The sequence below is a fragment of the Bacillus cereus group sp. BfR-BA-01349 genome (assembly GCF_022663795.1).
GTDB lineage: Bacteria > Bacillota > Bacilli > Bacillales > Bacillaceae_G > Bacillus_A > Bacillus_A cereus.
Genome location: NZ_JAKUGE010000013.1, coordinates 1 through 57,671 on the forward strand (window position 1 = coordinate 1; position 57,671 = coordinate 57,671).

Here is a 57,671-nt window from a genome sequence, read left to right on the forward strand (position 1 = left end):
TAATTCAAAAAATGAAACCCGATAGGGTTTATTTCGCATGCAAATCTTTAAATTCTCTACACCTAGCTTTTAGAAAAAAGAAACAACCTCTCCTATACTTGACGTTGTATGGGCTTAGCTTGATAGCGATGTGTTGTTCCCCCTATGACAATTAAAATAGATGAAACATCTAAAAAGTTTTTGAAAGCTTTTATTCCACCGCCGCCAAGCATAATTGCCGCTATCACTATAATGAAACCTACTATAATGCCCACTGGGCTAGAAATATCAAACTTCCTTTTTCTTCTTTGTGGTCTAGCTAATACTTGATTTTTCTCTCCCATATTTCTGCCCTTTCCTTTCCATTTTTATATAACATTTTTTTATTTTAATAATACGTTTTCACATATAACATGTATTATACGCTTATCATCTGTTTATCGCAATATACTCATAAAATTGACACATTTCATTTCTATATTAGAATTATGGTATGAATAAATGAGGAGGATCACGATGGAACACAACATTTTACAAGTCATTGCATTAGCAGAAAAACTAAAATATGAAATGCGACATAGCTGGCTTTCCAACGGACGTCAAGAAAGTGTTGCCGAACATACATGGCGTATGTCTCTAATGGCCATTTTAGTTGAACCTTATTTGGATCAAAAAGTAAATATTGAGAAATTACTTAAAATGGTTATTATTCACGACCTAGTCGAAGCCGAAGCTGGTGATATCCCTGCATTTGATACAATGAATAGTCACGAATTACAGCTACAAAAACAAAAAACTGAACTAGAAGCTATTTTAAATATTAAACAAACATTAACAGGTTCTCTCGGTGAGGAATTATATGACTTATGGATGGAGTTTGAAGCGAAAGAAACGTACGAAGCAAAAGTTGCTAATGCACTCGATAAACTTGAGGTGAAAATCCAACATAACGAAGCTGATATTGATACGTGGCTACCAATTGAACATAAAATGACATTCCAAGTAGCAAAGCATACAAACTTTGATTCTTTCCTATCTAAATTACAAAAAATTATTGAACAAGATGGAGAAAAGAAGTTAATTGCTGCCGGCATTGATGTTGAGGCATGCAAGCAATAATGAAATAAGACACTCAACAAGAGTGTCTTATTTCATTATTGTTGATATAGCCTGCTTATAAATAAGCTGTTGTTTTCCATCCACTAAGATTAAAACTGTAAATTTATCCACTCCAACAACTTCTCCTACTATTCTAACGCCACTCTTTAAGAAAATTGTAACTGTACCTTTTTCTTCTTTTATTTGTTTATACAATTCTTCCTGTAAATGTTCCAATTACTGTCCTCTCCTTTCTGTGAAACATCTTAATATAAAAAACTATAAATTTTTTATTTATGCACTTTGTCTTTTATGTTCATAAACTTATTAATAAGTATATCTAAATCACGACTAAATAACAAAACTTTATCATGATCCAATCCGTGTCTCGCAACAAGTTGAATTAACTCTTTCTTTTTGTTTTCTATTTTATTTTTTAATTGTCCCATCTCCATCTCTATACTAAAACTCCCTTTTCCCATAATATTACTTGTAAAATTATAGTACATATTCTCTCATAAAAAAATAAGAAAATGGTTTTTTTTACAATTTTTTATTTTTTATGCCTAAATTATGAATTACGTAAAGGTTTATTTACAAATCACTAACATGCAATCCTAATGAATCTACAGGCATTTGTCTAATTATAAATGAGACTGGCTCATTTTCTATACAAAAAACATACTGTATATAGTAGTCCATGAACCATATAGATTAACTTACTAAAAAGGAGGAAAACATATGAGTTATGGTGGAAGTTGCGCTGGTTTCGGCGGTGGATTTGCTTTGCTTATCGTACTATTCATCCTTCTAATCATCATCGGATGTAGCTGTTGGGGTGGCGGCGGATACGGATATTAATATATCCTATCCTTGAAAAATGAACTAAAAACTATAGAAAAACAGCTCAAATATGAGCTGTTTTTTTTCATACTTTCGTATGAATTTATATCCCTCTTATTTGCGATTTCAACTAGCAACATATTGTTTACTATGGAATAAGAAACATTTTTACTAAGGGGGATTACAATGATTAGAGGTCTTTACGAAGCACATTTACCTGTCCGCAACTTAAAAGTATCAATACCTTTTTATGAATCACTAGGGCTAAAATTATATAAAAGAGGAGATAATATTGCTTTCTTTTGGATTAAAGAAAATGAGAGTTGGCTCGGCCTTTGGGAAGGCACAGAATACAAAGTGAATTATCACCCCTCTTTACGACATATCGCCTTTCAAGTAAGTTTACATGATTTAGAAAATGCGATTCATTGGCTAAATCAAAAAGGAATTTCAGCACGAAAAGACTTTGGAATGGAACCAATTGAACCGATTGTTTTTCCGGAATTAGCACATGCAGCCGTATACTTTAACGACCCTGATGGAAATAGTTTAGAATTGATTGCACAATTACCTGTTGGACTTCCCACAGCGGAAAAAGTGTATTTAAGTGAGTGGAAAGAACAAATTCAAACATCGTCATTACATAAGGATTAATCTATTTATGTCAGTTTCTTATTCCACACTTCTTAAAACAAATAAAAACTTCAATAAACTATTTTATGGGCAAACATTAAGTGTACTTGGGGATTGGTTCCATACGGTAGCTTTATTAACATTTGTCTACAGCATAACGGAATCGCCGTTTATGATCGCACTTACTTTTATAAGTAAAAGTTTACCACAGCTTCTTCTTAGTCCATTCATAGGCGGAATTGTAGATCGTTTCTCTAAAAAGAATATTATGATTTTTACCGATATTACACGGGGAATTCTAGTCCTTACATACTTGCTCGCAGGCTATAAAATTGAGATTATTTTCATTGCTAATATATGTTTATCTGTACTTTCTTGTTTATTTGAACCGGCTAAACAAGCAACCCTAAAAAATATCGTACACCAAAATCATTTCGTAACTGCTAACTCTCTTTCTAGTACAATTAATGGTTTTATGTCTATTATGGGGGCTTCTTTGGGCGGAGTAATTGCACAATCTTTACATATTGAGTTCGCTTTTTTAGTAAATAGCCTATCATACTTTATTTCAGCCTATTTTATTTATAACATGAGTATTCCTGCTCATGATACTTGTAACAAGAACAAAGCATTTTTCACTGATATAAAAGGTGGTTATACATACATATTACAAACAAAAATCATTTTAACATTAATTCTTGTCGGCATTTCATGGGGGATTATTGGAGGTGCTTATCAACTACTTCTAACGATCTATGCCGAAAAAATTTTCCATACGAACATTGGGATTTTATATACGGTTCAAGGGGCTGGGTTTATGATAGGAAGCCTTCTCGTTAATCTTTATATATCCCATAATAAAGAAAAAATGAAAAAAGTATTCGGTTGGGCCTACTTATTACAAGGAATTTTCTTTCTCGGATTCATTCTATCCGATCAACTTATTATCGGTATCATTACTTTATTCTGTATGCGCATAGCAGGAGGAATCATCGTTCCACTTGATACGACATTACTTCAAACTTACACACACGAAAATATGATAGGTAAAATTTTTTCATTCCATTATTCCATTTACGGATCTCTTATTCAGTTATCGATGTTTTTTACAGGAGGGCTGTTAGAAATTCTTTCTCCTCAAATGATTGGCTGTTTATTAGCTACATGCTGTATTTTTGTAAGTTTTATATGGCTGTTCTTGTTTTATCGCGGGGATCTCAGTGAATAATTTAATGATAATCAATACATTTTGATCCCATTCATTATTTGTTTCCCCATAATAAAATTGTTTAAAAATACAAGTCAGATTTTTTAGTTAAAGAGCCTTATATGGCAACACTATTTGAGAAAAAACTAGATATTTATGTTAAAATACAAATAAGTTTGTGAAACATTGCACTTAAATAATAGACTTTAACTAGTTAAACTTGATTAAATAGGAGGGCTGTTTTGGGTATCACATTCTTTTTCATATGTATTATATTAGTGGCTTCTATTCTGCAAGCAAGTACAGGTTTTGGCTTTTCCATAATGGCAACCCCTTTCTTACTTATGTTATTTCTACCACAAGAAGCTATACAAATAAACATTATTTTATCTTTAATTATCTCCATTTCACTCATTTGGAAAATAAGAATGGACGTTGATTTTGTTCTACTGAAAAGGTTTATTTTTGGAAGTATAGTTGGTGTTCCTTTTGGCATTTTGATTTTTATTTCCGTTAACATAAACACTTTTAAATTAGCAGTTAGCATCCTACTCTTACTATTAACATTGTTGCTAATATGCAACGTTAAGGTTAGATCAACACAATCTAGAGATTTCATAGTTGGCGGATTATCTGGTCTTTTAACGACAAGTATCGGTATGCCAGGTCCACCCCTGTTACTTTATTTTACAGGAACTAATACTGAAAAAGAGAAGTTAAGAGCAACTACATTAGCTTTTTATCTGTTTATATATTTCATTAGTCTAGTAACTCAAATACTCTTTACTGGCACAAACAAAACCATTTGGGAATCAAGTTTTTATGCCATTCCAATTGTATTTTTAGGTTTGTTTATAGGTCAAATTATTTTTAAATGGCTTAATCAACGGATTTTTAAAATATTTACGTACATTCTTTTAAGTTGTACAGGGGGTTATCTTCTTATTGAAAGTTTGAACTTGTTATAGAAGATGCTTTAGATCGTGCAATAACAGATATGTTCAAACGAAATTATTGCTGTATTTTCCGGCGGGGTATTCCATATCAAAACTTAAATAACTTTATTGACAGTTTACAATTAGCAATAATCTTTCTTTCATAAGGAAAATATTTCAAATCAATTACTAAATAAAACGATAAAAAGCGGCTATTATGCCGCTTTTACTTACTATTGGCATTTCATTCTCATTTTCTATCACTTTTGTAAAAAATTATTAATTTTTATTTCTATGTACATGATAATAAACAAAATACCTAAGTTCAGAAAGAATAAACAACTTTCTGGCCTTAGGTATTTCTCCTTCTCAAAAAGGCAAACCTGCATCACAGGTTTGCCTCTTTACTCACTTCACTTCTTATTTAATCCTTTTTCACTTAAAAACTCTTTCATATGCATTCTTTTTTCTTTAGACATAAACGAACTCATTGATTCCGTCCATGTTACGTTTTTCTTGTTTGATGATCTTTCTTTATAATACGCGTTCATCGTTTCATCATATTCGTTTAGTAATTCATCATATTTTTGTTCATCATATCCATTTTCATGAAGAACTGCTGCTACTGGTAAACGTGGTTTAACTCCATGTTCTTCATCTGGTACACCGACTGTCATTCCGAATACAGGATATACTTTATCCGGTAAATGAAGCAGTTCACTCACTTCTCTCGGATTATTACGAATACCACCAATATAACAAATACCGTATCCTAACGATTCTGCTGCTAGTGCTAAGTTTTGCGCAAAAAGTGAAGCATCTACCGTCGCAACGATAAAGTCTTCTACTCCCTCATGCTTTATCTCTGTACTATGTTTTTCACATGCAATTTCAAGTCGTTTTAAATCTGCACAACAAACAAAAAATGCTGCACAGTCCTTCACATGGCGATTTCCAGATAGCTCTGCTAGTTTAGCCTTTAATTCCTGATCTGTTACATATATAACAGAATACGCCTGTACAAAATGTGATGAAGCTGCATGTTGCGCAGCATGCACCATCTTTTCTACTACATCTTTCGGAATTAATTCTTCTTTGTATTTACGAACTGAAACATGTTGCTCCATCTTATGTATGATCTCATTCATGAAAATCACTCCTTTTTTCTCTTCATAATGAAAAATTAACATATCTTTTTCAATTTTCACAACTTATAAGCACAAAAAGAGCAATTCTTTTTGAATTGCCCTTTTTTAAAACATTTATCGATACGGTAAATGAAATTATACTTATCTTATTACGCCGTTTTCAAAACTTTAATACCTTTTACGATATTCCAAATGAAGTAGTAAATTCCTACAAGAATGAACACTGCATATGTGATAGCCATTCCAATTCCAGCACCGTCAGATTGATTGAAACCTAAACCGTACATGCCTGATACTGCTAGTCCTCCAAATAAGATTGCGTATGGGAAAACATGTGACCAAAATGCTTTTTTCGCGTGATACTTCACTTCATCTTCTGCAACAAAGTACACGATAATTGGTAGTAAAAATGGTGCAAAAAAGATACTAAAGTAACATAACGAAGATAAAATATTATTTCCTTTCATCCGATTCACCTCTAAATAGTTTTTGTTACCTTCATTATGTCAGAAAATCATTCTAGAAACTATCGCTTTACCTTTCACGAACGTGACATATTTGTAAGATTTTCCTCAAACTAAATCCCGCCTAGAATTTCAGACGGGATTATTTTCACTATATTCGATTCATAAACCAATACTGTGTAATTGCTAAATATTCTCGTACATTCGATGGAATGATGATTGGTTTCGGTGTTTTTGCCGGAAGACCTTCTAATTGTAAACCTTGTTTGGCCGCTATTTTTTTCGCTCTAAACATGTGAAAATCGTTTGTTACGATCATACCTTTTTTCATATCGGCTGGAATTAACGGTTTTGAGAATGTAATATTCTCATCTGTACTCGTAGATTTGTCCTCCATTATAATGCGGTCTTCTACGATATTTTGTTTTATTAGTCCTTGTTTCATTGCTAATGCTTCTGAAATGTCTTCACCTTTTCCTTGTCCTCCAGATACGATAGCGATTGTTTTCTCATGTGATTTTAAATATTCAGCTGCTTTATCAATACGATATTGCAATGAATAAGATGGTTTCGTCCCATTTACTTTCGATCCTAGTACAATTATGTAATCAGCATCGTAGGTTGCATTCATATGCCCATGCTTATAAATGTGATATTGTAAAAACCCCGCATACACGGCGCAAATCATTATAACAACTAAAATGCCCTTCATTATTTTCTTCTTTCTCATATTCATATACTCCTATTTTCTTTTACTTCCTTCATGATAATATCCATTTATTTGTTTGTATACAGACAAATTCCAATAAACCCTAATTTATCCTCCGAAAGGTAATATTTATATTACTTTCGGGAATAGTAAGTACAACTTTACACGAAGGAGTGTCTCTATTGCTTCTCTTTTTATGTAACGTGTCGTTCTTTTTCATCTTATTTTTACTATCGCTTAAGTTACTCGGTAAATCCGCGTTAGCGCAACTAACTCCTCATGATTTTGGGGCTATAATTTTTTTATCTTATTTAGCTTTCCAGGCCATACCCGTCTCTGGTGCTTTACAAGCATTTCTCGGTATGGTTGTTATCACATGTTTACATTTACTCCTTACAAAATTAAGCCTATTCAACAAACTAAATCGTTTTATTCTCGGACACCCTATCATTTTAATTAAACATGGTGATATTATTTTTGAGAACTTACAAAAAAGTAGATACCCCATTGCAGAACTGCTTTCTAATCTTCGCGTTGCAGGATATCCAAGTGTTCATGAAATTGAATACGCTATTTTAGAAGCGAACGGCGCTATTAGTATTTTACCAAAAAGAGAACTTGTACCATTATCTCCAAAAGATTTAAACATAGAAGTTAAGTATGCTGGATTACCAATTGCACTTATCGTCGATTCACAAATTCAATATGATAACTTAAAGTTAATACATAAAGATGAAAAATGGTTATATAAAGAATTAAAAGAAAAAGGAATTACAAATATTAAAAACGTTGCCTTTGCTTCTGTTCAAGAAACGGATGGATCTTTTGCGATTAGTTTAAAGGAATAAAAAAATCCCCTTAATTGCTTAAGGGGATTTTTTATCATATCGCTTCTTTCTCTCCTGCCATATTTAATGGAACAGGATGTTTCATACGATTCATCGTAAATACGATAATCGCTGTCATTACTTCTGCAACTGGCATAACGAGCCAAATTCCATTTATACCAAATAATTTCGGCATAATCCATAACAATGGAATAATAAATAGTAATCCTCGGCTCATTATAATAAGTACTGATTTCTTCGTTTGTCGCACTGATTGGAAGTACTCTCCATACACAATGTTATAACCTAAAAATACGTATTGGATAAAGAATAAACTAATACCTGTTAAGGTTAACTCCAATAATTCTGGAGATTGAACATCAAATAAACCAATGATATATTTCCCGAAGAATAATCCGACAATTATCGCAACGCCTCCGAGGACAACAGCAATTTTCACAGCAAACTTCAATCCTTCACGAAGTCTCTCTGATAAATTTGCCCCGTAATGGAAACTAGCAATTGGCTGTAATGCTGCTCCAACACCAAAGAATAATAGTAATGTCATTGCATGAATACTATTCACCATCGCATAGGAAGCTACTCCTACTTCTCCTGCATATTGGACAAATGCGATATTAAAACCAATCGTTACGATTGCAACCGTACTTTCTGCTGTAAAACTTGGGAAACCAATCACCATAATTTGTTTGACAGTATCCCATTCAAAATGAAATTTCGTCCACTTTACAATACTACTTTTTCTAAAGAAATGAGTTAATAATACAAGGAAACCAATCGCTGCCGAAAGAATAGTCGCTGAGGCAGCACCTGTTACGCCCCATCCAAAGATAAAAATAAAGATATAGTCAAACACTATATTTAATACAGCCGTTACAACAAGACCAGCCATTGCTAAATTAGGATTTCCATCATTTCGTATAAATGTACTTAAAATATTTTCTAAAACGTATATCATTCCAAATGTTAATAATACGTGTAAATAGTCTAACGCATATGGTAAAATCACTTCATTTGCACCAAATAAGTATGCTAAATCTTCTATTCTCCATAAGCAAATCGCTGCTAAAATCCCTACGATAACAACTGCTACCGTCATTGATTGAGTAAAAATAGACCTTGCTCTCTCTCGTTTATTTTCACCTAATGCAATGGAATATAACGTTGCCCCGCCCATTCCAATCCATAATGAAATAGAGAAGAAAATCGAAAAGGCTGGAATAGCCACGTTCACTCCTGCTAAACCGTTCGCCCCAACTCCTCTACTAATCATAACCGCATCAATTACAATATTCACTGACATTAATACCATTCCGAGGACGGCTGGTATTAAATAAGAAATAAATAAACTTTTAATTGGTTTTTCTCTTAATTTTTCTGTTGCTTCCATACTCTAACATGCTCCTTTTTTTCAACTCTCTTTTCTCAGTTTAAACCTTAAAGTAACTTGAAGGTCAATAGAGAATTTAAAAAATAGGTAACTTACTTATCGTGTTTCATGCCAATTTGTAATGATACGATTCCTACAACTAATTGCTTTATTTTTTCATGATAGGAATTTGAATTTCTGTTACTTGTTCCTCTGGATTTTCTGTTACAGACCAATCAATTAATGCAATCTCAATTGCATCTCCACTTATTTCGTATCCTTCTTGCTCAATATATTTCATTAGCTTCTTATATGTTTCATCCGTTTCTTCATATGGCCCATGATGATATACACAGGCAAACATACCTTCCTTAATTTCATCTGAACTCTGTACTTCAAAAGGCATGTAATCCAAAAGAATAAAAACACTGCTATATGCTTGAAACTCATTTTGCATTAACCCTTTTTTCGCGACTGTTACACCAATATCTCCAGAAAATAAACTATCATCCATTTGCCTCATATTTTTTTGCAACGAATGGATGTAGTACTCAAACATATCATCCGTCGTATTTGGAGCAACCGCAATTGCTGTAATTTTTCGCGGCGGGATCTCTTTAATTACCATTTGTTCAGCTTTTGCTTTTGTTGCTTCCTTAATTAAATGAATTCTATGCTCCATTTTCGCCAGAGCATACTCAATTTCTCTTTGTTTCTTCAGCATCATCTCTTGTTGTTTTTCCAGTAAATTGAGTGCGTATGCTGGATTTCTTTCATCAATATATTTTTTAATTTCCTTTAATGGAATGTTTAATTGGCGTAAAAACTTAATCGTATCTAATAGTGAAAATTGATCGATTGTGTAATAACGATAATTTGTTTGCGGGTCCACAGTGGACGGATGAAAAATTCCCTTCTCATCATAATAGCGTAAAGTTGATTCCGCTATATTATGCATTTTTGCCATTTCTCCAATTGTAAAGCGTTTGTTTAATAACATCTTTTATTTCCTTCCATTTCTATTTACTTCATTATATGTTCATTTTGTCTTTAAAACAAAAAAAGAATTCCCATACGAGAATTCTTTTTTTACTATTAAACCTCTATTATTATAGGAAGAATCATCGGCTTTCGTTTTGTATTTGTATATATATACTTCCCTAACGCTTCTCTTACCTCCCTTTTCAAAATACCCCAGCTATTCACATTCTCTTTCTTTAAATTATTAATTGTAATAACAGCTAATTTATTTAATTCTCTTAAAAATCCTTCTGAATCACGAACATAGACAAATCCACGAGAAATAATATCAGGACCTGAAATTATTTCTCCATCGACTTTATTAAAAGTAATAACTATAACGAGCATTCCATCTTCTGAAAGTTGTTTACGATCACGTAATAAGGCATTTCCAACATCTCCAATTCCTAATCCATCTACATATATATTTCCTGCCTGTATTCTTCTAGATTGAATTGCCACTTCATTACTTATATCTACAACATCTCCATTACGTACGATAAAGATATTTTCCTTTTCAATACCAATTGATTCTGCTAACAAACTATGGTGATGTAGCATTCTAAACTCTCCATGAATTGGAATAAAATATTTTGGCTTCATTAATGTAAGCATTAACTTCAACTCTTCTTGATATGCATGACCGGATACATGCACTCCAGTAGAACTGCCTGATCCGTAAATCACCTTTGCTCCTAATGCAAATAAATTATCGATAATTCGAGAAACGTTACGTTCATTTCCTGGGATAGGGGTCGCGGCTATAATAACCGTATCTTCTGGTAAAATATCCACTTGTCTATAGTTTCCACTAGCTAAACGCGCTAAAGCTGCCATTGGTTCTCCTTGACTTCCTGTACAAAGTATTGCAACCTGCTTTGGATCTAAACGATTTACCTCATTTGCTTCAATTAACATACCTTCTGGAATATGTAAATAACCTTTCTCTAGAGCAACCTCTACTACATTTACCATACTTCTCCCTAGCAAAGCTAGTTTTCGATTTGTCTTTATACATGCTTCAACTATTTGCTGAACACGATTCACATTAGAAGCAAACGTAGAAATAATTACTTTTCTATTTGCTTTCATAAATATTTCCTCTATCCGTTCTCCTACTGACCTTTCTGATGGAGTAAAACCTGGGCGTTCTGCATTTGTGCTTTCAGATAATAAAGCTAGTACACCTTCACTTCCTATTTTAGCCATTTTATGAATATCAGGATGTTGATTATTTACTGGTGTTAAATCAAATTTAAAATCACCTGTATGTACTACAGTACCTTCTGGTGTATGAAAAACAATACCGAGACAATCCGGGATACTGTGGTTCGTTTTAAAAAAGGTTGCCTTAATAGAACCACAATCAATTTCTGATTCTGAATGAATAACGATTAATTCCGTATCATTTTGAAGATTGTGTTCCTTTAATTTAATTTCAATTAAACCTAACGTTAACTTTGTTGCATAGATTGGTACATTTAGTTGTTTTAAAAAATATGGTATTCCGCCAATATGGTCCTCATGCCCGTGCGTTACTACTAAACCGCGAATTTTTTCTTTATTTTCTTGCAAATATGTGACGTCTGGAATTATTAAATCAATCCCTAATAAACTTTCATCTGGAAATTTAGACCCACAATCAATGACGACAATATCATTTTCATATTGGATAGCATACATATTTTTTCCTATTTCATTTACTCCACCTAAAGCAACAATAGACAAGTTATTTTTTAATGAATTCAAATGATAAAACCTCCTTTTCACATTTATAATTCGTGAAATAGCATTTAGGCTTTATTATTTGTAATGAAAAAGGACTTCATACTATTTTATACATATAAAATTCACACACTACTCTTACACCTATATCTCAATAAGACAGCTTCTTCCTCAAAAAGCTCCCATTTTTTCATTGATTTTTTATAAAATCTATTATATATTAATTACAGGTTCAAATTACGAGTTCAAAAGAACTTGTAATTTGAACCTTTTGTTTAATGGGTTTTACATATTTTCATTAGGCAAATTCCGAGAAATCGTATGATAAAACTAAAAATGATGAGGAGAGGATCAGATGGAATTCGAATTTTTCTTTCAAATTGCACTTATTTTATTAAGTACAAAGCTTGCTGGTGATCTTAGTGTTAGATTAGGTCAACCTTCTGTACTAGGTAAATTAATTGTCGGTATCGTTATCGGTCCAGCTTTATTAGGTTGGATTGAAAATTCAGAGCTTCTAACTCAATTAAGTAATGTCGGGGTTATTCTTCTAATGTTTATGGCTGGACTTGAAACAGACTTAGAAGAATTAAACGCCAATCGTAATTCTTCTTTAGCAGTTGCACTCGGAGGTATTATTCTTCCATTCGTAGGTGGTTACGTTTCTGGCCTTGTTATGGGAATGGAACAAGGAAACGCTGTATTCTTAGGATTACTTCTATGTGCGACAAGTGTTAGTATTTCCGTACAAACACTTCGTGATTTAGGTAAAATGAAAACACGTGAAAGTACGACGATGCTTGGAGCCGCTGTATTTGATGACATTCTTGTTGTTATTTTATTAGCATTCGCAATGAGCTTCTTAGGCACTGATGATGTTAACTTAACAATGATTATCTTGAAGAAAGTAGTATTCTTCGCTTCTATTATTTTAATCGGATGGAAAGGTGTTCCAGCAATTATGCGTTGGTTATCACCACTGCGCGTATCTGAGTCTATCGTGAGCGCAGCTCTTATCATCTGTTTCTCATTCGCATATTTCGGCGAACTATTAGGAATTGCTGGTATTATCGGTGCTTTCGCTGCTGGTATTGCAATTTCTCAAACAAACTACAAACATGAAGTAGAAAAGAAAGTAGAACCAATTGCTTACGCTATGTTCGTTCCAGTATTCTTCGTTAGTATCGGTATGAATATTACATTTGACGGTATTGGCAATCAAATTTGGTTCATCTTAGCATTAACAGTAATCGCTGTATTAACGAAACTAATTGGTTGTGGTGTTGGTGCACGCATGACTGGATTTGATGCTAAGTCTTCTGCAATTATCGGTTCTGGTATGGTTTCTCGTGGTGAAGTTGCACTTATCATCGCAGGAACAGGTCTTTCTTCTGGGCTATTGGCACAAGATTACTTTACAGCAATCGTTATTGTCGTTATTTTAACTACAATGATTACACCACCAATGTTAAAATACACGTTTGGTGCAAAAGATAAAGCAATGAAAGCAAGTAAATAAGTTTACTATAATAAAAGGAGATTGCTATTTTATAAGATAGCAATCTCCTTTTTGTTTTATCTTTAAACAATCTCGTTCTTTTTTAACCATTTTCAAAAATAGTTCGTGCTTCTTCATCATCCATATCATTACTAAATGAATACACCATAATGCCGTAATTATCTATATATTCACCTAGCTTCATTTCCTCCACTTTCTTATAAAAATCGTCCACCTCATAGTGCGGAATATAAGCATCCCAAACCGGCTCATTTATTCTCTTATACGCCGTCACTTCTAAATCATATCCGTCTTCATAATATCCGATGTGATAATGTTTGTTCGAATCATATTTATCCATTAAAAGTCCCCTCTACTAAACAAAAGCGAGCCTTATATTAAAGCTCGCTCCTCTCTCTACTTATTAAATACGTTCCATCGCCGTCTTCAACGTTCCAACAACAAAGGCAATTTCTTCACTTGAAATAATAAGCGGCGGTGCTAATGTTAAGACGTTATTATATCCTGCTGTCGTCATACCGTTTCGTCCTATAATAAGCCCTTTTTCTTTACAAGCATTTACGACACTTGCGATTTTGTCGTTATCAATTGGCTCTTTCGTCTCTTTATCATTTACTAATTCAATTCCAACTAATAGACCTTTTCCTCTAATATCCCCAACAAGCGGATGTTCCCCAATTTCATCTTTTAGTTGCTCTAATAAAAGGGAACCCATTTGTGCAGATCGCTCAATTAAATTTTCATTTTCCATAATCTCTAAATTTTTAAGTGCTAATGCACAAGCTGCTGGATTTCCACCAAATGTATTAATATGGCGGAAAAATTCATATTCTCCTTTACCTTTAAAAGCCTCATATATTTCTTTTTTCACAGCTGTTGCAGATAATGGTAAATATGCGCTCGTAATGCCTTTTGCCATTGTAATAATATCTGGCTTCACATCATAATTCATAAATCCGAATGCTTTTCCTGTACGACCGAAGCCGCAAATCACTTCATCACTTATAAGCAAGGCACCGTGTTTTTGACATGTCTCATGAACAGCTTTCATATAGTCTTGTGGTGGCATTAATATGCCCCCGCCTGTAATAATAGGTTCCATAATAAACGCAGCAATTGTTTCACTTAATTCCCACGTCATAACACGATCGACTTCTTTCACACATTCTACATCATAGATATGCTGCCCTTCAATTTCAGGCATACGGTAACAATCCGGTGGTGTTACGTGTAAAAAGCCTGAAGCAAACGGCTCATATTGATATCTACGCTGCGCTTGTCCCGTCGCTGCCATTGTATTCCCGTGATACCCACGATAACGTGACATAAATTTATAACGATGTGGTTCACCTTTTTGCGCATAGTATTGCCTTGCTATTTTAAAAGCTGTTTCGTTCGCTTCTGAACCACTATTTGAGAAGAAAATAACATACTCTCCCCCAAGCCACTCATTTAACTTTTCAGCAAGCTTTATAGCTGGTTCATGAGATTGTGACATTGGAAAGTATGATAATGTTTGTAATTGCTTATAAGCCGCTTCTGCGAGCTCCGTTCTTCCATATCCACTATTCACACACCAAAGACCACTCATACCATCTAAATATCTTTTTCCTTGTATATCTTCAACCCAGCACCCTTCAGCTTTTGCCCCTACCATTGTACTATTTGGACTAAAGGGACGCATTCCGTGCCAAACATATTGCTCATCTTTTGCTAATAATTCATCAGTTTGCTTCGTTTTCATCATTACTTCCACCTTCCATAACAACTTATTTTTCACAAAAGCTGCGCTGGTGCCATGATGACTTAAATTTCTCCCTGCTATTTTCATTCCACAAAATTAAGACAAATCCTACTTACAAATCAGTAATATTTACAAGAAAATGACAAAAGAAAAAAGAGCTTTTCTTATCTATCGAAAAGCTCCTCTTTTATTTAATGTGAAGACGCATCACTAATACCGTGACCAGTATTAGATTTCACAAGAATTTCATCAAATTTCGCTGCATCTTCTTTCTTACTAGATAAAACAGTTCCTAAATATGCTGCAAGAAATCCGAGCGGAATTGAAATAATTCCTGGTGTCGTATATGGGAATATCGCTTCCCCAACAAAAATAGCTTTTCCAGCTACAGGGTTCCAAACATTCGGACTCAACGCTACGAGAACAATTGCTGATACGAGCCCTACAATCATACCGGAAATAGCACCCGTTGTATTAAAACGCTTCCAATATATTGTAAATAAAATCACTGGTAGATTTGCACTCGCTGCAACTGCAAATGCTAATGATACTAAAAATGCTACGTTTAATGTTTGGGCAAATAATGCAAGTATGATAGATAATATCGCTACCCCAATAGATGCATAACGAGCCATAGATACTTGCTCTTTTTCCGTTGATTTCCCTTTGCGAATAATCTCATTATAAAAATCATGAGCGAATGCTGATGCTGCCGTTAATACGAGACCTGCCACTACAGCCAAAATTGTTGCAAAAGCAATTGCTGATACGAAAGCAAATAAGAAGTCTCCACCTAACGCTTTGGCTAATAAAGGTGCTGCCATATTACCCGCTGGGTTCGCTTTAATAATCGCTTCATTTCCTACAAACGCTGCCGCACCAAATCCTAAGAAAATCGTCATAATATAAAATGCACCAATTAACCATGTCGCATATACGACAGATTGACGTGCAGTTTTTGCATCACGTACTGTAAAAAAGCGGACAAGTATATGTGGTAATCCAGCTGTACCAAGTACTAGTCCTAAATTTAAAGAAAGTGTATCAAGGCCATCCTTATACTTTACACCTGGATTTAAAAATGAATCTTTTAATGGTGTAGCTGTTTTCATTTGGGCAAACATTTCAGTCACGCTGAAGTTGAATTTTGCGAAAACGATAACAGAAATAATAAACGTACCGGCCATAAGTAATACAGCCTTTACAATTTGTACCCAGCTCGTTGCTGTCATACCACCAAAAATAACATACACCGTCATAAGTGTTCCAACGATTAATACAGATGTCGTATATTCAATCCCTAATAATAATTTAATAAGTGCACCCGCGCCAACTAATTGTGCAATCATATAAAAGATAGAAATCGTCATCGTATTAAGAGCTGCAACTCCGCGAACTTTTTTCGCGTCAAAGCGTGCTGCAATCATATCCGCCAAAGTGTACTTTCCTAAATTTCTAAGCGGTTCTGCAACAAGATATAGTACAACTAAATAAGCAACTAAAAAACCGATACTATAAAAGAATCCATCAAACCCAGTTAATGCGATTGCTCCAGCTATACCGAGAAATGAAGCAGCAGACATGTAATCTCCAGCAATGGCCAGACCATTTTGCCAACCAGTTAATCCCCCTCCAGCCGTATAAAATTCACTCGCATTTTTCGTTTTTTTCGATGCAAAATAGGTTATGACGAGCGTACCAAGAACAATAATTAAAAATAGTGCAAATGCAGTAGTATTCAAGTTCAGCCCCTCCCTTTTTGCATATCTTGCAAAATTTTTCGGGAGATTTCATCAAATGATTCTGCTTTTTTACTATAAATCATACATAGTGCCCATGTCATAATAAATTGGGAAAAAGCAAATACCCACGCCCATGTAACGTCTCCAAATGCAGGTGTATTAAGCACCTTTGAATACGATGTTAGAATAGGTAATGCGATAAAAAAACTAAAAAAGAAAATACTCATTGGAATGATAAACTTCTTTTTCGTATTTAATAACAATTGAAATTCTTCCGACTGAACGACCTCTGTATAATTCACCTCATTTTGCAACTTACGTGCTGACGTATCGTCTCGTTTCATTAACCGATCCCCTCTCTTACTTAAAATACACTTCCCCCTTGCATACCTAAAGGCTAAATTTTATAAATATTCAGAAACTTATATTCATTTTAGACAATCCATGCATTCATGCAAAGATTTTTTGATAGACATTTTTCGGCAATTTCCCCTAAATTTTTAATATACTTTTTCAAAATAAAGTGACACCTTACTTATTTATCCTCATTAAGACAAAAGCAGTGCTTAACGCACTACTTTTGTCTTTTTTTCCTTTTCTAAATTACGAGCCGTTTCGCTTAACTCAACATCTTTTCCGTCTTTAAGTGTTCCAAATATAAAATCGAATACTGGATTTGAAACACCAAACCAAAACTTTTCGTTTTTATAATGGTGTAATATATGTTGTTTTTTTAGCCATCTTCCAAACTTAGTGACGGGACGAATCGGTCTATGAGCAATATAATGTTTCCATTCGTAAACGAGCAGCATGATAATCATTCCGATTCCAAATGAAAGTGCAATAGTAACACTTTTTGTAATACCATATGCTATAAGTAAATATATAGTAAAACTAGGTATACTAAACCATACAGGTAAAAACAAAAGTTTTAAATCATCTGGATATACGTGGTGATCATAATGCAATCTTCTTAACATTTTTAATAGAAATGTGTTTTTAGGTGGCTTTATATGGAATAAAAAACGATGTGTCATATATTCATTAAGTGTATAGAAAACAATCCCAAACATACATGCTAACATGCCAAACCACGTAAAAAATTGCATTTTTAAAATAATAATGAAAATAAATAGAATGCTATACATAATAACAATATCATGTTGTAAAAAGAACTCTTTCCCCACTTTCTTCATCTTGTTTCCCCCTTTTCCAAAAAAACAGCCGCAACATATCGTTACGACTATTTCTTTTCTATTCTTATTCTATTCACTTTACAAATTTGCCTGCTGTTCTATTGCCGAGAAAAAATTGTTTGATCCAAATATATTTTGCTTCGGAATAATATGTTCCACTGCAAACACTGTTACTTCTCCTCTTTGCACTTCTCCAATAATGAGCCCAAATATTTCATGATTTACTGCAAACGTCGGTTGCTTTGTTTGTAACAATCTTGCAGCATTATGAAATACCGCTTCATATAGTGGCTTTCTATCAGTAATTTCTTTTCGGATTTTTGGCGCTAACGTAATTATAATTTCTTTTCCGTCAATAGTGGTTCGATACATAAAAATCTCCCCTTCAATCTTATGTGAACAACTGTAAAGCTTTGTATGCAAAATGGATAGAGTAACCTACTAAAATAATACCTGCTCCGGCTGTTATGTAGCCAAGCGCTTTTGGTTTTAATAAAGTTCTTCCAAAATGTACAGAAAAAGCAATATTTAAATTCCATAAAATAATACCAACAATAATGCAAAGACTGTACAAAAAAGCTTCTTGTTTCGTTACCTTCGTAAGTAATGAGCTAAGTGTACTTCCGTATATACCAAACCAAAAAACAAGATTTAATGGATTGGATATCGCAATTAAAAATCCTGCCATAAACGATTGCTTAAGGCCACCTACCTCTTCTTTTTTATATTCCATATTCGATTCGAAAATTCCTTGTTTTACACTTTGAAATCCTAAATAAAATAACAAGAAAAAACCCGTGCAATACATGAAGGCTTGTACATATGTATACATAAACACAGAAGATAAACCGAAATAAATGAGAAGCATAAATAAAACATCTGCAGTCATTCCACCAATTCCAACAACCCAAGCGTGCCAAAAACCACGTTCAATTCCTCGTTTTAACATTTCAATATTAATCGGCCCTACTGGCGCAGCTAATGATATACCTAATAGGATTTGCTGTATAATTGCTCCAATCATCGCTCTATCCTTTCTACTCTCTTTACTACTAGTTAATGATGTAATTTTAAAAAATAGACTAGCTTTCATAATAAAATACCCTTTTTTATCCAAAATATACAAAAGAGCCATCTAGATGATGGCTCTTACTTTTCTATCCTATGAATAAAAGGACATTTCCCTTTTATTGGCTCTACATCGTCTCCTATGAAATATTGTTTCCATTCACGATGCTCTGGGTCACCATAATGACTAATGTTAGGATGTTTCGGCAATTGATCCCACTTTTCAACTCGCTCACGGACCATTTGTCTTGAATATGCTCCTTTAGGACGATCTCCCTCTAATCCATCAAAAATAGTGCGTGGCTGAAACCCAATAACGAGAGAATTCCCTAAATGTCTAGTTTTTCGTTGTTTATAAGCTGGCGCATTTCCAAATGCGAATATTGGCTCACCACCAAATGAAAATTCCCATAAATAATGGTCTGGGTCTTCAGGAATTTGCTTTGGCCATGCTTCATTATCGTTTTCATGTAAATACTGTAACACTTTCCAAAAAGAATCACGGTAATATTCGAGTGATTGTTCTTCACATTCCGGTTCTACAAAAAGGAAAAAGCCCCTTCTTACAATCGGTCTCTCTTTCATTAACTCTAAAAAAGATAACATTGTATGCGGCAAATGACTCCAATCATTATGAGAAAGAAATGAATAACGAAGTTCATTCTTTTTCAAAGCTGTTAAACCGAAATAGCATGGAAAAGTTGGTTCTAACACGACACTTGAAAAAATCTCAAATTCTTTTGCAACCCAATCCGGTATGTCGGTTCTCGTTCTCATTCCTTCATTATCTAATAAGTAAGACTTATTCATTCTTTCACCTCATTATGTATAGCATTCAATTAAGAATATTACATACTCGGCCTGTCCTATACCTATTTAAAAATTTGACTGAAAAATTATTTAAAAATACAAAAAAATAAAATCGCTTACTTGACTAAATTCTCCCAATTCGTGTATATTTAAATTAATCATTTAGCAGAATATTCAAGAATATAGCATTTTTAGTTTATATTATTTTTTAAATGAATTTCACTAAATGAAAATAGTAAACGCTTTTAGGAGGAATTGTAACATGCAAGGAAAAGTAAAATGGTTTAACAACGAAAAAGGTTTTGGATTTATCGAAATGGAAGGCGCTGACGATGTATTCGTACATTTCTCTGCTATTCAAGGAGACGGCTACAAAGCTTTAGAAGAAGGTCAAGAAGTATCTTTCGACATTACTGAAGGTAACCGCGGACCTCAAGCTGCTAACGTAGTAAAACTTTAATCCAACATATAACAGGAGGTTGCCTTACTTGGTAACCTCCTTTGTTATTCCTTTGTATATTTCCGTTTTACAGAGCAAAAACTATGTGAAATGCGCACTATACAAAGGAGGAATTATTAATGGGATCAGAAGTAAATGATTTTGAAGAAGTGAAATTCCGTGTAGAAACAGCACAAAAAATGGTAGGATCAGCAACAATTTCAATGGATCCAGATACATTAGAACATGCTACTACTGCTGTAGAAGCAGCTCGCTCTCAGCTTGAAATTATGAAATCTGTTGCAACTGATTTAGATGAACCATTTTTAATGAATGAGGAAAAGAAATTAAATAAATGTGAGCATCAACTAAACGAAGCAAGACACTAAAAAACATCCAGAGAATTTTCTCTGGATGTTTTTTCATGACAACTGTTCTCCATATTTTTTCAATGTTTCTCCAACTGTACATTGGCGTATACAAAATGAATGGGCATAATATTTACTATTTGTCTTTCGATTATGTTCTCGCAAAAAACAGCCTTCACAATACGTTTCTAATAAGTCATTTACCTCTGTAATGAGTTGCTTTTTATCCACCTTTGCACCTCTCTATTCAGTTATTTCTTTATGACTATCAATAACTGTTCCTTCCAATGCTTGCGTAGCTAATTGATGTGCTTCTTTATTTTGTTTTCTAGATATCGGCTCACATATAAGTTTTAATTTCATTTGCTTCGCCTTTTGTTCAATTTGATCTAAATAATGATTTAAATGTTCATCATAACAAGGCCATTCTCCAGCCAATTGCTGTAGTACCACTTGTGAGTCTCCGCGAAGTGTAACTGCTTCATACTTAATCCCTAATTCCTCGAGTATATTCATACCGTATAATAATGATGCATATTCCGCTTCATTATTATCATATATACCTTCTATATATGCATTGCGGCGAATGCGGTAGTTTGTATTTCCTTTTTTATAATACACACATATACCAACGCCAGCCTCTTTCGTCTGCACATCATAACCACCATCAAAATAAACGAGTATATCTTGAGGCTCATCCTCCACTTGCTTACTCAGCTTTTTCATCTCTTTTAATGACCATTCTGCGTCCATTTCATCATAAAATGAAAATTCTTTTACTCTTCCTGTTTTCTCAAAATCCTCTGCAAATTGAAGTACTTCTTCTATGTTCATATACTCTGTCGTTAATTCCGTCTGCAATCCGCGCTTTGTTTTATACAACCAATGAATTTTATATTTCATACTTCATTCCCCTTATATAAGACTTCTTATTTATCCGGCTAATTGAAGCCTCACTTTATTTTATTATATTTTATCAAGAGTCAAAGAATTATATTCAATATTATCACATACAAAAAGAGCCATCCTATATAAGGAATGGCTCTTTCATCTATTACATAAATCTTTCAAATTGTACTCGCTTATTAATCCAGTACATTACAGGCATACCAATGGCCATTACTACGAATTCACCTGCTGCACATGTTAACCAAGTCCACATAAATGGTAGATCAAATGCAAGATGAAGTTCAATTGCAATCATAAACATTGTAATCGTAAAGATAACTGTATTAAAAATCATACGAGCCCAAACACCTTTAATAAATCGCATAGAAATAATCGTTGCAACTAATGCAAGAATAGATTGACCTACCCCAAATACTAAATCATAAGCGATCATAGGTGAGAAAAAGAGATTCGTTAAAAATACACCTAATACAATTCCGTAAATTGCTTTCTTGTTAAATACAACGAGATGATTAAACATCTCTGAAATACGAAACTGTACATTCGTAAAGCCAAATGGCTGAATAAGCATAGAAACAGCAATATATAATGCCGCTAAAATACCATTACCGACTAATGTTCTAATATTCATGACAAAATCTCCTTAGTTTTTTTACGTGGGATGGTTTCGAACCACGTTATTCGTTTTTTAAGCAACAAGATTATATTTTACGTGGTAGCCCCTCTTTCGTCAATAGATTCCTATCGTGAACTACCTTTTTTCTTTTAGACAACGTATAATAAAACATATGAAAGATTTAGGAGGTTTCACTTCATGACAGCAACAATTCAAAATGAAAAAGTGATCGTTTCCATTTCTGACAAAGGTGCAGAATTACAAAGCGTTCGCTTAAAAGAAGACAACATAGAATATTTATGGCAAGGTGATTCTACTTATTGGGGACGCCGTGCACCAATTTTGTTCCCAATTGTCGGTCGATTAGTAGATAATACATACTACGTAGACGGTAAACCATATTCATTAACACAACACGGTTTCGCTCGTGATCTTACTTTCTCTGTGAAAGAACAAAGCGAAACAAAGATCACTTATATCGTTACTAGTAATGAAGAAACATTAAAAAAATACCCATACGAATTCGAATTACTCGTTTCTTATGAGCTAGATGGACAAAGTGTTCATGTAACATATGAAGTAAACAATCCTACTTCTAAAGAAATGTTCTTCTCAATCGGAGCACATCCTGGATTCAACTTCCCTTTATTGGACGGTGAATCATTTACAGATTATCACTTATCGTTTAATGGTTCGGAACGCTTAGAAACAAGCGTATTAGAAGGACCTTATCTTTCAAACAAAAAGCAATTAATCGCTGAAAATACGACTGAATTGCCACTTACATACGATTTATTCAAAAATGATGCACTTATTTTTGAACATATGAATACGAATGAAATTTCGATTCGTTCTCATAAACATAATAAATTTGTAAAAGTAGAATTTGATGGATTTTCATTTGTCGGCGTATGGACACCAGGGGATAACGCACCTTTCTTATGTATTGAACCTTGGTATGGAATCGCTGATGAAGTAAATCCAGCAAAAGATTTCAAGGACAAAAAGGGAATTCAATCTTTACAAGCGAATGAAACATTTACATGTCGTTACAGAATCACAATCGGATAACTACTCTATCCCCTACTTCAAAAAAACATTTAAGTAGGGGATAATCTTATAATTTGGAGGTTTCTCATTTTGATTGAAGTATATATTGATGGTGCATCAAAAGGAAATCCTGGTCCTTCTGGTGCAGGAGTGTTTATTAAAGGCATTCAGCCGCCTGTACAATTATCAGTACCACTTGGAACAATGTCCAATCATGAAGCAGAATACCGCGCTTTACTTCTAGCATTAAAATATTGCATTGAGCATAATTATAGCACTGTCTCTTTTCGTACAGATTCGCAGCTTGTTGAGCGGGCTGTTGAAAAGGAATACGCAAAAAATAAAATATTTGCACCTCTTTTAGATGAAGCACTACAGTACATAAAAAACTTCGATCTCTTTTTTATTAAGTGGATTCCAAGTAGTCAAAATAAAGTAGCTGATGAATTAGCTAGAAAAGCTATCTTACAAAATTAACGGGGGTATGAGTGTGAAAAAAGAGTGGATTGCTCCTCTTGCTTTATTATTTGTCTCTTTTATTTGGGGAGCTACGTTTGTTGTCGTTCAAAACGCTATGTCTTTCGTTGGTCCATTTACGTTTAATGGTATTCGTTTTTTATTCGCTGGAATTATTTTATTATTCGTTCAAATTATTTTTTCACAGAAAACTTCAAAACAAGAATTAAAACATAGTAGTTTAGCTGGATTAATAGTTGGGTTCTTCTTATTTGTCGGCTATTTATTACAAACATTTGGCTTACTCTATACAACTTCTTCAAAAGCAGGTTTCTTAACTGGGCTAAGCATTGTTATGGTCCCAATCTTATCCTTTATCTTTTTAAAACAAAAAGCCACCATTTTCATCGTACTTGGTATTGCTGTAGCTACAACAGGTTTGTACTTATTAACAGCTGCTGATTCTTTCCAATTAAATATAGGAGATATACTTGTTCTTGGTTGTGCAGTCGCTTTCGCTGCCCATATTCTTATTAACGGCTTCTTTTCTAAAAAAATATCACCTTTATTATTAAGCACATCTCAAGTATTAGCTGTTGGTATATTTTCTTCTATTTGCGCTTTCTTGTTTGAAGATTGGGAAAAGTTATTTTCAGTATCACTATGGACGAATCAATCCTTTTTATTCGCACTCTTTCTAACTGCCCTGTTTGCAACATCTATTGCTTTTTTCATTCAAACATCGGCACAAAAACACACTTCTCCAACGAGAGTAGCAATTATTTTCGCAATGGAGCCCGTTTTTGCTGCATTAACAGGCGTTCTCGTTGCAAATGAACAACTTTCTATTTCTGCTATTATCGGATGTCTATGTATTTTTCTAGGCATGATTTTTGTTGAATTACCTTCCAAAACAAAAAAAGAAGCGCAGGCTGCGTGAAGTTACGCTTGTAACTTCCGCATAAAAGCCTTAGCGCTTTTTTTATCTGTAATTTCTTCCTCTTTCAATCGTTCTAATAACGCAACGAAATAACTACCATCAAACTGCAATTGATGTTTAATTGTCGCTTCTATTGCTGCGTTCACAATCCCATCAGACGCACCAGTATATCCTTGTCCAAACATAATAAACCCTTGTGCTTCCTCTGATAATTTAAATCCTTTCGTATGTAAGAATGAAAGATAATCTTCTACTGTTTGCATGTTATTCCCACCTACTCAAAAATTCTCCATCTCCTATCATACATGTTTTTACACGCTATGAGAATGAAATTTCTTTGACAACTTTGTAAATCAATCTTCTACTTCTCTTACAATAGAGGATTTCCTAACAATCTGAAGGAATATGTACAGTGGAACTTATTTCATATTAAAGGGGAGACATGATGAAACAAGCACTATTAATTATCGACGCTCAGCAAGAATTAATTGATGGAAATGAGCAAGAAAATGAAGTTTTTCGTAAAACCGAGCTATTATCTACACTAAATATAGCCCTGCAGAAAGCAATAGATTCAAATGCTCTTATTGTTTTTGTAAGAGATATCGATGTTGCTTCAGGTAGTGGCGAAGGATTTGAAGTACATAATCAAATTCAAGTACCCCAGTCTGCAATCTTTATTAATAAAGCAGCAACCAATTCATTCTACGGCACTTCTTTACTTGAACTTTTAAAAGAAGAAAACATTAATCATATTGTTATAGGCGGATGTAAAACAGAACATTGCATTGACACTGCCGTTAAGACAGCAACTGTACAAGGATTTGACGTTACATTAATTAAAAACGGTCATTCAACAACTGATTCTAACGTATTGTCTGCAGAGCAAATTATCTCTCACCATAATAAAATTCTCCATGGTCATTATAATGTTGATCATTTTTCAGTTGTTAGAAATGTCGAGGAAGATCTTTTTCAACCTATTCACGACCAATATCGTGATTAAATTGGCTCAAAAAAGAATCCTTCATTTAAAAGGATTCTTTTTTATCCAAAAATTTGCGCTGCAATACTATATAGTTCACTATTTCTTTTTAATAACCGATTACTATTTTTTATCATAATTGGTGGTGTATTCACTTTTTTAAAACCAGCAATCTCTAATTCTTTCATGAAATCGTTCTTTCCTTCTGGTACATCCATTCTTAATTTTCCATTATACCCTCTTGCTAAATCATGTACAATTCTCATTGCCATCTCATCATTTTTAGCAACAACCGGCCCTATTATCTTATTTTCTGGTGTTTGTATGCTTAAACCGTAACCTAATACATTTTGTTCCTTGTCCCTTACAACGATACACTGTTCACTTTGCATAATTCTTTTCTTTAAAAACTCTTTTCTATTTGTTCCAAACGCATATTCATCTATTTTTATTATTTTTTCTAAATCACCCTCTTCATAATTCATCACATAATCTTCATTTCTTACACAATAATCTTTCGCATTGTATGAGTTACATATGTATTTAGAAACATAACTTACTGCCCTAAATCCTAACTTTTCATATAAAGGTTTCCCTTCATCCGTAGCAATCAGCATAATTGGAGTATGAGCTGATACGCTTTTAATGCACGCTTCCGTTATTATCTTTCCAATCCCTCTCCCCTTATAATCTGGATGTACAATCACCATTCCGATAGACGCTAATTTCTCCCCATATAATATTATTGCCGCGCTAGCAATTAGTTCCTCTCTCTCATTCCAAACACCGTATACAATCCCTGCGTTAAAAATAGTGTCAATTTCTTCTCTGTTATAATCCCACCCAATATAAGAAGATAATGATACAATATTCCCTGTTTTTGCTTCCCTAAGACGCTCCACTCTAATTTCTAATTCAATCATACTCCATCCCCTTATCTAGACATTTAAATCATTATTATCAAATCAACTTGTACATGTTTCCATTTATTTATCACACACATATCCTATTTTGACCAAGACTATATTGGAAATGAGGTGACAACATGCCCATTACGAATCGATTTTCTACCACCACTAACGGCGCACTCGCTATTACAGGTAATACTTTAGGATTAAGTAAAATTAGTAATCAAAACCGTGCTGGTACAATCGGGGCAATTGGTGCGTTTATAACTACGAATACCGCTTTACAAGTACCTACTTTTCCCGCAGGTACAACGTTAACCTATACACAAAATAGTTCTACCGCTATTTTAAATATCCCTGCTGGTAGCACTATTCTTTACGCAGAACTCGTTTGGGGAGGAAACTATTTATCTCGTGATCAAAACATTACGAGTGTTCTAGGTAATCCCGTTTCATTTACAACACCAGTTTCAACATACTCAATTACTCCTTCAGCTGTTACAGCTTCAAATCAAACATTCGTTTCAAACTCTATTACATTTGGCTTTTATACTCGTTCAGCAGACGTAACAACTCTTATTCAAGCTGGAGGTTCTGGTTCTTATACTACAGGAGCTGTCCCTGGACTTGTTGATCCTTTAGATGCTTCAAATGGATCCATTAACTCGGCCGGATGGACACTCATTGTCGCTTATCAAAACGGGACATTACCTGCAAGAAATTTAACTATTTACGTAGCTGGTAACCGTGTTTCTGCTGATACTGGTAGTGCAGATGTAGCTGTTTCAGGATTTTTAACACCCGCAGGAGGGCCTGTAAGCGGGAGATTATTTTTAAGCTCCACTGAAGGAGATGCAGATTTAATCGGGGATCAAGCATTATTTGGGCCAAACTTCAGTTCATTAAATGCCTTATCTGGGCCAAATAATGCTGTAAATAATTTCTTCGGTTCTCAAATTAATAATGCCGCTGGAAACTTAGATACAACTGGGACATTTGGAACGCGAAATCAAAGTGCTTCTACAGGCACAAACATCTCAGCAGGAAGACAAGGCTGGGATATTACTTCTATTGATATTTCTCCTTATTTAACAAACTCACAAGTGTCCGCCGCAATCCGTTTAACAACTAACGGAGATGCGTATATGTTAAATACAGTCGGTTTACAAATTAATATAAACTCACCAAATATACAAGCGACGAAAAGCGTGAATAAAAGTGTTGCTGCAATTGGAGATATTCTCACTTATACAGTTACTATCCCTAACACCGGGCTTCTTCCTGCCAATAACGCTATTTTTATAGATAGTCTCCCTAACGGTACTTCTTTTATACCCGGCACTGTAACAGTAGATAACGTACCACAAACAAATGCTAATCCTGCGGCTGGTATATCTCTTGGAACAATCAATAATGGTGCTTCTCGTACAGTAACTTTCCAAGCTACCGTCGTTTCTCTTCCAAGTCAAAACCCTATCTCTAACACTGCTAATATTACATTTCAATATACACCAATCGCTGGAGGAACAACTTTTAATGGTCTTGCAACAAGCAACTCTGCTGGAACACAAATTAATCTGGCAGATATTAATGGAACAAAATCAGTTAACAAACTTTTTACCGATATTGGTGAAACATTAACTTACAGTATTGCCTTAGCTAATATAGGAAATATCGCTGCAACGAACGTTATATATACGGATCCGATTCCTAGCGGAACTACTTTCATTCCAGGGAGTGTAACTGTTAACGGAGTTACTCAAGCTGGAGCAAATCCCGCTAATGGTATACCAATTGGTTCGATTGCAGCAAATTCCACTACTACTGTTTCATTCCAAGTGCTCGTGCCTTCTATCCCTCAAACAAACCCAATATTAAATAGTGGAACAACAACATATCAATACGTTCCTGTACCTAATCAAGCAGCAGTAAGTGGGACTGATACGACAAATATTGTCTCCACTCAAGTGAATAATGCTACTGTAGCAATGACGAAAGCAGTAGATAAAAATTTTGCAGATATTGGTGATACGCTAACGTACACCGTTTCTTTTACAGGTACAGGTAATACAAATGCGAACAATGTTATTTTTACAGATGTCATCCCTACTGGAACAACTTTCGTTCTAAACAGTTTAACAATAGATGGCACGACACAAGTGGGCGCAAATCCCGCTAACGGCGTGAATATTGGATCCATCCCAACAGGCACAACAAAAAATATTACATTTCAAGTAGTAGTAAACACAATACCCGTGTCAAATGTCGTATCTAACGGATCAAGCGCTTCTTATCAATATACCGTCAATCCTAGCCAATCACCTGTTACGAAAAACATTTCTTCTAATCTCGTTTCCACTCAAATTAACAATGCGAATGTAACATTAACAAAATCAACTAATAAACAATTTGCCACAATTGGCGAAACGATAAGTTATACAATCCTTATTACAAACAGCGGAAATACAGCCGCTAATAACGTACAACTAACAGATCCACTTCCAAATGGAACGATATTAAATCCTGGTACTGTAACACTAAACGGAGTTTTGCAAAATGTAGATTCTCTCGTTGCATTACCTATCGGCACAATTCCTGGCGGGGCTACTTTTACCCTCTCTTTCCAAGTAACAGTCATCAATATTACCGCCCAAAACCCTATCATTAATAATGCCTTTGCTTCTTATCTATATACTGTAAATCCAAGTCTGCCACCGACTTCAAAAACAGCAAATTCTAATTCTGTTACATCAACAATTAGACTAGCAAATCTCCATGCTAATAAATCTGTAGATAAAACGTTTGCGGAAGTTGGTGATGTATTAACTTACACCTTTTCTCTCACTAATGATGGAAATGTTGCAGCGAACAATGTATTACTATCCGATTCAATTGCGAATGGAACCGCCTTTGTACCAAACAGCGTTATAGTTAACGGTGTTACTCAGCCGGGCGCAACACCAGCTAGCATCAATATTGGTAGCATCAATGCTAATACTGCAATTACAGCTTCATTCCAAGTAGTAATAACTAGCATTCCAAATCCAAATCCTATTTCGAATAGTGCTTCTATCTCCTACAACTTTATCGTTGATCTAAACGCTTCACCTGTAAGTAAAAACACTACTTCAACCACTACATTTACTCAAGTAAACGATGCAAATGTCATTTCAGCCAAAACAGTGAATCGAGCGTTCGCTACCGTAGGGGATACATTAACTTATACTGTTACTTTGACGAATGCAGGAAGTGTTTCTGCTGATAGTCCTACTTTCGTAGATACGAATCCAGACGGTACTACCTTTATTCCAAATACTTTTCTTATTAATGGTGTACTCCAAAATAACGCAGATCCAAATATAGGTGTTCCGCTACCTTCCATTCCTGCTAACGGCTCACTTACCGTCTCTTATCAAGTAACCATCACCTCTGTACCAACACAAAACCCAACGATAAATTCATCTAGTACACAGTATAGTTTTATTCTAAATCCGGGCGACCCGCCAACTATAGAAACATCTGTAAGCAACACTGTAAGTACACAAATTAATTTAGCAAATGTAGTTATTGTCAAAGAAGTAGATTTAACTATAGCCGATGTCGGGCAACCAATCACATATACAATTTCTTTAGCTAATCTTGGAAATACTACAGCGAGTAATGTTATTGTTACCGATATAATCCCTAATGGCACCACTATCGTACCAAATAGTATTTTTATAGGTGGTGCTTTACAACTAGGTGCGGATCCAAGTACCGGTCTTCCAGTCGGATCCATTCCTTCGGGTGGTTTTACAACGATTGTTTTTCAAATAAGTGCAAATGGGCTACCTTCACCAAACCCAATTCAAAACAGCGCTTCACTTCAATATAGCTTTATTGCTGATCCAAACTTACCTGCTCTTGTTAGAAACGCTACTAGCAATATAGTAACTACACAAATTAATACTGCTAATATCGTTGCTACAAAACTAACGAGTACAAACTTCGCTGATGTCGGTGATGTCATACTATATGCGACTATTTTAACAAATAACGGGAATATCCCTGCTACTAATGTAACGTTTACAGATATCATTCCAGCGGGTACCCTCTTCATTCCTAATACTGTAACGATTAATAATGTCCCTATAGCTAACGCAAATCCTGCTACCGGCATTTCAATTGGTACGATAGGAGCGAATTCATCACGCACCGTTACATTCCAAGTTTTTGTACCAACTATCCCTGCTGTAAACCCAATTACAAATCAATCAGGCACAACATTCCAATATACGTATGATCCATCCAAACCAGCTGTAATGCAGATGGTTGCTTCTAACACTGTACAGACAACTATTAATAACGCCTCAATTGCCACTACTAAATCGGTAGATAAACAGTTTGCTAACGTAAATGATATTATTACGTACACGACTACTTTAACGAATAACGGGAACACACTTGCATCAAATGTAATATTTACAGATGTAATTCCAAACGGGACATCATTTATTCCTAATAGTGTTACTGTAAACGGGAATACACTGCCTAATGTCAATCCAGCAAGCGGAATTGACATTGATCCAATAAATCCGAATGCAAATACGATCATCTCGTTCCAAGTACAAGTAAATTCTATCCCGAATCCAAATCCAATCCCGAACCAAAGCAATACAACGTACCAGTACGTCGTAGATCCTAACTTACCTCCAGCATCTGCCAATACGTTAAGTAACGTAATAACAACTCAAATTAATAACGCTACTATTGTCGCTACTAAGTCTGTGAATACACCGACAGCTGCAATTGGTGATATCGTTACCTATACGATTGCAGTAACAAATACAGGTAATACCCCTGCTAGTGCGACTGTTTTAACGGATGGGCTTGGCGCAGGAGCTTCATTTATCCAAAACTCCGTAACGATCAATAATGTTCCACAACCAGGATTAGATCCATCACTTGGTATTCACTTGGCAGATATTTCGCCAGGAGATACTGTATTTATTACTTTTCAAGCACAAATTTTAGCGATACCACCTAGTGGCACATTAACAAATAATGCTCTTGTAAATTATGAATATACCGTGAATCCAAACCAATCTCCTGCTGTTGGTAGCACCGTAACAAATACAACAGTTACACCAATTATTGACGCTACTTTAGTAATAAATAAAAGCGCTAGTACAACTTTCGCTACAATTGGTGATACAATTACATTCACTTCAGCTGTTACAAACACCGGAAATACTACTGCGAACAACATTATTTTTACTGATACAATTCCAAACGGTACTACCTTTATCCCAAATAGCTTTAAGATAAATGGTGTAACCGTTCCGAATGCAAATCCACAAAACGGGATCAATATTGATAACTTGAATTCAAATGCATCTGCTACACTCAGTTTTCAAGTAAACATTACAACACTTCCAAACCTTAATCCAATCCCGAACAAATCATCGCTTCAATATAGCTTTATTGTAGATATAAATGAACCGCCAGTTTCACGAACAGTTCAATCTAATAAAACTTTTACACAAGTAAATACTGCTTCTGTTATCGCAACAAAAACTGCAAGCAGTGCTTTTGCTGCTGTTGGAGATACAATTACGTATACAACTACCCTCACCAATAGCGGAAATACTACCGCAAACACACCTGTTTTTATCGATATATTACCACCTGAACTTTCATTAGTTCCTGATAGCGTACAAATTAATACCATCCCACAACTTGGATTTAGACCAGATAGCGGAATCTCTTTAGACTCAATTCCAGTTGGAGGAACGACGACAATTAGCTTCCAAGCTATCGTTGGCTCAATACCAACTACAAACCCAACTTTGAACCAATCTAACACGACATACTCGATCATTGTTGATCCTACCCAGCCGCCGGTGACAGAAACAGCTACAAGTAATCCAACTTTAGTTCAAATTAACGAAGCAATTATTCAAGCAACGAAAAGTGTAGATCGACTATTTTCTGACGTAGCACCTGGAAATTCATTTTTAACGTACACTGTTTTGTTGGATAATATAGGAAATTAAACTGCTGCAAATATCATTTTTACAGATCCGATTCCAAATAACGCAGTATTTATAGAAGATAGCGTTCGAGTAGGCGGAGTTTTATTACCTGGAGTAAATCCAGCGAATGGGATACCGATTGGGGATATTATTGCTGGAGATTTTATAAACGTTACCTTCCGTGTGCAAGTAGTTAGCATTCCAAATCCAATTTTCACAATTGGACCAGGCGGACCAAACTCACCGGTTGTAAACGGCGCTTCCATTAATTATCAATTTATGACAGGTCCCAACTTCCCACTCGTTTCAAGAAGTACGACATCCAATTCGGTTTCGACACAAATAAATTCTGGGGAAATTGTGGCAATCAAATCTGTAAATAAAACTTTCGCAACAATTGGCGATACAATTTCTTATACGATTACGTTAAGTAACCCTGGAAATGTCACTTCACAAAATATAATTTTTACGGATACTTTACCTGATGGAACGACATTCATATCTGGCACTCTTACAAACGATTCTGGTACACAGCAAATCGGAAATCCAGCTAACGGAATTCAGATTGGAAATATAAACCCAAATGGAACGGCCGTGATTACTCTTAACGTACTTGTTACAAACATTCCAAGTATAAATCCAATTTCTAATTCTAGCTCTGTACAATTTGCACATGTGGTCGATCCTAGCCAACCTGCCATATCGCAAACGAATGTATCTAATACGGTTTCGACAACTATTAATAGTGCAATTTTAACAACAAAAAAGAGTGCTGATAAATCTATAGTTTCAGTTGGAGATACGATCACGTATACAACTACTATTAGAAATACCGGAAATACAGCTGCAACTAATATTACTTTCACAAGCGCTATTCCAGCTAACACTACCTTTATACCAAATTCAGTCACAATAAATGGCGTTCAGCAGTCTGGTGCGCAACCAGCACTTGGAGTAAATATACCAAATGTCGCTCCTGGTGAAACGGTAACTGTTACTTTCCAAGTAAATGTTATTTCCGTTTCCCCTTCCAGTTCAATTATGGGTAATGACACAATTTTATATTCTTATACTGTTGATCCAAACAGCGCTCCTGCTACTACCTCTACTTCAACGAATATTGCTACAAACCCTGTATTAGATGCTATGATAACGATGGCAAAATCGGTCGATCAAACCCTTGTAACACTAGGCGATACCATTACCTATACGACAATTTTAACGAATAACGGTAATACAAATGCAACGAATATTACTTTCACTGATCTTATACCAAATGGTACAACATTTATTACTGACAGTGTTACAATAGATGGCATCACGCAAATCGGTCTTAATCCTAATACAGGCATAACAATTGGAGCAATTGCTCCTAACAGCTCAGCATCTATAGCATTTCAAGTGACCGCTACTTCTACCCCTGTTCAAAATCCTATTGCCAATTCCGCTACTGCTTCTTACACATTTATCACTGATCCCAATGCACCTATTGTTTCAAGAAACGTTACTTCAAACACAGTGTTTACTACGATTAATACAGCTAACATTCTTTCATTAAAACAAGTCGATAAATCCTTTAGTCGTATTGGAGACACACTCACTTATACTGTCGTTTTAACAAACAATGGAAACTCATCTGCACAAAATGTTATATTTACAGATACAGTGCCAAGCGTCACTACATTTATTGCAAACACATTTTCTATTAATGGAGTTCCTCAAAGTGGGGCGGATCCATCGAACGGTGTGAATATTGGGACAATAACAGCCGGGACTACAGTAACAGTTTCGTTCCAAGTTACTGTAACATCATTACCAACCGCAAACCCAATTGTAAATTTCTCATCAACATCGTATCAATTAGTCTCACCACCTGAGGCAGAAACTTCAATTAGTAATCCTGTTTCAACCCAAATTAATGAAGCAATATTGTCTATGACGAAAAATGAAAGTGTATCCTTTGCAGATATCGGGCAAACTGCTTTTTATACTACTTCTATTACCAATATAGGCAATACCGATGCAACTAATATTGTATTCACAGATACATTACCAAGTGGACTCACATTTGTTCCTAACACATTAACTGTCGATGGCGTTTTACAACCTAACGCGGATCCAAATACAGGTGTATTACTTGCAACACTTCCACCAAATGAAATATATAGTATCGTCTTTCAAGTTACAGTAAACAATCTTCCATCTAGTAACCCAGCACCAAATACAGCATCAACGACGTATGAATTTACTGTTGATCCTGTTAATCCTCCCGTTTCAAGTGCAGCTACTTCCAACACTACACTCCTTCAAATAAACAACGCAACTATTATTAGCACCAAAACAGCAAATCTTACTTTTGCGGATGTTGGTAATATAATAACATTTACACTTAACCTTCCTAATACCGGGAATGTGACCGCAACTGATGTAACTATTATCGATATTCTTGATAGCAATTTAAGTTTCGTTCCAAATAGTTTCACAGCTAATGGGCAAACCATTCCAAACGCCGATTTATCAACTGGTGTAAATATTGGTTCCATTAATGGTGGTAATACGGCAATCGTTACATTCCAAGCAACTGTTATTACACTTCCAACACTTAATCCCATTTCTAACTCTGCTTCTACCACATATCATTATGTCGTTGATCCTAGCCAGCCACCTATTACAACTTCCAATCAATCTAATACAACGACAACACAAATTAATAGCTCTATCCTTACTGCACAAAAAAATTCAAATGTATCTACGGTAGATATCGGGCAGGATATTACCTACACCGTTACAATTACAAATAGCGGAAATGTGAGTGCAACGAATGTTATTTTTACCGACCTTATTCCAGACGGAACTTCCTTTGAACCGAATAGCTTTACACTGAACGGAACTAGCATCCCAAATGCAGATATCATTACAGGCGTTCCAATCGGTGATATCGCGCCAAACGAATCTGTCATCGTAGCATTTCATATTAATGCCAATGAAATTCCATCTATAAATCCAATTACTAATCAAGCTAGCGTTAGCTTTCAACATATCGTTAATCCAGCTAATCCTCCAGTTTCAAAAAACATTACTTCTAACAACGTTATAACAAAAATTGAAAGTGCTATTTTAAATACGATTAAAATAGGAGATAAAACTTTTGCAACGATTGGTGATACGATTACGTATACAACGACTATTACGAACACAGGTAATATTCCTGCTAACAATGCTATATTCTCAGACCCTTTACCATCATGGACACAATTTGTTGCAGGATCAGTTATTGTTGATGGCACTCCATTACCATCTGCTTCTATCATTGATGGTGTTGGCATAAATACAATAACTCCAAATCAAACGGTAACAATCATATTCCAAGTACAAATTGTAAGTAATCCCACAACGTTCACACCTGAACTCCAAAACTTAGGATTTGTTAACTTCCAATATAACGTAGGCAATGCATTACTGGCTCAGCCTGGCAATGTGGAAACGAATGTCTTCGTTACTTCTATTAATACAGCAATACTTTCAGCTGTAAAAACTTCTAATACAGCCTTTGCAAATATTGGAGATACGATCACTTATACAGTTTCGATTCAAAATAACGGCAATACAAACGCTACGAATGTAAATTTCTCAGACCCAGTTCCAACTGGAACGACCTTTGTCGAAAATAGTTTTGCTGTAAATGGAAATACCATTCCAGGCGCAAATCCAAATAACGGAGTTAATATCGGAACAGTTAGCGCAGGTAGTTCCTTAACCGTTACTTTCCAAGTCATAGTTACATCAACTCCACCTTCAAATCCGATTACAAACGTAGCATCTATTCAATACGCACTCATCGTTGATCCGGCCTCTCCTCCTGTTACAGGCACGATAAATTCTAATAGCGCTTCAACACAAATTAATAACGCGACTGTTACAAATGTTTTACAAGCAAATCGTTCAATTGTATCTATCGGGGATGTAATTACGTATACAGCAACATTAACGAATACTGGAAACTTCCCTGCAAACTCTGTATTACTCATTAACGGAGTTCCTGAAGGAGCATTATTTGTTCCAAATAGTGTTACGCTCAACGGGATTTCACTTCCAGATGCAAGTCCAACTCTCGGTATTCCAGTTGGTATTATCGCACCAGGTGATTCCGCTACGATTACGTTCCAATTTCTTGCAAGTTCTATTCCACCGCAAGGAGCGATTATAAATCAAGCACTTACAAGTTACACGTATATTGTCGATCCAAGTCAACCTCCTGTTACAGCAACATCCTCGTCTAATACGGTTAATACAACTGTTGTTGATGCATCGTTATCCGTAATTAAAAGTACAGATTCTCTCGTACAATCTACTGACGGCACAATCACTTACACAGTAGTTGTTCAAAATAACGGAAATACTACTGCAAATACAGTTACTTTAACAGATTTGGTCCCCGAAGGAACTGCCTTTATTCCGAATAGCGTAACTATTAATAACGTTTCTGTTCCAGATGCTGATCCTAACGTAGGAATACCATTAAACTCCATCACACCGTCAGAAATCGTCACTGTAACATTCCAAGTTATCGTTCAATCTATTCCAAGCGTGAACCCAATTTCTAATACAGCCCGTATTGACTATACTTTTATCGCCGACCCAACTGCTCCTATCATCTCTCGAACAATTACATCTAATCCTGCTTTCACACAAATTTCAGATGCGACTATCCTTTCTTTAAAAGCAGTCAATGCACAGCAAGCAACAACAGGTGATATTTTGACTTACACAATAACACTAGAAAATACCGGAAATATTCCAGCTACGAATCTCATATTTTCAGATACGATCCCTCAAGATACTACATTCGTAGAAAATAGTTTTACACTTAACGGAACAACTATACTTGATGCCAATCCAAATGTAGGTGTTACTTTACCTACCTTAGCAGCAAACGCTACTCACCTTATTTCGTTCCAAATTCTTATTAACGATTCATTCTCGCAAGAATCGATTACAAATCAATCCAATACAACATATACAATCCAACCAGACCCAGAGCAACCACCTATTACTGAAACATCTACTAGTAATATCGTCATTACAAATTTCGTGCAAGCACAATTGACAATTACAAAAACATCCAATCCAACAACTATAGATATCGGTGGAACTATACTTTATATTTCTGAAGTGAAAAATATCGGTAATGTTGACGCAATAAATATTAATTTCACAGATTCTATTCCAGCTGGGACTACATTCGTTCCCGATAGTGTCACAATTAACGGTGTCCTTCAGCCTGGTGTAAATCCTGAAAACGGAATACCGATTGGAACAATTCCAGCAAACAGTTCCAAAACGATACTATTTCAAGTGCAAACAAATAATCCACCTACTGAAACCGAAATTGTAAATCAATCTTCAGCAACTTACCAATATGTAAGTATCCCTACAGCCCCACCAGTAAATCGCTCTGCAAATTCTAACATTATTACAACATCACTTCAAAACGCAAATATTATTTCTGTTAAAAGCGCGGATGTAACTTTCGTATCAATCGGGCAAATTATTACCTACACAAATACACTACAAAATATAGGAACCGTTCCAGCTAACAATACCGTGTTCATTGATAACATTCCGGAAGGTACTATATTCATTGAAGATAGCTTAGCAATAAATAATGTCATTCAGCCTGGTGCTAATCCTGAAAACGGAGTAACTCTCGGCACGATACAACCAACTGAAACAGTCACTATTTCATTCCAAGTACAACTTACAAATATACCAGTTGGCAATGTAGTCATTAATATTTCAAACACTTCGTATGAATACCAAATTGACCCTAGTTCTCCAATTATTCAGCGTAGATCGTTATCAAATGCAGTAAATACTGAAGTGCGGACGGCAAATGTTAGCGCCATTAAATCCGCCAATAGAACCATTACACGTATCGGTCAAATCATCACATATACAGTCGCAGTTACAAACGCTGGTACCATACCTATTACAAATACTCTACTACTTGACGCAATTGCTGCTGGCACCACATTCGTTCCAAATAGCATTCTTGTAGATGGCGTACCAAGACCTAATGAAAATCCAATTACCGGAATCACCCTTGATATTATCCTTCCAAACAATACAATTATCGTTACATTCCAAGTAAATGTAGTCTCTATACCTTCTCAAAATAACATTAATAATATCGCCGTCATCCACTATGAGTATCAACCAGACCCAAGCTTACCACCAATTTCAGAAACAACCTCTTCCAATAGTACAAATATACAATTTATTGATGCTATTCTTATCGCTACAAAATCTGCTAATACAGTATTAGCTAACATTGATGAAACCATTGAATATACAGTACTCATTCAAAATAACGGATCCACTACAACTAACTCCATCTTTTTTACAGATACTATAGCGGATGGAACAGTGTTTATTCCAGGAAGTGTAATAGTCAATAATACTGTACTTCCTGCAGCAGATCCGAATATCGGCTTTTCCATTCCTAATATCGCAGCGGGGCAAATGGCGACAATAACATTCCAAGTTTCCGTTACGAATTTACCTGCTATAAATCCAGCACCTAATACGGCAAACATCGTCTACGACTTTATTTTCAACCCTGACTTTGCACCTATTCAAAAATCTACTACTTCCAATACTACTTTCGTTCAAATTAATGATGCTGATATCATTTCACTTAAAACGGTTGATTTGACCTCTGTAACGATTGGTGACATTTTAACTTATACAACAACTTTAACGAATACAGGGAATACGGATGCTACCGCTGTTGTATTTACAGACAATATACCTGATGGAACAACCTTTATTGACAGTAGCGTTTTAGTAAATAACATTCCTCAGCTTAATGCCAATCCAAGTGCTGGTATACTTGTAGGAACGATTGCTCCTAACACTTCTATCCCAGTCACATTTTCTGTTACCGTCGTAGCTCTTCCTGCTAGCGGCCACGTTCAAAATCAATCAACTTCTCGTTATACAATAAACGTGGAAGAACAAATATCGACTAGCAATATTACCTTCACTGAAGTTATTTCCGCTAATGTAATTGCGACAAAAACAACACCTATCCAATATGCTGACCTACAAACAATCATCCCTTATACAATTTCCATCATAAATAACGGAAATATACAAATAGAAAACATTATTGTTACAGATATCATCCCAGCAAATACGAACTTTATAGAGAATAGTGTTATTGTGAACGGAAACGCTCGTCCAAATGACAATCCACTTAACGGTATACAAATTGATACCATTCCACCTAATACGACAGCAACTGTTCTATTCCAAGTACGGGTTACTTCGATTCCGCAAACAAATCCTATCTCTAACACGAGTACAATTGAATATGAATACACGGTACCAAATCGACCACCTATTACCGAAACTATTATTTCATCAGCTGCAGCAACAGAAATTAATCACGCGAATTTGAATAGTAATAAAAATGTTGACCTTGCATTTGCAACGGTTGGTGATACGTTAACGTATACGATTACACTAAATCAAACCGGTAATGTTGCAGTAAATGATGTAATCATTCAAGATATTATTCCTCAAGGTACTACGTTTATAGAAAATAGCGTCATTGTAAACGGAGAAACTCTTCCAAGAGTGAATCCAGTAAGCGGCATACCAATTGGTACTATAACTATTAGTGAAGATGCTATCGTTTCATTCCAAGTAACTGTGACTTCTATTCCAACACCAAATGAACTAAACAACAACGCAATTACTACTTTTAACTATATAGTCAACCCAAATAACGTACCTGTTACAAATACTACTACAACAAATACCGTCACAACTGCTGTCCAAAATGATAATGTCATTGCGATAAAAGCTGTTGATTTTACAAGTGCCTTACCTGGTCAAACTTTAACATATACCATTACAATTACCAATAATGGAAATATTACTATCGAAGATTTTCTTTTAGTAGACACTGCACCAGTAGATACGGCATTCGTTATTGGTAGTGTTACGATTAACGGAATCAATCAGCCTAATGAAAATCCTGAAAATGGTATTACGTTAGGAAATCTTGCTCCTAATGAATCTATTATTATTACTTTCCAAGTGGCAATATCTTCTACTACTCTTCAATCTACAATCAATAATAATGCTACTATTTCCTATACGCCTATTGTCGGTCTAACCGAAACACCTATTACGATTACAAAAAAAATAAATACCGTTACAAAGCAAACAAATACTGTTACAACGACAGTCGTTGATCCGATGGTTAGCATTGAAAAAACAGCTGACAAATCTATTGTCGTTATAGGAGATATCATTACATTCACATTAGCGGTATTTAATCACTCCCCAATTCCGACAATCAGCACTTCCGTTATAGACACAATTCCAGCTGGTACAACATTTATAGAAAACAGCGTAACGATTAACGATACTCCCGTTCCAAATGTTCGTCCAGACACTGGTATTAATATTGGTTCTTTATCTGCAGATTCAGTAGCAACGATAACATTTCAAGTTCTCGTAACTTCTATTCCTTCAAACAGTACAATTATAAATTCTGCAACAGTTACCGCCGCTTTTCAATTGACGCCACAGGATCCAATTATTACTTTCATTGTTAATTCAAATACCGTTCGTATACCAGTTCAATTTGTAACTGCAACCGTCACGAAAGGTGCTTCCGTCAGCTCAGCTTATTTAAATCAATATTTTGATTACACGGTGCGTATTACAAATACTTCCGAAATTTCACTCTCAAATATTTCGTTACAAGATACCATTCCAGCAGGTTTACAATTTATAAACGGCACTGTCTTTATTAACGGTGAACGCTCTCCACTAGCGAATCCGAATTTCGGTTTCCTAGTCGCTACTAATTTGGAACCGAACGAAACAATTATCGTGTTATTCACAGTACAAGTAATAAGTCCACCTGTTAATAATGCGTTTAAAAATACGGCCGATATTTCGTTACAACTTCAAGTCTCGCCTACCGATCCACCAATTACAGTAACCGTTACAAGTAACGAAAACATCGTCATCTTTGTTCCAGAAAATCCAGATGAAGCACTTCCAAATTTAAATTGCTTCTTTGACGGTGAACGCTTCATTCGTATTACTCCTCGAAATGTACGAAATTACCTTTGGACTTGGATTTGGTGGAAGTAATTGAAACAAAAAAGAGATTGTAGTTTGGTTGAAACCAAATTACAATCTCTTTTTCATTACCTATATCCCACTACATTGTAACTCGTCCAAGGATATACGATTAAACACCACCTCAAGTTATTTTAGTCGTAATAAGTTGGCCCGCTTCATTAATAGTAACTTTCCATTTCACTCCACTAGCAGTCTTCATGATTATACCTTTACTTGCCTCTATTTCAATATCTCCAAACATTCTTCCGCCAGTTGTCGCTAACCAAGCACTCCCATTTTCCATAGAAGATCTTGCAAAGATACGATTAATTCGAAAACGTTTATGATCTTGAGAATAACCACTTAATGTAATTCTTACTTTATATAACTGGGTCGCTTTCATATTCGAAATAATTGTATCGCCTACATTTAACGGAACATCCAACGCGATAACCCAATTTCCAATTGCACTTAATGCATATTCAATTTTAATTTTCTTTGGACTCTCTCCCCACCCAAAATACATTCCAAAACAATTTAACATTTGTATTGGTTTTTTCGTAAAATCAAGTTCAATGACAACTGGATTACTATCTGGAACATCAATATAGTTTACGCTTTGCTCATCTATTAAATTAAAGCAATTCACGAGATTTCCACCGTACGGTACTTTCCCACTTACTTGCTTAACAATATACTTTTGCTGAGCATTTACTAATATATCATCTTGATTGCCTATTAAGTGAGGTTTATTTAACGTAATCGGTAACTGAATTCGAAGAGATTCTTCATAGGTAGACTTACAAACATTATATTGCCCTTTATCTACAATAGTTGTCGAAAGCAGATTTGAAAAAAGGTAGTTACGATGAGAATTAGAAGAAAATTCAATGACAATTTGTTCACTACTCATCCGGTACGTATCCCAGATCATACAATCAAATGTATTATACGCACCTGAGCAACGAATTACTTTTTTCGTTTGTTGTCTACATTGTACTTGAATATCATGAAACGTATTTCCTGAACTTTCATTTGGTAAATCACTATTTCCATCTACTTCAATCCCATACACACATCCATCAATAAATATAGATTGAAATACATTGGCGTTAATCCAACAAGGTGTATTGATATCATTTATATATTCTGTCTTCAAATGTATTGCAGTTTGAAAGTTTTTAATTTGAATAAATTTAACTTGAAAGAAACTAATAAAATCCCATGCCTTTTGACAATAAAAATGTATAGCTTTTCCTTTATACGATGGGGTTGCATTTACTATATTTATATTTGATATAACAGATTGATTAGGTACTTCGATTTGTTGTGAACCAGAAACATAAATAACAACAGATTGAAACAATGAATTTATAACTTGAAGAGTACCACCAACTATCGAAGCGTTACTTTGTAGCTCAAATGCATTAAAATCTCCATCAATTTGCAGCGTTACGGTAGGATCTAACTCTAATCTTACGTTTGATTTAATAACAATCGCCTTTACAATTTTGTACGTATTTACCCCGGTAATTCTAACCGTCGAAATTCGATTCGCTACACAATAATCAATAGCTTGCTGAATTGCTAATGAGCTATCATTTCCCGAGTTTGGAACTGCGCCAAAACAATCAATGCGAACGCTACTTTCTGGCGCACAATCTTCTTGGGAAGAAATATATTCTGACAAAATAAATTCACTCCTCATATTACCTTTTTTCATATAATATGTGAGTTGTCTCTTAAAAGTTTCTATAATAAAAAAAACAAACGACCTACCCGGTCATTTGTTTAATTCATATATATTTTTCGTTTCTTCTATCATTTTAGCTAACGAGAAATACCTCACTGCTTTCTCTCGTGCTTTCAATCCAATATCATTTACCCTTTCTTCATTCCCTTGTAGTTCCTCAAGTGCACTTGCGAATTCGCATTCACAATATTCAGATATCAAAAAACCTGATTCTCCATCTATTACCGCTTCATATATTCCACCAACATCTATTGAAACAATTGGTGTCCCTGTAGCCATCGCTTCAATTACTACCATTGGAAACACTTCACGAAAAGATAATAAAAGTAAAGCATCCATATTCCCTATAAACTCATGCGGCTCTGAAATATTCCCTAGCATCTTCACCCTTTGCTGCAATCCATATTTTTCTATTTCTTTCATAATCGATTCTTTCTCTGGTCCATCACCAGCAATATAAAACATAAAATCATTTCTCTTTTTCAACACATTTGCAATTTTGACAAATAGTTGATGGTTTTTCTCTTTGGATAATCTAGCTAATATCCCTATTTTATATGTAGATTCTTTCTTTTTCTGCTGGAATAAAAACTTTTCAATATCGACCCCGTTATAAATTGTATTTATTTTTTCTTCTGCTACATGAATTGAAATTAAATTATTCTTTTCAAACTCACTTACTGTAATAATATTGTTCACATATTTATTCATGAAATAACGAAAAAGCGTTGGCATTTTCTTTTCTAATATCGTTACATTATGTTTCGTATAAACAATTTTTATCTTTCTTTTAATAACCTTTTGAAGTAGAAAAGCATATAATACCATTCGCAAACTATTTGCATGAATAAGTTCTATCTTTCGTTTACAAATTTCTTTTCGTAAATAATAAATATTTCTCAAATGATTCCATCGACTAAGTAATATAAAATTTTCTTTTCTAGTCAGAGATTCATATAGTTCTCCATCACCTGCAGCTGTATAAATCTTAAAATCCTCACAACGTAAATTGCTTTCCAATTTACAGAAATAGCTCTCGGCTCCGCCAGTTATCAATTTATCTGTCATCAACAGTATATTCATAATTGCGCCTTCCCAATTACATTGAGTTTATTTTTTTTATAAGCATGATAAGCATACTTACTGAAATAGTAAAAAATTTGTACCGAATTCAGTCTTTCTTGTTCCCTTAACAATTTCCAATACCGAAAAGCTGCTCTAATTTTATTTCTAGAAACAGAATCTGTAACAATTCTATATTTTGCTAACACTTGCTGTATCCCTTTTGCTTCATACCCTTCATGTAATAAGTTCAGCCATAACGCTGTATCTTCCGGCTGTATACTAGGCATTTCTACATACGGAATTTTTTCACGATCAATCATCACTGTTAAACACCCGATAATTGTATTTCCTACTAAATAATGATAGTCAACAGATTTTGGTACACTCACTTCGCGATTTAGTTCATTACCCTTTTCATCAATTAAACTATACGACGCATATGAAAAAGCAATATTCATTTCTTCCATAAATAACAATTGTGTCTTTAATTTATGCGGCAACCATATATCATCACTATCTAAAAAGGCAATGTACCTTCCTCTTGCCTCTTGGATCGCTAAATTCCGAGCTTTAGCAGCACCAACATTTTCTTTTAATGATAATAACCTAATCCGTGAGTCTCCTTCTATTATCTCTTTAATTTTTTCCGCAGATTGGTCGGTTGAACCGTCATCAACGATAATCATTTCCCAGTTTTCATACGATTGATTCTGTACAGATAAAATTGTCTCACCTATAAATCGTATACTATTATAAGAAGGTGTTATTACAGAAACATAAGGCGGCTTATTATGTGCTGATAGACATTTTACCATCTATCTTTCCCCTTCCTTCATATATTGAAATATACTTCACAACAACTGCTAAAAATAAAAAGAACGCTTCGTTAATAATGAGTGACAATGACATCATCTGAAATAAAAATGCAATCATAGTCAATAGAAGATATGGTTTTTCACGAAACAAAGTATGCTGCGCTAACTTAAACATTAATATGAATAAAAACGCACTATATAGAAGAAAACCAATTGTACCCGACTCAGACAAAATTTCTAAAAATGTATTGTGTACATATAATTTTTCATTAAATTGATACTCATAATAATTCGAGAAGTTAAACGCACCAATTCCGATATATGGATTGGATAAATAATATTTAAAAGCAGCTTCCCATAATGTAAATCTACCACTTCCATTATCATGGGAAAAATCAGAAATTCGTTTATTTAATATGTCATCTAATTGGCCCCCCATTACACTATTCGATAAACTAAAAATAACTACACTAAACAATACTAAACTCATAATTATTTTTATTTTTTTAGCGAAACTAGACATACATATATATACAAAAATGACAAGCACAAGCGCTAATATTCCCCCCCTTGAAAAGGTTAATAGACTCGTCGTAACACATAAAATTAACCCTAAGATGTTAGTAATATTTTGCAAATTCGTCATATAGTAAATAAAAAATATTGTATTATAGAAAATAAAAATGTTAGGATCATCTAGCAATCCAATTAACCGTGGATATCCTCTATCAACTAATAATCCAGCAAAAATTTCTCTCTCTTCTCCACCGTATAAACTAAAGTATTGTAAACCGATTATATAGAGTAGTAGACTTACAACATTAAATACTATTCCTACATAAGCAATAGATGATTCAAGTACCACTATTTCAGTATTCCCCAATAAATTTCTCATTATAAAATAGCATCCTAAAACGAGTAGCACGCCAAAAATCATACGAATACTAGCATTTAAATACATAGAAAGAATTCCGCTTAAACAATAAATGAAATAAAACAGTAAAAATATAACTTCATGAAAATATAACTTTTGAATATGAAAGTCTTTAATTGTTAAACAAAAATATATGACTAAAAAAATCATATATATCTTCAATGAAAATCCAATATATAAATTGTATTTACTTAACATAACAAATAATATTAGAAGAATAATCCATCCCATCGATACTTTCATATTATTTTCCATAGGCTATATCCCCTGTTTCGTAATATAATCCTTTTTGCGTATTTTTCTTATAAAAGAAAGAAGAAGTTTTTTTAGCTCATAATCATATAGGAATATGGCAGCTACTACAATTAGTATATTAAGAACAAGCGCAATTAAATGATATGTATGCAATATATATTGCACTCCAATAAAGGTTACACCAAAATAAATTGTATACGGTATTACAATTTGGAATACAATTTTTTTCTTCACTACACTTACCGCTATATATCCCACTAAAGCGACTATTTCAAATAAAACCATAGCGTATGCCGCTCCTATCACTCCACCAAGACTACTAAAGCTATAAAGCATAACCCCACCTATCACCAATGCTACACACTGCACAACAGTTCTCTTATTTTGACATCCACTCGTCGTTAAACCGTCAGCAATGGCAATATTTAAACTTTGTAGCACAATAAAAAATGATAATATTTGGAGTGGTTCTACTGCATTGCTCCATTCTTCATGAAAAAATATAGAAATAAAGTATGGTGCTAAATGATATAAACCGATCGTCATACATATTCCTACAATCGCCATTGATTTAATTTGAAGTAAATTTAATTTCGTATGCTCTTCTATATTATTCTGGTTATAATGCTTAAAGAGCACCGGAAAAAATGCACCTGCAATTACCCCTGGTACTTGATATAAAGCTGCCGGCATCCGGTACGCCACTGCAAAAACACCTACCATACTTAATGGCAATGTATAGTTAAGCAAGATAGGCGCTAATTGTGGCGTACTCATTATTAAAAAACCGCTAATAATAAAGGGAGTTAATTGCCAAAATAACGCTTTATGAATTACGACTTTCATATTCATTTTCGTCTTTCTTCTCATGATATATATACTGAATAAACCACCGATCATATACCCAAAAGCATATAAGCGAGCTGTTACATACACCGGTAACTCTCCGAAAATACAAAAACATGTAATTATAATGACAACTGATGCTGATACAACTTTTATGAGCGCTATATACTTCATACGTTCCGTCAGTTGAAAATAGGCAATCCCTATGTTTTGCCAAGTTAATCCTATTAACATGAAAAACATTACGTTTATCATCATATAAATTAAATTTTTATCCTCATACATATAATGAATAGCAATATAACCCATGATAGAAATAAAAATAAGTAGAATCATCCTTATTTTTATATACGATGATAAAATCTGCTCTAAATCTGCTCCATCCTTTGCCCCTTCTCGAAGAAACGTATTACTAAGTCCTAAATCTGTAAAAAATAACATAACAAACGTCACTGCTATGGCAACACTAAACATCCCATAATGTTGTGCGTTAAAAGAGTTTGCTAAAACAATTAAACTGACAGCCTGAAGAAGGTTAGCTAAAATCGTACTATAAAATAGATGGATAATATTGTTTAGAATAGTTCTACCCATACAAGTTCTCCTTTGCAAGTAACCTACTTACATATGTTGTTTACATATATATTTATCTTGCACCATTACCATTCAATACAATTAAAACGGTCTTACATAAAATACGGATGTCCATCCGAATCGTTTTCATTTCAATATACTCCATGTCTAACCTCAACTTTTCCTTTGGATCAAGATTATACCCTCCATTTATTTGTGCCCATCCTGTTAAGCCTGGTTTTACCATTAAACGATCCTTAAATTCTGGAATATACGCATCAAATTCATTATAAAAAAACTCTCTCTCTGGTCTAGGGCCTACAAAAGACATATCTCCTCTTAAAATATTTAAGAGCTGTGGTAATTCATCCATTCTCGTTTTCCTTATAAACAATCCAACTTTTGTAATTCTTTGATCATCTTCTTTTGCCCATTGTGGTCCGTTCATTTCAGCATCCTTTACCATCGACCTTAATTTAAATACATTAAACTTCTTCCCGTTTATACCTAAACGTTCTTGAAAGTAAATTGGAGCCCCTGATGTTTCTAAAGTAATCATAATACAAAAGAACAACATAATTGGTATTGTTAATAGTAACAATATGATTGAAAATATAATATCAAACAAGCGTTTTACACTTCGATTCAATATGCTAGGCTTTTCTTGAGCCGGAATCGTATACAACTTGGCTTGATTTGTTTCACGAATCATGGATCGTTACCCCCACATTCAAGAATATAAAATTATACCTATTAATTCACATTCTTTCCTATTTATATCCGCTATTACTTTTTGCACTGTACGTAGTGAATCTTTTCGCTTTTTAACTGCTAAAACCACTCCATCGCATTTCCCTGCAATAATGTGCGTAGCAGGAAGTTCAAATACTTCAGAAGAATAAACGAAAATGTAATCAAAATCTTCTTTCCACTTAGCAATCGCATTATCAAATTCATCCATAGCAACTAAGGGCGTCCCTGTATGTACTGTTTTTTTTTGCAGGAATACAATATAAGTATTTAGACAAATTACTAGAAAAAGATTCATAATTGCGGGAGGAAGAGCTTATTATATCGTTTACTGTTATCATGTGATCACTTTGTAATAATACATGTAGTTTAGGGTCAGAAAAATTCACATCAATAAGTAACACCTTTTTTTTCATTTCCGCAAACACTACACCCATATTTACTATAAGCGAGGCAACAACACCTCTGTCCTTCGTTGAACTAACTGTGAACAGTTGTTTTCCGGATTTTTTCAGCTCGTGATACACCGTATAAAACTGCTCTTTCATCAGATCATCATGCAAATTGAATGGCAGCTGCTTCTTTGTCCTAAACATCGACATGTTCACCTCGATATGTAGATGATTTTTTATCAACCTCTGTAGGTTTCTTTTTTCTATTTGGTTTCATATTTATGTGACCAATAACAGAGACTGTTGTTATTTTCTCTAAATCCTGTTCCGTGTATATACGTTCATCAAAATAATCTCGAAATACAGCTAAACCTATTCCAACAAAAAAACTAACAATTAAAGAAATAGGAATGATCAGTTGAAATTTCGGAAACAATTTTTCAGCCTGTTCCTGTAACTCAGGATCAGTTAATACTTTCACCCCTTGTACATTTGTGTACTGTTGAAAGCTTTTTTGTGATTGCTCTGCCAATGTCTTTACAATGTCTTTCACGATTTTCGGATTGGAATCTTTTACTGTAACAGTTACAATTTGTGAGTTGTCCGTATTCACAACCGAGATTTTTTGTGCTAATTCATGACTTGATTGCTCTAATTTCAAAGTTTTTTGACTGTTGAAATAATTAATGGGCTTTTTAAAATATCAACATACGATGTTACTAGTTGCTTATTCTCTTGTGTTTTATTTGTTGAATTTTCCTTATTAAACTCATCTAAATTCCCAACAAGAATTTGCGTTGAATATTGATATGACGGCTTTAAAACATACATAGAGATAAGAACTAAAGAAGCGGTTAAACAACACATCGTTAAAATAATCGTTACGAATCTTCTTTTCAATAATTGTTGAAAATCTTTTATACTCATTTCTTGCTTCAATTATTTCACCGCCCTTTTCTGAATAACATCCTGCAATTCACTCTTTACAGATAACCCTTTCTCTCTTCTATCCACTTGTTTTGTTACATACTTTCCAACTCCGAATGCAAATTTTTCTACATATACATACGAAAGCATTGCAAGTATAAACGAAAAAACAAGTGAAAAAATTAAAATAATTGGCAACGGTAATATTTTATGGAGCATGTATATAAGGGAAAACAACGATATAATATGGTATAAATAAAGACTGTAAGAAATCTTCCCCAAATATAACAAATATTTATTACGTAGCAAGGACGACAAAGTTGATATTGACAAACTTAATATGACAAATAGACATGCACTTATCGCCACTACATAGTCTCGAAATATAAAATTATTGAGCACTTTAATTTCTCCTATAAGCCCTTCATACATAAAAAGTAAAATCGCAACTAAAAACCATGTAATTTTTGTGTTTTTAGTACAATTACTATAAAAAACTATTAAATTATTTTTATACTTCGCAACTAGTGCTCCTAGTAAAAACAACACCGTGTAATGCAATGTTAATGCATAGCTTGTTAATGTTAAGCCCGAGCGAAACAAAAATAATATTACGACAGAACATATACTAAAACTAAACAATAATAGTAATGAACACCTCAACGTTTTTCGTAAGCAAATCATCAAAATTAACGGGAAAATTATTGATATTCGCATTTCATGGACAAGTGACCAAATCACACCGTTATATGCATCTGTATTATATTTCCCAACCAATAAAATATGTTGTGCGATTAAGCTTGAAGAACTTTCAATCGTCCATGAGCGATTAAACCATTCACTTAAATAAGAAATACCATATTCACTAATTGTAATCTGGCATACAATAGCTATAATTATTGCCACAATATAAGGAATATATATTCTGCATATACGTTTTAAAAGGTATGACCCATAGCTACTATAGTTTTTTTGAATAGATTCATACAAAACAAATCCGCTCAAAACAAAAAAGATAATAACTGATTCGTTACCACTACTAAAAATTAGACGAGCAGGCGTTTCTTTTAATAGGTACACAACAAATGGCTTATTATCTTCATAACTGTAATTTTGAAATGCTGAAAAAATCATTAAATGATGACCGATCATTACTACTAATGAAGAAATCCCTCTTATAGAGTCCAATTCTTCGTATCTCTTCATCTTTTTACATCAACTCCTAATGAAATGATAATAATCATTTCAAAGCGACATCTTTATTCATATTCCCCTCCTTTCTTTTCATTCCAATTTTTCATATTAAAATGATTTTATAGTATAAATTTGAGTGTATTGTAACATTTTTTGTAATATTATGAATAGGAAATCTCAAAAATTGGTATATACCAATTTCAACCTCGAAAAATGAGTAATATTGATAGAAAAACACTATAAAAATATCTTGCATATTTACAAAATTAAAGAGATGAGTAACGTTTTTTCAATATAAAATAAAAAAGATAGCCTATATAGGCTATCTTTTTTATTTTATTTAATTACTGGCACCACTATATGCTACATGTCGTTTCTCAATTCTCTCTTCAATTTCTTTCATATTTTCTTTATTATTTAATAGTGATTGTTTATTTTCAATTAATAATTGTTTAAAAGATTTTCTCACTTTTTTTCTCATTTTCATTGTCCTCCTTGGGGGATGGTTTATATAAAAGATAAAGAATTATCTGTGTGTTCTTATAATAATTGATTGCTGTGAATTCTATTTGAACTTCATATGAAAATTCCGTTTATTTTCTGACAACTTTGTGAACACGAAAAAAGTGATTATCTAAAACTATGTTGAAATTAATTCACTTCATTATAAAAGTTACTATTTCCATCAACTTTTATCATTATATCTTGTCAAAACATTTATATATTTAAAATTGAGTTCGACATAATTTTATTTACTATAATACTGTTTACAAAAACAAAAAGAAGGTGTCACCAAGTCAAAGTTCGACTTATGCAACATCCCTCTTTCCAAACTATTTATAGCATATTTATTAATATTTCAGGTCTTCCCCAATTCATTTCTTCACAAACAAATCTAAGTTTTTCTTCATCCATTGTGTGTAACCCTTCTTCTAGTGAACATGAAATTGGAACTTCACAGTGAATTTGGGCTAATTGTAACGAAATATTTAAGTTCTCTAAATCACTTTCAATCTTCGTACGCTGCGCTTTTGTTAATGATCCTACATTTTCTAGTACAGCGGATACTGTTCCGTGCTCTTGAATAAGCTTATACGCTGTTTTTTCACCGATACCTTTTACACCTGGATAATTATCACTTGTATCTCCCATGAAAGCTTTTGCATGGACGATTTGCCACGGCTCTACACCTTTTTCTTCCATGATTTTCTCCGGTGTGTAATATTCGTAATTTCCAATTCCTTTACGCAGAAGCATGACTGTAACGCTCTTATCAACAAGTTGAAGTAAATCCGTATCACCTGTTAAAATATAAACTTCAGCTTCATTGCAATATTGTTTTGCAAGCGTACCGATACAATCGTCCGCTTCGTAGCCTTTCATACCGATAACTGGAATGGATAATTTTGCAGTCATTTCTTGCACTAAATCAAATTGAGGAATTAATTCTTCTGGTGGCGCTGCACGATTTGCTTTATAATTCGAGAACGATTCTGTTCTAAATGTCGTACTTCCCATATCCCAGCATGTAACGATATGTGTTGGTTCGATCGCTTGCGTAGCTGTTAATAAGTGTTTCATATAACCATGAATCCCGTTCGTAGGGGTTCCATCTTGTCGTTTCATAAATTGTCCGTAGACACTTGTTGCGTAAAAAGCACGAAATAATAGTGCCATACCATCAACTAATAATACTTTTTTCATAATTCCTCTCCTATTAAAAAAATAATAACCTTACGTTATCACGTAAGGTTATATAAATAGATTACCATTCTACGTTTTTGCTCAACTTTGTCTATTATACATTGTTTTTGTATATTTAGCACCATTAACACATTAAGACGTTCTACTACAACAAGTATGCAAGATGCCTGAATACGTATTTTTTCCAGTAGAAACAACGATAGCTTTTGCATTTCCACTAACGATATGCGAACCTTTAAAACATACATTTTCAAGCTCAAGTGGATTATAATCTTTCATCCGTTTTAATGGAATAAATCGTTTACGTTCAAGGTGATAGCAGCTCTCAAACTTCTCTATATTCGCTTCGTTTCCCGTTAACACAGACTCATTCACTAATAAATCATCTGCATAAATAATACGTACATCAGCTGGCACAGCATCTCCAGCCGAAAGAAAAATCATATCTCCAGGTACAAGTTCTTGCACAGGTATCTCCATCATTTTCAGTTCACTATTTAACCCTGTACTACTAGAACATTCTACTCTAGATACAGTAATCGTTTCACGTTGTAATTCATCACACACACGTTGTTTTGAAAAACCTGGAATCATGCCACCTAGCTTCATCATTACTTCTGCAAGAAGTGCTCTTTTTGAAGTTAGTTCATTTCGGCCATATACTTGAATACGTTTTTGTGCCTCTTTCATTGATAGTCCGTCTCTTGTTGTTTTAAAATATGCAAATACAGATTTTACATCTCTTGTTGCAATTTCAATTAATAAATCTTTATTTTTTTGGAGCATTGTTTGTTCTTTTATTGATTTTTTACTTAGTTTATATGACGTGTTACCCACAGTTTTGTTTGCATATAACATATTATCGTCTCCTCCTTTACAACATAGGAAGAAACGCTTTGTTTCTCAATTTATCCACTTTACTGTGAAAGTGTCTCGCGCTTTATAAACGCTACATTGTGATAAATATAGAGGGAGGAACAAATCGTTTCCTGCCTACATCATATATTTTTGATTTGAAGTATATGGGTAACGGAACCGAGTCAGAATTTGACATGCTCCTCACCTCCTCGTTTAATTTTATAGTTTATAATATGAAATTACTCATAGCTTGGTAACAAAAAAGACCCCTACCCTTAAGAGAGTAGCGGCCATTACATACACAAATAAACGATTTCTAATATAATTAGAAATCTACGGACCTCTCCCTCACCGAGTTTTAGCACTGTATAGCATAGGTACATTACCAGCTACGTTAAGAAAAACCTTAATTCGATCATTCCTGTTGACCCATTGGCGTCTCTCGACATTTTTGGGCAGTAGCATTTCTCTATACAGGAGCCTCACCTAACAGAGACTTATTTTCATTACATTGAAAATGTTACTCTTATTTAAAATAGATGTCAACCGTAGCCTACAATTTTTTCAAATGGTATGGCAAACTAACGTATATAAAGTGAAACTTTAATCAGTGGGGGTTTTGTTCATCCGCCACTGATTATTAGCCCTCACCAATCGGGCTGCCCGGCAAATAGCGGTATAAAATAAAAAACTTTACGTTTAAACGTAAAGTTTTTAATAAGTTATACAACCAGCGATTACAATCCCAATTGAAAGCGATAAAAACATAAGAAAAAGACCGACTGCTTGATTATCTTCTTCAAGACTTTTGTTTATATTAAAGCGTGGTGTAAGCCACTCAGCTAAATAAAAGACGATAATTTGAGCCAAAATCCCAACTGCTCCCCACGAAATCATATCAAGAAGTGAAATTGAATTAGCTGCTGTCGAATATAAAACGATAGCTAACCCAAGTAATCGCCCTCCAAGCACATAGCTTACCGCCTTATTCCCTTGAGCCATTAACCTAAATTCCTTAACTTTCGTTGTCACTTCCATCAAGAACAGACCAATACATAAAAGTCCAAGTGTTACTGCTAAATATAACAAAAAATTAATCATTTTTCCCCCTCCTTTTTATACCTACCGGTAAATAGTACGATTCATTTCCTGTAATCTTTTCTCCCGCGCGAATACCGATACTACTCGCTTTTCCAGCAATTAAAAAAGAACCAAACACATACGACAGTTTCTCCATCCCTTTTTCTGTTTCCAAGGATACGACTGGAAGTTCTGTATACTTTTGAAATATTGGCAGTGACTTTTTATATGTTTGATGTGCATTTTGAAGCATAATATTTTCGTCCTTATCACGAATCGTAATTGTATCTCCTTCTCTACCAAATGAAGGTTTTTGAACGAAAGAACCTTTTCCTAAAAATAAATCTGGTTCTAAATATGTAGGTAACATATATTCTTTAATCCACTGTTGTTCCTCATTTGTATAAAAGGCCTCTTCTTCTGCTAACCCCCAAATAAGACACTGAATTGATTTTGGCTGAAGTAAAAATGCTGACAAAGGATTTATTATAAAAAGCTTTCCGGCCTTTACAAGTTGCAACAATTCCACACCTACCAAATCTCCTGTTTCAGGATCTCGATCCTCAATTAAATCTTCTATCGGATATGTTTGGCGATATAAAACGTCAATCTTCGCCCCATCTTTATCGATTAGAGCATCTTTTGTAATTCTAAGTTCTGACATTGGCACTACTTTATTTTCCACATGGCATAACTGACTCAAATACATAGTCGTATTCCAATCCTCAATATGTTCATGATGTGCTGTAAAAACAACATTTGGATTGTCTAATCCCTTTGTCGCTTCCATTACGGCTTTCGTAACACCAGAAGATAGCAATCGTTCTTGATCCGAGTTTGGATCATCATAACCTAGATTTTCACATACTTTCCCATTCATTTGAAAGCATTCCACAATAAAAGTTGGTGTATCACTATTAAACTCAAGCATTTTGATTTGGTTATCCTCTGTTACAGCAAAATCAAATCGCGAAATTACAGATTCAGGATAAAGCCCTTTCATTCTAATGAATGATAAACTCGCGGATGGAAAACCAAGCTCAAGAAGCTGTTCGTCACTTAAATTACGCAGCAGTCTAGCAGTCTTAAAAAATATTTTTCCCATTCGTTCAGTCGCTAATTGTAATTGCTTCATAGTCTGATTTGTTATAGAAAAAACATGAAACAAACTATACTCACATTCATATAAATTCGACCAAAAATTTGGATATTTCAAATAAAACTCTTTTCGATCCCTTATGTATTGCGACATATTTTATCCCCCAAATCCTCCCTTTGAACCGCTTCCAATTCCACCTTTAAATTCAGCAGACGATTGATACGATTTAAACGCCGATGAATTTTTAAAAGTGGATTTATTTTGATAGTATCGCCCACCATAGAAATAATGCCCACGATAACCTGAACTACTATCATCACACTGCCATACCCCAAGTTCATCATCCCAATCCCAATCAGAACAACTATTATCATTCGGTTTTGGGGGAAGATCTTGTGCGCAACCAAATAAAGTGCCAGTCATTAAAGACGTTACGACACCACCTACTAGCCATTTCGTTTTTGTCACCTTCGCACTCCCCTTTTTAATTTCTATTCCTATTATATAGGATGGCATGATAAAGTAGAAGAAAAAGGAAGAAGAGGTATAAAAATGCGCTTAGAATATCGACTTAATGATGAAACGAAAGGGTATCCTGCTTTATGGAACTACGCCAATATTTCTAATTCTGAAATTATCGCACGCATGACTTGTGAATATTTTATTAAAGAGAAAAATACTTATGTTGTTACTGCAACTTCGGTTGATCCAGACGGAACAGTAGTTATTTATATTCAAAAAGAAGTTTTCGCCAATGACCCTTCAGACCCTACATACTCCCACATCGGTTTTGAAATTAGAGAACTAAGTGAAACGAGTTCAAGCTTAGTAGATAGTCAAGATGTATGGAACTACGAAGAAATTTTACCATCTCTTCATTCAGATATTATATATATTCAGCGAGACGGCATGTCTATGGAATTCTCCTTAGATTCAAGAGAGATTGATGAAGACAGAAAGTGCTACATTTATTACGGAAACTTCACAGGTGAATCAAGATAATATTAATATATCTATGCAACAAAAAAACCTTACGTATAAAACGTAAGGTTTTTATATAGCCCCACATATGCCGTTCTCTCTAGATGTCCATAAACCTGCTCTCACAGGTGGATGCTCTCACAAATGTTTGTAACTTCCTTCTTAAAAAGATGGCATGTTAGCTACATTTAAATATTGAGCTTCCATATTAAACTTATTGGTTTAAGACATGCATAAGCTACGTACACCGTAGGAATTTTATATAAGGTTAGTTGAAATAAGACCCCCGCACGTGCCGCTCCTCGTAAATGTCCAAAAACCCGCTACTCGCAGGTGGATGCCCTCACAGTTACCGTACATCTTCCTCCACAAGGAAGGCTTGATGATGGTCGCTAAATATTGAGCTTCCGTATAACTAACATCGGTTTTAGACATAAATAAGTTACGCACACCGCAGGATGTATTATTTACTTGTCGTTATATTATCACATTGTTTCCAATGTGTAAAATACAAAGTTTTTCGAGCAATCTCTTGCTTGTGACCTTATTTTAATAC

Annotated in this window: 47 protein-coding genes, 2 other RNA genes, 5 pseudogenes and 2 riboswitches; of the genes and pseudogenes, 15 read left to right on the forward strand and 39 right to left on the reverse strand. The window is 34.4% G+C overall.

From position 1 onward, the window contains the following. Window positions 1-131 precede the first annotated feature (131 nt). Window positions 132-323 (reverse strand): annotated as a pseudogene (locus MR169_RS09420) (flagellar motor protein MotP); the annotation flags it as partial. A 172-nt stretch (window positions 324-495) separates the two neighbouring features. Between MR169_RS09420 and MR169_RS09425 the strand changes: the two are divergent. Further along, entirely contained in the window at window positions 496-1,098 is a 603-nt protein-coding gene (locus MR169_RS09425; protein ID WP_016117516.1) for an HD domain-containing protein, read from the forward strand. A gap of 27 nt (window positions 1,099-1,125) precedes the next feature. On the opposite strand, the gene hfq is transcribed toward MR169_RS09425, so the two are convergent. Next, on the reverse strand, window positions 1,126-1,314 hold the full coding sequence (gene hfq, locus MR169_RS09430) for an RNA chaperone Hfq (RefSeq protein WP_000400665.1): 189 nt from the start codon (window positions 1,312-1,314) through the stop codon (window positions 1,126-1,128). 53 nt (window positions 1,315-1,367) lie between these two features. Further along, on the reverse strand, window positions 1,368-1,586 hold the full coding sequence (locus MR169_RS09435; protein ID WP_000291688.1) for an aspartyl-phosphate phosphatase Spo0E family protein: 219 nt from the start codon (window positions 1,584-1,586) through the stop codon (window positions 1,368-1,370). A 232-nt stretch (window positions 1,587-1,818) separates the two neighbouring features. Between MR169_RS09435 and MR169_RS09440 the strand changes: the two genes are divergently transcribed. The 4 genes from MR169_RS09440 (at window position 1,819) to MR169_RS09455 (ending at window position 4,728) form a co-directional block, all read left to right on the forward strand. After that, a complete protein-coding gene (locus MR169_RS09440) occupies window positions 1,819-1,938 on the forward strand; it encodes a YjcZ family sporulation protein (RefSeq protein WP_000120179.1) in 120 nt (39 codons plus the stop codon). A gap of 168 nt (window positions 1,939-2,106) precedes the next feature. Next, the gene (locus MR169_RS09445; RefSeq protein ID WP_000617953.1) at window positions 2,107-2,574 is read left to right on the forward strand and encodes a VOC family protein; all 468 of its coding nucleotides are present in this window, start codon (window positions 2,107-2,109) and stop codon (window positions 2,572-2,574) included. Between the two features lie 7 nt (window positions 2,575-2,581). Beyond that, the gene (locus MR169_RS09450; protein ID WP_201145171.1) at window positions 2,582-3,781 is read left to right on the forward strand and encodes an MFS transporter; all 1,200 of its coding nucleotides are present in this window, start codon (window positions 2,582-2,584) and stop codon (window positions 3,779-3,781) included. 221 nt (window positions 3,782-4,002) lie between these two features. Then, window positions 4,003-4,728, forward strand: coding sequence for a sulfite exporter TauE/SafE family protein (locus tag MR169_RS09455; protein WP_000513081.1), 726 nt, complete (start codon window positions 4,003-4,005; stop codon window positions 4,726-4,728). A gap of 380 nt (window positions 4,729-5,108) precedes the next feature. Here MR169_RS09455 and nfsA read toward each other — a convergent pair whose 3' ends face one another. The 3 genes from nfsA to MR169_RS09470 form a co-directional block, all read right to left on the reverse strand. Further along, window positions 5,109-5,843, reverse strand: a complete 735-nt coding sequence (gene nfsA / locus MR169_RS09460; RefSeq protein WP_016117513.1) for an oxygen-insensitive NADPH nitroreductase — start codon at window positions 5,841-5,843, stop codon at window positions 5,109-5,111. A 149-nt stretch (window positions 5,844-5,992) separates the two neighbouring features. Further along, entirely contained in the window at window positions 5,993-6,310 is a 318-nt protein-coding gene (locus MR169_RS09465; RefSeq protein ID WP_000678055.1) for a magnetosome magnetite crystal formation protein family, read from the reverse strand. A gap of 148 nt (window positions 6,311-6,458) precedes the next feature. Continuing rightward, window positions 6,459-7,037 carry a YdcF family protein gene (locus MR169_RS09470; protein WP_001227678.1) on the reverse strand — a complete coding sequence of 193 codons (579 nt, stop codon included), beginning with the start codon at window positions 7,035-7,037 and terminating at the stop codon, window positions 6,459-6,461. Window positions 7,038-7,198: 161 nt separating this feature from the next. Between MR169_RS09470 and MR169_RS09475 the strand changes: the two genes are divergently transcribed. Next, on the forward strand, window positions 7,199-7,864 hold the full coding sequence (locus tag MR169_RS09475) for a DUF421 domain-containing protein (protein WP_242319311.1): 666 nt from the start codon (window positions 7,199-7,201) through the stop codon (window positions 7,862-7,864). 34 nt (window positions 7,865-7,898) lie between these two features. Here MR169_RS09475 and MR169_RS09480 read toward each other — a convergent pair whose 3' ends face one another. From MR169_RS09480 to MR169_RS09490, 3 genes are all read right to left on the reverse strand, one after another. Next, window positions 7,899-9,254: an MATE family efflux transporter gene (locus MR169_RS09480; protein ID WP_242319312.1), complete on the reverse strand. Its 1,356-nt coding sequence runs from the start codon at window positions 9,252-9,254 to the stop codon at window positions 7,899-7,901. A gap of 148 nt (window positions 9,255-9,402) precedes the next feature. Continuing rightward, entirely contained in the window at window positions 9,403-10,233 is an 831-nt protein-coding gene (locus MR169_RS09485) for a MerR family transcriptional regulator (protein ID WP_242319313.1), read from the reverse strand. A gap of 95 nt (window positions 10,234-10,328) precedes the next feature. After that, window positions 10,329-12,002, reverse strand: a complete 1,674-nt coding sequence (locus MR169_RS09490) for a ribonuclease J (protein WP_242319314.1) — start codon at window positions 12,000-12,002, stop codon at window positions 10,329-10,331. Window positions 12,003-12,333: 331 nt separating this feature from the next. Between MR169_RS09490 and MR169_RS09495 the strand changes: the two genes are divergently transcribed. Next, window positions 12,334-13,497 (forward strand): cation:proton antiporter, encoded by a 1,164-nt coding sequence (locus tag MR169_RS09495; protein WP_000393878.1) that lies wholly within the window; start codon window positions 12,334-12,336, stop codon window positions 13,495-13,497. Between the two features lie 62 nt (window positions 13,498-13,559). On the opposite strand, the pseudogene MR169_RS09500 reads toward MR169_RS09495, so the two are convergent. The 8 genes and pseudogenes from MR169_RS09500 to MR169_RS09535 all read right to left on the reverse strand — a co-directional run bounded on the left by MR169_RS09500 (window position 13,560) and on the right by MR169_RS09535 (window position 20,057). Further along, window positions 13,560-13,837, reverse strand: a pseudogene (locus tag MR169_RS09500) (DUF3986 family protein). A gap of 63 nt (window positions 13,838-13,900) precedes the next feature. After that, window positions 13,901-15,241 carry an aspartate aminotransferase family protein gene (locus MR169_RS09505; RefSeq protein ID WP_242319315.1) on the reverse strand — a complete coding sequence of 447 codons (1,341 nt, stop codon included), beginning with the start codon at window positions 15,239-15,241 and terminating at the stop codon, window positions 13,901-13,903. A gap of 191 nt (window positions 15,242-15,432) precedes the next feature. Then, window positions 15,433-16,983, reverse strand: coding sequence for a solute symporter family protein (locus tag MR169_RS09510; RefSeq protein ID WP_001098235.1), 1,551 nt, complete (start codon window positions 16,981-16,983; stop codon window positions 15,433-15,435). A gap of 2 nt (window positions 16,984-16,985) precedes the next feature. Beyond that, window positions 16,986-17,327, reverse strand: coding sequence for a DUF485 domain-containing protein (locus MR169_RS09515; protein WP_000817366.1), 342 nt, complete (start codon window positions 17,325-17,327; stop codon window positions 16,986-16,988). 222 nt (window positions 17,328-17,549) lie between these two features. Next, window positions 17,550-18,179 (reverse strand): sterol desaturase family protein, encoded by a 630-nt coding sequence (locus MR169_RS09520; protein ID WP_000755396.1) that lies wholly within the window; start codon window positions 18,177-18,179, stop codon window positions 17,550-17,552. Window positions 18,180-18,257: 78 nt separating this feature from the next. Further along, the gene (locus tag MR169_RS09525; RefSeq protein ID WP_242319316.1) at window positions 18,258-18,551 is read right to left on the reverse strand and encodes a cytoplasmic protein; all 294 of its coding nucleotides are present in this window, start codon (window positions 18,549-18,551) and stop codon (window positions 18,258-18,260) included. 19 nt (window positions 18,552-18,570) lie between these two features. Continuing rightward, a complete protein-coding gene (locus MR169_RS09530) occupies window positions 18,571-19,314 on the reverse strand; it encodes a LysE family transporter (RefSeq protein ID WP_142345204.1) in 744 nt (247 codons plus the stop codon). Between the two features lie 14 nt (window positions 19,315-19,328). Then, window positions 19,329-20,057, reverse strand: coding sequence for a YqcI/YcgG family protein (locus tag MR169_RS09535; RefSeq protein WP_109140090.1), 729 nt, complete (start codon window positions 20,055-20,057; stop codon window positions 19,329-19,331). A 262-nt stretch (window positions 20,058-20,319) separates the two neighbouring features. Between MR169_RS09535 and cspB the strand changes: the two genes are divergently transcribed. Continuing rightward, window positions 20,320-20,517 carry a cold shock-like protein CspB gene (cspB, locus tag MR169_RS09540; RefSeq protein WP_001161731.1) on the forward strand — a complete coding sequence of 66 codons (198 nt, stop codon included), beginning with the start codon at window positions 20,320-20,322 and terminating at the stop codon, window positions 20,515-20,517. A 119-nt stretch (window positions 20,518-20,636) separates the two neighbouring features. After that, window positions 20,637-20,885 (forward strand): DUF2564 family protein, encoded by a 249-nt coding sequence (locus tag MR169_RS09545; RefSeq protein WP_000534392.1) that lies wholly within the window; start codon window positions 20,637-20,639, stop codon window positions 20,883-20,885. Window positions 20,886-20,918: 33 nt separating this feature from the next. Here the strand turns inward: MR169_RS09545 and MR169_RS09550 are convergent, their stop codons facing one another. The 3 genes from MR169_RS09550 to MR169_RS09560 all read right to left on the reverse strand — a co-directional run bounded on the left by MR169_RS09550 (window position 20,919) and on the right by MR169_RS09560 (window position 22,404). After that, window positions 20,919-21,095: a zinc-finger domain-containing protein gene (locus tag MR169_RS09550; protein ID WP_000358801.1), complete on the reverse strand. Its 177-nt coding sequence runs from the start codon at window positions 21,093-21,095 to the stop codon at window positions 20,919-20,921. A 12-nt stretch (window positions 21,096-21,107) separates the two neighbouring features. Continuing rightward, a complete protein-coding gene (locus tag MR169_RS09555; protein ID WP_044796775.1) occupies window positions 21,108-21,767 on the reverse strand; it encodes a ribonuclease H family protein in 660 nt (219 codons plus the stop codon). A gap of 151 nt (window positions 21,768-21,918) precedes the next feature. After that, a complete protein-coding gene (locus tag MR169_RS09560) occupies window positions 21,919-22,404 on the reverse strand; it encodes a QueT transporter family protein (protein ID WP_001026471.1) in 486 nt (161 codons plus the stop codon). Window positions 22,405-22,410: 6 nt separating this feature from the next. Further along, window positions 22,411-22,455, reverse strand: a riboswitch (PreQ1 riboswitch). Window positions 22,456-22,587: 132 nt separating this feature from the next. Here MR169_RS09560 and MR169_RS09565 point away from each other — a divergent pair. From MR169_RS09565 to MR169_RS09575, 3 genes are all read left to right on the forward strand, one after another. Continuing rightward, complete coding sequence (locus tag MR169_RS09565; RefSeq protein ID WP_242319317.1) at window positions 22,588-23,460, forward strand: aldose 1-epimerase family protein; 873 nt, start codon at window positions 22,588-22,590, stop codon at window positions 23,458-23,460. Between the two features lie 69 nt (window positions 23,461-23,529). Further along, on the forward strand, window positions 23,530-23,916 hold the full coding sequence (locus MR169_RS09570) for a reverse transcriptase-like protein (RefSeq protein WP_061664219.1): 387 nt from the start codon (window positions 23,530-23,532) through the stop codon (window positions 23,914-23,916). Window positions 23,917-23,929: 13 nt separating this feature from the next. Next, the gene (locus MR169_RS09575) at window positions 23,930-24,835 is read left to right on the forward strand and encodes a DMT family transporter (protein WP_000712602.1); all 906 of its coding nucleotides are present in this window, start codon (window positions 23,930-23,932) and stop codon (window positions 24,833-24,835) included. Between the two features lie 2 nt (window positions 24,836-24,837). Here MR169_RS09575 and MR169_RS09580 read toward each other — a convergent pair whose 3' ends face one another. Further along, window positions 24,838-25,098 (reverse strand): DUF6123 family protein, encoded by a 261-nt coding sequence (locus MR169_RS09580; RefSeq protein WP_001195212.1) that lies wholly within the window; start codon window positions 25,096-25,098, stop codon window positions 24,838-24,840. A 182-nt stretch (window positions 25,099-25,280) separates the two neighbouring features. On the opposite strand from MR169_RS09580, the gene MR169_RS09585 reads away from it, so the two are divergent. Continuing rightward, on the forward strand, window positions 25,281-25,841 hold the full coding sequence (locus MR169_RS09585) for a cysteine hydrolase family protein (protein ID WP_242319318.1): 561 nt from the start codon (window positions 25,281-25,283) through the stop codon (window positions 25,839-25,841). 41 nt (window positions 25,842-25,882) lie between these two features. Here the strand turns inward: MR169_RS09585 and MR169_RS09590 are convergent, their stop codons facing one another. Further along, a complete protein-coding gene (locus tag MR169_RS09590) occupies window positions 25,883-26,743 on the reverse strand; it encodes a GNAT family N-acetyltransferase (protein WP_242319319.1) in 861 nt (286 codons plus the stop codon). A 122-nt stretch (window positions 26,744-26,865) separates the two neighbouring features. Between MR169_RS09590 and MR169_RS09595 the strand changes: the two are divergent. Then, a pseudogene (locus tag MR169_RS09595) lies at window positions 26,866-41,919 on the forward strand (cell surface protein). 112 nt (window positions 41,920-42,031) lie between these two features. On the opposite strand, the gene MR169_RS09600 reads toward MR169_RS09595, so the two are convergent. The 15 genes and pseudogenes from MR169_RS09600 to MR169_RS09670 form a co-directional block, all read right to left on the reverse strand. Continuing rightward, entirely contained in the window at window positions 42,032-43,579 is a 1,548-nt protein-coding gene (locus MR169_RS09600) for a glycoside hydrolase family protein (RefSeq protein ID WP_242319320.1), read from the reverse strand. A gap of 93 nt (window positions 43,580-43,672) precedes the next feature. Then, window positions 43,673-44,725 carry a glycosyltransferase family 4 protein gene (locus tag MR169_RS09605; protein ID WP_242319321.1) on the reverse strand — a complete coding sequence of 351 codons (1,053 nt, stop codon included), beginning with the start codon at window positions 44,723-44,725 and terminating at the stop codon, window positions 43,673-43,675. Then, window positions 44,722-45,522: a glycosyltransferase family 2 protein gene (locus MR169_RS09610; RefSeq protein ID WP_100619596.1), complete on the reverse strand. Its 801-nt coding sequence runs from the start codon at window positions 45,520-45,522 to the stop codon at window positions 44,722-44,724. The genes MR169_RS09605 and MR169_RS09610 overlap by 4 nt, the downstream gene beginning before the upstream one ends. Continuing rightward, window positions 45,497-46,711, reverse strand: coding sequence for an O-antigen ligase family protein (locus MR169_RS09615; protein ID WP_242319322.1), 1,215 nt, complete (start codon window positions 46,709-46,711; stop codon window positions 45,497-45,499). Before MR169_RS09615 ends, MR169_RS09610 begins: the two co-directional genes overlap by 26 nt. 3 nt (window positions 46,712-46,714) lie before the next feature. Further along, entirely contained in the window at window positions 46,715-48,151 is a 1,437-nt protein-coding gene (locus tag MR169_RS09620; RefSeq protein WP_242319323.1) for an oligosaccharide flippase family protein, read from the reverse strand. 52 nt (window positions 48,152-48,203) lie between these two features. Next, window positions 48,204-48,842 carry a sugar transferase gene (locus tag MR169_RS09625; RefSeq protein ID WP_242319324.1) on the reverse strand — a complete coding sequence of 213 codons (639 nt, stop codon included), beginning with the start codon at window positions 48,840-48,842 and terminating at the stop codon, window positions 48,204-48,206. A gap of 18 nt (window positions 48,843-48,860) precedes the next feature. Further along, a pseudogene (locus MR169_RS09630) lies at window positions 48,861-49,482 on the reverse strand (CpsD/CapB family tyrosine-protein kinase). Then, window positions 49,469-50,211: pseudogene (locus MR169_RS09635) on the reverse strand (YveK family protein). The pseudogenes MR169_RS09630 and MR169_RS09635 overlap by 14 nt, the downstream one beginning before the upstream one ends. Continuing rightward, window positions 50,212-51,405 (reverse strand): acyltransferase family protein, encoded by a 1,194-nt coding sequence (locus MR169_RS09640; RefSeq protein ID WP_242319325.1) that lies wholly within the window; start codon window positions 51,403-51,405, stop codon window positions 50,212-50,214. Between the two features lie 328 nt (window positions 51,406-51,733). Further along, window positions 51,734-51,874: an FbpB family small basic protein gene (locus MR169_RS09645; RefSeq protein ID WP_001228048.1), complete on the reverse strand. Its 141-nt coding sequence runs from the start codon at window positions 51,872-51,874 to the stop codon at window positions 51,734-51,736. A 356-nt stretch (window positions 51,875-52,230) separates the two neighbouring features. Next, window positions 52,231-53,097, reverse strand: a complete 867-nt coding sequence (locus MR169_RS09650; RefSeq protein ID WP_000757076.1) for a 5'-3' exonuclease — start codon at window positions 53,095-53,097, stop codon at window positions 52,231-52,233. 132 nt (window positions 53,098-53,229) lie between these two features. Next, a complete protein-coding gene (locus MR169_RS09655) occupies window positions 53,230-53,955 on the reverse strand; it encodes a P-type ATPase actuator domain-containing protein (RefSeq protein WP_000964949.1) in 726 nt (241 codons plus the stop codon). Between the two features lie 335 nt (window positions 53,956-54,290). Further along, window positions 54,291-54,456, reverse strand: a riboswitch (M-box (ykoK) riboswitch). A gap of 213 nt (window positions 54,457-54,669) precedes the next feature. Next, on the reverse strand, window positions 54,670-55,056 hold the full coding sequence (locus tag MR169_RS09660) for a DUF350 domain-containing protein (protein WP_242319326.1): 387 nt from the start codon (window positions 55,054-55,056) through the stop codon (window positions 54,670-54,672). Then, on the reverse strand, window positions 55,049-56,287 hold the full coding sequence (locus MR169_RS09665; protein WP_098616269.1) for a glutathionylspermidine synthase family protein: 1,239 nt from the start codon (window positions 56,285-56,287) through the stop codon (window positions 55,049-55,051). The genes MR169_RS09660 and MR169_RS09665 overlap by 8 nt, the downstream gene beginning before the upstream one ends. A 3-nt stretch (window positions 56,288-56,290) precedes the next feature. Continuing rightward, a complete protein-coding gene (locus MR169_RS09670) occupies window positions 56,291-56,602 on the reverse strand; it encodes a hypothetical protein (RefSeq protein WP_000169030.1) in 312 nt (103 codons plus the stop codon). An 84-nt stretch (window positions 56,603-56,686) separates the two neighbouring features. On the opposite strand from MR169_RS09670, the gene MR169_RS09675 reads away from it, so the two are divergent. Continuing rightward, on the forward strand, window positions 56,687-57,136 hold the full coding sequence (locus MR169_RS09675) for a hypothetical protein (RefSeq protein WP_086392164.1): 450 nt from the start codon (window positions 56,687-56,689) through the stop codon (window positions 57,134-57,136). A 54-nt stretch (window positions 57,137-57,190) separates the two neighbouring features. On the opposite strand, the gene ssrS (MR169_RS09680) is transcribed toward MR169_RS09675, so the two are convergent. Further along, a non-coding RNA gene (gene ssrS / locus MR169_RS09680) (6S RNA) lies at window positions 57,191-57,374 on the reverse strand. Window positions 57,375-57,395: 21 nt separating this feature from the next. Next, window positions 57,396-57,578, reverse strand: a non-coding RNA gene (ssrS, locus tag MR169_RS09685) — 6S RNA. Window positions 57,579-57,671 lie beyond the last annotated feature (93 nt).

Bases quoted from the DNA above. Each gene is read 5' to 3' on its own strand.
- MR169_RS09425 (WP_016117516.1), top strand. From the start codon at position 496: ATGGAACACAACATTTTACAAGTCATTGCATTAGCAGAAAAACTAAAA.
- MR169_RS09435 (WP_000291688.1), bottom strand. From the start codon at position 1,586: ATGTACTATAATTTTACAAGTAATATTATGGGAAAAGGGAGTTTTAGT.
- MR169_RS09440 (WP_000120179.1), top strand. From the start codon at position 1,819: ATGAGTTATGGTGGAAGTTGCGCTGGTTTCGGCGGTGGATTTGCTTTG.
- MR169_RS09445 (WP_000617953.1), top strand. From the start codon at position 2,107: ATGATTAGAGGTCTTTACGAAGCACATTTACCTGTCCGCAACTTAAAA.
- MR169_RS09450 (WP_201145171.1), top strand. From the start codon at position 2,582: ATGTCAGTTTCTTATTCCACACTTCTTAAAACAAATAAAAACTTCAAT.
- nfsA (WP_016117513.1), bottom strand. From the start codon at position 5,843: ATGAATGAGATCATACATAAGATGGAGCAACATGTTTCAGTTCGTAAA.
- MR169_RS09465 (WP_000678055.1), bottom strand. From the start codon at position 6,310: ATGAAAGGAAATAATATTTTATCTTCGTTATGTTACTTTAGTATCTTT.
- MR169_RS09470 (WP_001227678.1), bottom strand. From the start codon at position 7,037: ATGAGAAAGAAGAAAATAATGAAGGGCATTTTAGTTGTTATAATGATT.
- MR169_RS09480 (WP_242319312.1), bottom strand. From the start codon at position 9,254: ATGGAAGCAACAGAAAAATTAAGAGAAAAACCAATTAAAAGTTTATTT.
- MR169_RS09485 (WP_242319313.1), bottom strand. From the start codon at position 10,233: ATGTTATTAAACAAACGCTTTACAATTGGAGAAATGGCAAAAATGCAT.
- MR169_RS09495 (WP_000393878.1), top strand. From the start codon at position 12,334: ATGGAATTCGAATTTTTCTTTCAAATTGCACTTATTTTATTAAGTACA.
- MR169_RS09505 (WP_242319315.1), bottom strand. From the start codon at position 15,241: ATGAAAACGAAGCAAACTGATGAATTATTAGCAAAAGATGAGCAATAT.
- MR169_RS09515 (WP_000817366.1), bottom strand. From the start codon at position 17,327: ATGAAACGAGACGATACGTCAGCACGTAAGTTGCAAAATGAGGTGAAT.
- MR169_RS09520 (WP_000755396.1), bottom strand. From the start codon at position 18,179: ATGAAGAAAGTGGGGAAAGAGTTCTTTTTACAACATGATATTGTTATT.
- MR169_RS09525 (WP_242319316.1), bottom strand. From the start codon at position 18,551: ATGTATCGAACCACTATTGACGGAAAAGAAATTATAATTACGTTAGCG.
- MR169_RS09530 (WP_142345204.1), bottom strand. From the start codon at position 19,314: ATGGCTCTTTTGTATATTTTGGATAAAAAAGGGTATTTTATTATGAAA.
- MR169_RS09535 (WP_109140090.1), bottom strand. From the start codon at position 20,057: ATGAATAAGTCTTACTTATTAGATAATGAAGGAATGAGAACGAGAACC.
- cspB (WP_001161731.1), top strand. From the start codon at position 20,320: ATGCAAGGAAAAGTAAAATGGTTTAACAACGAAAAAGGTTTTGGATTT.
- MR169_RS09545 (WP_000534392.1), top strand. From the start codon at position 20,637: ATGGGATCAGAAGTAAATGATTTTGAAGAAGTGAAATTCCGTGTAGAA.
- MR169_RS09555 (WP_044796775.1), bottom strand. From the start codon at position 21,767: ATGAAATATAAAATTCATTGGTTGTATAAAACAAAGCGCGGATTGCAG.
- MR169_RS09560 (WP_001026471.1), bottom strand. From the start codon at position 22,404: ATGAATATTAGAACATTAGTCGGTAATGGTATTTTAGCGGCATTATAT.
- MR169_RS09565 (WP_242319317.1), top strand. From the start codon at position 22,588: ATGACAGCAACAATTCAAAATGAAAAAGTGATCGTTTCCATTTCTGAC.
- MR169_RS09580 (WP_001195212.1), bottom strand. From the start codon at position 25,098: ATGCAAACAGTAGAAGATTATCTTTCATTCTTACATACGAAAGGATTT.
- MR169_RS09585 (WP_242319318.1), top strand. From the start codon at position 25,281: ATGAAACAAGCACTATTAATTATCGACGCTCAGCAAGAATTAATTGAT.
- MR169_RS09590 (WP_242319319.1), bottom strand. From the start codon at position 26,743: ATGATTGAATTAGAAATTAGAGTGGAGCGTCTTAGGGAAGCAAAAACA.
- MR169_RS09605 (WP_242319321.1), bottom strand. From the start codon at position 44,725: ATGAATATACTGTTGATGACAGATAAATTGATAACTGGCGGAGCCGAG.
- MR169_RS09610 (WP_100619596.1), bottom strand. From the start codon at position 45,522: ATGGTAAAATGTCTATCAGCACATAATAAGCCGCCTTATGTTTCTGTA.
- MR169_RS09615 (WP_242319322.1), bottom strand. From the start codon at position 46,711: ATGGAAAATAATATGAAAGTATCGATGGGATGGATTATTCTTCTAATA.
- MR169_RS09620 (WP_242319323.1), bottom strand. From the start codon at position 48,151: ATGGGTAGAACTATTCTAAACAATATTATCCATCTATTTTATAGTACG.
- MR169_RS09625 (WP_242319324.1), bottom strand. From the start codon at position 48,842: ATGATTCGTGAAACAAATCAAGCCAAGTTGTATACGATTCCGGCTCAA.
- MR169_RS09640 (WP_242319325.1), bottom strand. From the start codon at position 51,405: ATGAAGAGATACGAAGAATTGGACTCTATAAGAGGGATTTCTTCATTA.
- MR169_RS09645 (WP_001228048.1), bottom strand. From the start codon at position 51,874: ATGAGAAAAAAAGTGAGAAAATCTTTTAAACAATTATTAATTGAAAAT.
- MR169_RS09650 (WP_000757076.1), bottom strand. From the start codon at position 53,097: ATGAAAAAAGTATTATTAGTTGATGGTATGGCACTATTATTTCGTGCT.
- MR169_RS09655 (WP_000964949.1), bottom strand. From the start codon at position 53,955: ATGTTATATGCAAACAAAACTGTGGGTAACACGTCATATAAACTAAGT.
- MR169_RS09660 (WP_242319326.1), bottom strand. From the start codon at position 55,056: ATGATTAATTTTTTGTTATATTTAGCAGTAACACTTGGACTTTTATGT.
- MR169_RS09665 (WP_098616269.1), bottom strand. From the start codon at position 56,287: ATGTCGCAATACATAAGGGATCGAAAAGAGTTTTATTTGAAATATCCA.
- MR169_RS09675 (WP_086392164.1), top strand. From the start codon at position 56,687: ATGCGCTTAGAATATCGACTTAATGATGAAACGAAAGGGTATCCTGCT.